At 67.6% G+C, this 57,671-nt stretch carries 48 protein-coding genes (1 of these 48 only partly in view); 12 read left to right on the top strand and 36 right to left on the bottom strand.

Going from position 1 to position 57,671, the window contains the following annotated elements; translation table 11 throughout:
• The 14 genes from ftsZ to ASF54_RS00575 all read right to left on the bottom strand — a co-directional run.
• Positions 1–1,051: the 5' portion of a cell division protein FtsZ gene (gene ftsZ, locus ASF54_RS00640; RefSeq protein ID WP_055957541.1), read on the bottom strand. It extends 101 nt beyond the left edge of the window; 1,051 of the gene's 1,152 nt are visible here — the first part of the coding sequence; its start codon is at positions 1,049–1,051; its stop codon lies beyond the left edge, outside the window.
• Between the two features lie 192 nt (positions 1,052–1,243).
• Positions 1,244–2,314 (bottom strand): FtsQ-type POTRA domain-containing protein, encoded by a 1,071-nt coding sequence (locus ASF54_RS00635; protein ID WP_162237083.1) that lies wholly within the window; start codon positions 2,312–2,314, stop codon positions 1,244–1,246.
• A gap of 25 nt (positions 2,315–2,339) precedes the next feature.
• The gene (gene murC / locus ASF54_RS00630; RefSeq protein ID WP_055957535.1) at positions 2,340–3,758 is read right to left on the bottom strand and encodes a UDP-N-acetylmuramate--L-alanine ligase; all 1,419 of its coding nucleotides are present in this window, start codon (positions 3,756–3,758) and stop codon (positions 2,340–2,342) included.
• Positions 3,755–4,855 (bottom strand): UDP-N-acetylglucosamine--N-acetylmuramyl-(pentapeptide) pyrophosphoryl-undecaprenol N-acetylglucosamine transferase, encoded by a 1,101-nt coding sequence (locus ASF54_RS00625; protein ID WP_055957532.1) that lies wholly within the window; start codon positions 4,853–4,855, stop codon positions 3,755–3,757. Before ASF54_RS00625 ends, murC begins: the two co-directional genes overlap by 4 nt.
• Positions 4,852–6,138 carry a putative lipid II flippase FtsW gene (gene ftsW, locus ASF54_RS00620; protein WP_084815844.1) on the bottom strand — a complete coding sequence of 429 codons (1,287 nt, stop codon included), beginning with the start codon at positions 6,136–6,138 and terminating at the stop codon, positions 4,852–4,854. The genes ASF54_RS00625 and ftsW overlap by 4 nt, the downstream gene beginning before the upstream one ends.
• Positions 6,095–7,657: a UDP-N-acetylmuramoyl-L-alanine--D-glutamate ligase gene (gene murD / locus ASF54_RS00615; protein ID WP_055957529.1), complete on the bottom strand. Its 1,563-nt coding sequence runs from the start codon at positions 7,655–7,657 to the stop codon at positions 6,095–6,097. The genes ftsW and murD overlap by 44 nt, the downstream gene beginning before the upstream one ends.
• On the bottom strand, positions 7,657–8,748 hold the full coding sequence (gene mraY, locus ASF54_RS00610) for a phospho-N-acetylmuramoyl-pentapeptide-transferase (RefSeq protein ID WP_055957525.1): 1,092 nt from the start codon (positions 8,746–8,748) through the stop codon (positions 7,657–7,659). The genes murD and mraY overlap by 1 nt, the downstream gene beginning before the upstream one ends.
• Positions 8,745–10,163, bottom strand: a complete 1,419-nt coding sequence (locus tag ASF54_RS00605; protein WP_055961758.1) for a UDP-N-acetylmuramoyl-tripeptide--D-alanyl-D-alanine ligase — start codon at positions 10,161–10,163, stop codon at positions 8,745–8,747. The genes mraY and ASF54_RS00605 overlap by 4 nt, the downstream gene beginning before the upstream one ends.
• Positions 10,160–11,722: a Mur ligase family protein gene (locus ASF54_RS00600; protein ID WP_055957523.1), complete on the bottom strand. Its 1,563-nt coding sequence runs from the start codon at positions 11,720–11,722 to the stop codon at positions 10,160–10,162. The genes ASF54_RS00605 and ASF54_RS00600 overlap by 4 nt, the downstream gene beginning before the upstream one ends.
• A 66-nt stretch (positions 11,723–11,788) precedes the next feature.
• Positions 11,789–13,570, bottom strand: coding sequence for a peptidoglycan D,D-transpeptidase FtsI family protein (locus ASF54_RS00595; protein ID WP_084815843.1), 1,782 nt, complete (start codon positions 13,568–13,570; stop codon positions 11,789–11,791).
• Positions 13,571–13,652: 82 nt separating this feature from the next.
• On the bottom strand, positions 13,653–14,285 hold the full coding sequence (locus ASF54_RS00590; RefSeq protein ID WP_055957516.1) for a hypothetical protein: 633 nt from the start codon (positions 14,283–14,285) through the stop codon (positions 13,653–13,655).
• Positions 14,282–15,235, bottom strand: coding sequence for a 16S rRNA (cytosine(1402)-N(4))-methyltransferase RsmH (gene rsmH, locus ASF54_RS00585; protein ID WP_055957513.1), 954 nt, complete (start codon positions 15,233–15,235; stop codon positions 14,282–14,284). The genes ASF54_RS00590 and rsmH overlap by 4 nt, the downstream gene beginning before the upstream one ends.
• Before the next feature lie 101 nt (positions 15,236–15,336).
• Entirely contained in the window at positions 15,337–15,768 is a 432-nt protein-coding gene (mraZ, locus tag ASF54_RS00580) for a division/cell wall cluster transcriptional repressor MraZ (RefSeq protein WP_055957510.1), read from the bottom strand.
• 315 nt (positions 15,769–16,083) lie between these two features.
• Positions 16,084–16,485: a DUF3040 domain-containing protein gene (locus ASF54_RS00575; protein ID WP_055957507.1), complete on the bottom strand. Its 402-nt coding sequence runs from the start codon at positions 16,483–16,485 to the stop codon at positions 16,084–16,086.
• A 143-nt stretch (positions 16,486–16,628) separates the two neighbouring features.
• On the opposite strand from ASF54_RS00575, the gene ASF54_RS00570 reads away from it, so the two are divergent.
• Positions 16,629–17,750 carry a polyprenyl synthetase family protein gene (locus tag ASF54_RS00570; RefSeq protein ID WP_055957506.1) on the top strand — a complete coding sequence of 374 codons (1,122 nt, stop codon included), beginning with the start codon at positions 16,629–16,631 and terminating at the stop codon, positions 17,748–17,750.
• Positions 17,751–17,854: 104 nt separating this feature from the next.
• Here the strand turns inward: ASF54_RS00570 and ASF54_RS00565 are convergent, their stop codons facing one another.
• Positions 17,855–18,211 (bottom strand): Rv2175c family DNA-binding protein, encoded by a 357-nt coding sequence (locus tag ASF54_RS00565; RefSeq protein WP_255410126.1) that lies wholly within the window; start codon positions 18,209–18,211, stop codon positions 17,855–17,857.
• 171 nt (positions 18,212–18,382) lie between these two features.
• Here ASF54_RS00565 and ASF54_RS00560 point away from each other — a divergent pair, with 171 nt between their 5' ends.
• Both ASF54_RS00560 and pknB read left to right on the top strand, forming a co-directional pair.
• A complete protein-coding gene (locus ASF54_RS00560) occupies positions 18,383–19,696 on the top strand; it encodes a muramidase family protein (protein ID WP_055957504.1) in 1,314 nt (437 codons plus the stop codon).
• 102 nt (positions 19,697–19,798) lie between these two features.
• Positions 19,799–21,751, top strand: coding sequence for a Stk1 family PASTA domain-containing Ser/Thr kinase (gene pknB / locus ASF54_RS00555; protein WP_442855779.1), 1,953 nt, complete (start codon positions 19,799–19,801; stop codon positions 21,749–21,751).
• A 168-nt stretch (positions 21,752–21,919) separates the two neighbouring features.
• Here the strand turns inward: pknB and ASF54_RS00550 are convergent, their stop codons facing one another.
• From ASF54_RS00550 to ASF54_RS00540, 3 genes are all read right to left on the bottom strand, one after another.
• Positions 21,920–23,254 (bottom strand): class II 3-deoxy-7-phosphoheptulonate synthase, encoded by a 1,335-nt coding sequence (locus ASF54_RS00550; protein WP_055957497.1) that lies wholly within the window; start codon positions 23,252–23,254, stop codon positions 21,920–21,922.
• A 98-nt stretch (positions 23,255–23,352) separates the two neighbouring features.
• Positions 23,353–24,042: a lysophospholipid acyltransferase family protein gene (locus tag ASF54_RS00545; protein WP_055957495.1), complete on the bottom strand. Its 690-nt coding sequence runs from the start codon at positions 24,040–24,042 to the stop codon at positions 23,353–23,355.
• Positions 24,043–24,089: 47 nt separating this feature from the next.
• Positions 24,090–25,055, bottom strand: a complete 966-nt coding sequence (locus ASF54_RS00540) for an ROK family glucokinase (RefSeq protein ID WP_055957492.1) — start codon at positions 25,053–25,055, stop codon at positions 24,090–24,092.
• A 128-nt stretch (positions 25,056–25,183) separates the two neighbouring features.
• On the opposite strand from ASF54_RS00540, the gene ASF54_RS00535 reads away from it, so the two are divergent.
• Positions 25,184–26,392 carry an AMP-binding protein gene (locus ASF54_RS00535; protein ID WP_055957489.1) on the top strand — a complete coding sequence of 403 codons (1,209 nt, stop codon included), beginning with the start codon at positions 25,184–25,186 and terminating at the stop codon, positions 26,390–26,392.
• Positions 26,393–26,560: 168 nt separating this feature from the next.
• Here ASF54_RS00535 and ASF54_RS00530 read toward each other — a convergent pair whose 3' ends face one another.
• Together ASF54_RS00530 and ASF54_RS00525 are read right to left on the bottom strand one after the other, a co-directional pair.
• Positions 26,561–27,052, bottom strand: a complete 492-nt coding sequence (locus tag ASF54_RS00530) for a peptide deformylase (protein ID WP_055957485.1) — start codon at positions 27,050–27,052, stop codon at positions 26,561–26,563.
• A gap of 182 nt (positions 27,053–27,234) precedes the next feature.
• On the bottom strand, positions 27,235–30,633 hold the full coding sequence (locus ASF54_RS00525) for a pyruvate carboxylase (protein WP_055957483.1): 3,399 nt from the start codon (positions 30,631–30,633) through the stop codon (positions 27,235–27,237).
• A gap of 75 nt (positions 30,634–30,708) precedes the next feature.
• Between ASF54_RS00525 and ASF54_RS00520 the strand changes: the two genes are divergently transcribed.
• A complete protein-coding gene (locus ASF54_RS00520; RefSeq protein WP_055961752.1) occupies positions 30,709–31,524 on the top strand; it encodes a ParA family protein in 816 nt (271 codons plus the stop codon).
• Positions 31,525–31,708: 184 nt separating this feature from the next.
• Here ASF54_RS00520 and ASF54_RS00515 read toward each other — a convergent pair whose 3' ends face one another.
• The 3 genes from ASF54_RS00515 to ASF54_RS00505 all read right to left on the bottom strand — a co-directional run bounded on the left by ASF54_RS00515 (position 31,709) and on the right by ASF54_RS00505 (position 33,609).
• Complete coding sequence (locus ASF54_RS00515) at positions 31,709–32,191, bottom strand: MerR family transcriptional regulator (RefSeq protein ID WP_123944210.1); 483 nt, start codon at positions 32,189–32,191, stop codon at positions 31,709–31,711.
• A 243-nt stretch (positions 32,192–32,434) separates the two neighbouring features.
• On the bottom strand, positions 32,435–33,133 hold the full coding sequence (ftsR, locus tag ASF54_RS00510; protein ID WP_055957478.1) for a transcriptional regulator FtsR: 699 nt from the start codon (positions 33,131–33,133) through the stop codon (positions 32,435–32,437).
• Positions 33,133–33,609, bottom strand: a complete 477-nt coding sequence (locus tag ASF54_RS00505; protein WP_055957474.1) for an FHA domain-containing protein — start codon at positions 33,607–33,609, stop codon at positions 33,133–33,135. Before ASF54_RS00505 ends, ftsR begins: the two co-directional genes overlap by 1 nt.
• 185 nt (positions 33,610–33,794) lie before the next feature.
• On the opposite strand from ASF54_RS00505, the gene ASF54_RS00500 reads away from it, so the two are divergent.
• Positions 33,795–35,489, top strand: a complete 1,695-nt coding sequence (locus ASF54_RS00500; protein WP_055957471.1) for a S1C family serine protease — start codon at positions 33,795–33,797, stop codon at positions 35,487–35,489.
• Positions 35,490–35,885: 396 nt separating this feature from the next.
• Here the strand turns inward: ASF54_RS00500 and ASF54_RS00495 are convergent, their stop codons facing one another.
• From ASF54_RS00495 to ASF54_RS00480, 4 genes are all read right to left on the bottom strand, one after another.
• On the bottom strand, positions 35,886–36,755 hold the full coding sequence (locus ASF54_RS00495; RefSeq protein WP_055957468.1) for an NUDIX domain-containing protein: 870 nt from the start codon (positions 36,753–36,755) through the stop codon (positions 35,886–35,888).
• 63 nt (positions 36,756–36,818) lie between these two features.
• Positions 36,819–37,226: a hypothetical protein gene (locus tag ASF54_RS00490; protein WP_055957466.1), complete on the bottom strand. Its 408-nt coding sequence runs from the start codon at positions 37,224–37,226 to the stop codon at positions 36,819–36,821.
• Positions 37,227–37,251: 25 nt separating this feature from the next.
• On the bottom strand, positions 37,252–37,668 hold the full coding sequence (locus ASF54_RS00485; protein ID WP_055957463.1) for a VOC family protein: 417 nt from the start codon (positions 37,666–37,668) through the stop codon (positions 37,252–37,254).
• Between the two features lie 43 nt (positions 37,669–37,711).
• Positions 37,712–38,644 carry a J domain-containing protein gene (locus ASF54_RS00480; RefSeq protein ID WP_055957460.1) on the bottom strand — a complete coding sequence of 311 codons (933 nt, stop codon included), beginning with the start codon at positions 38,642–38,644 and terminating at the stop codon, positions 37,712–37,714.
• Between the two features lie 122 nt (positions 38,645–38,766).
• On the opposite strand from ASF54_RS00480, the gene ASF54_RS00475 reads away from it, so the two are divergent.
• Entirely contained in the window at positions 38,767–39,321 is a 555-nt protein-coding gene (locus tag ASF54_RS00475; protein ID WP_055957457.1) for a hypothetical protein, read from the top strand.
• Here the strand turns inward: ASF54_RS00475 and ASF54_RS00470 are convergent.
• The gene (locus ASF54_RS00470; RefSeq protein ID WP_055957454.1) at positions 39,318–39,692 is read right to left on the bottom strand and encodes a TIGR02611 family protein; all 375 of its coding nucleotides are present in this window, start codon (positions 39,690–39,692) and stop codon (positions 39,318–39,320) included. The genes ASF54_RS00475 and ASF54_RS00470 overlap by 4 nt on opposite strands.
• Before the next feature lie 103 nt (positions 39,693–39,795).
• Between ASF54_RS00470 and ASF54_RS00465 the strand changes: the two genes are divergently transcribed.
• From ASF54_RS00465 to ASF54_RS00455, 3 genes are all read left to right on the top strand, one after another.
• Positions 39,796–40,767, top strand: a complete 972-nt coding sequence (locus ASF54_RS00465) for an aldo/keto reductase (protein ID WP_055957451.1) — start codon at positions 39,796–39,798, stop codon at positions 40,765–40,767.
• A gap of 46 nt (positions 40,768–40,813) precedes the next feature.
• Positions 40,814–41,698: an aldo/keto reductase gene (locus ASF54_RS00460; RefSeq protein WP_055957448.1), complete on the top strand. Its 885-nt coding sequence runs from the start codon at positions 40,814–40,816 to the stop codon at positions 41,696–41,698.
• A 102-nt stretch (positions 41,699–41,800) separates the two neighbouring features.
• Positions 41,801–42,202: a DUF3224 domain-containing protein gene (locus tag ASF54_RS00455; protein WP_055957445.1), complete on the top strand. Its 402-nt coding sequence runs from the start codon at positions 41,801–41,803 to the stop codon at positions 42,200–42,202.
• Between the two features lie 58 nt (positions 42,203–42,260).
• Here ASF54_RS00455 and ASF54_RS00450 read toward each other — a convergent pair whose 3' ends face one another.
• On the bottom strand, positions 42,261–43,265 hold the full coding sequence (locus ASF54_RS00450; protein WP_055957442.1) for an aldo/keto reductase family protein: 1,005 nt from the start codon (positions 43,263–43,265) through the stop codon (positions 42,261–42,263).
• 148 nt (positions 43,266–43,413) lie between these two features.
• Entirely contained in the window at positions 43,414–44,082 is a 669-nt protein-coding gene (locus ASF54_RS00445) for a DUF1345 domain-containing protein (RefSeq protein WP_055957439.1), read from the bottom strand.
• A 1,259-nt stretch (positions 44,083–45,341) separates the two neighbouring features.
• Between ASF54_RS00445 and ASF54_RS00435 the strand changes: the two genes are divergently transcribed.
• On the top strand, positions 45,342–45,884 hold the full coding sequence (locus tag ASF54_RS00435) for a YbhB/YbcL family Raf kinase inhibitor-like protein (protein WP_055957433.1): 543 nt from the start codon (positions 45,342–45,344) through the stop codon (positions 45,882–45,884).
• Here ASF54_RS00435 and ASF54_RS00430 read toward each other — a convergent pair whose 3' ends face one another.
• From ASF54_RS00430 to ASF54_RS00405, 6 genes are all read right to left on the bottom strand, one after another.
• On the bottom strand, positions 45,885–47,285 hold the full coding sequence (locus ASF54_RS00430) for a hypothetical protein (protein WP_055957430.1): 1,401 nt from the start codon (positions 47,283–47,285) through the stop codon (positions 45,885–45,887).
• 781 nt (positions 47,286–48,066) lie between these two features.
• Positions 48,067–49,527: an NCS2 family permease gene (locus tag ASF54_RS00425; protein WP_055957428.1), complete on the bottom strand. Its 1,461-nt coding sequence runs from the start codon at positions 49,525–49,527 to the stop codon at positions 48,067–48,069.
• Between the two features lie 75 nt (positions 49,528–49,602).
• On the bottom strand, positions 49,603–51,759 hold the full coding sequence (locus tag ASF54_RS00420) for an alpha-galactosidase (protein ID WP_055957425.1): 2,157 nt from the start codon (positions 51,757–51,759) through the stop codon (positions 49,603–49,605).
• A 163-nt stretch (positions 51,760–51,922) separates the two neighbouring features.
• Positions 51,923–52,303 carry a DoxX family protein gene (locus ASF54_RS00415; protein ID WP_055957423.1) on the bottom strand — a complete coding sequence of 127 codons (381 nt, stop codon included), beginning with the start codon at positions 52,301–52,303 and terminating at the stop codon, positions 51,923–51,925.
• Positions 52,304–52,441: 138 nt separating this feature from the next.
• Positions 52,442–54,895, bottom strand: a complete 2,454-nt coding sequence (locus tag ASF54_RS00410; protein WP_157509971.1) for a hypothetical protein — start codon at positions 54,893–54,895, stop codon at positions 52,442–52,444.
• A 195-nt stretch (positions 54,896–55,090) separates the two neighbouring features.
• Positions 55,091–55,948 (bottom strand): LysR substrate-binding domain-containing protein, encoded by an 858-nt coding sequence (locus ASF54_RS00405; RefSeq protein ID WP_055957417.1) that lies wholly within the window; start codon positions 55,946–55,948, stop codon positions 55,091–55,093.
• A gap of 78 nt (positions 55,949–56,026) precedes the next feature.
• Between ASF54_RS00405 and ASF54_RS00400 the strand changes: the two genes are divergently transcribed.
• Positions 56,027–57,373, top strand: a complete 1,347-nt coding sequence (locus ASF54_RS00400) for an MFS transporter (protein ID WP_055957415.1) — start codon at positions 56,027–56,029, stop codon at positions 57,371–57,373.
• Positions 57,374–57,671 lie beyond the last annotated feature (298 nt).

Raw genomic sequence — 57,671 nt, 5'->3', positions numbered from 1 at the left:
CGGTGCCGCTGTCGGCGATCGCGCTGACGCCCGCGACCGTCGTCGTGGCGGGGGCGTCGGTCTCGACGAAGCTCGACCGGCGCTCGGCCGACTTGGTGGTGGGCTCGCCGCCGTCGAAGCCGGCCGCGATCACGGTGACCCGCACCTCGTCACCCAGGGTGTCGTCGATGACGGCACCGAAGATGATGTTGGCCTCGGGGTGCACTGCTTCCTGCACGAGACGCGCCGCGTCGTTGATCTCGAAGATGCCGAGATTCGACCCACCCTGGATCGAGAGGAGGACGCCGTGCGCACCGTCGATGGACGCTTCGAGCAGGGGCGACGCCACTGCGAGCTCAGCGGCCTTGATGGCGCGATCGGCGCCGCGCGAGGAGCCGATACCCATGAGGGCGGATCCTGCGCCCTGCATGACGCTCTTGACGTCGGCGAAGTCGAGGTTGATGAGACCCGGCGTGGTGATGAGGTCGGTGATGCCCTGGACACCCGCGAGGAGCACCTGGTCGGCCGTGCCGAAGGCTTCGACCATCGAGATGCCGCGCTCGGAGATCTCGAGCAGACGGTCGTTCGGCACCACGATGAGGGTGTCGACCTCTTCTTTGAGCTGGGCGACGCCCGCTTCGGCCTGAGCCTGACGGCGTCGACCCTCGAAGCCGAAGGGCTTGGTGACGACACCGATGGTGAGCGCGCCGATGGACTTCGCGATGCGAGCCACGACGGGAGCACCACCGGTGCCGGTGCCGCCGCCCTCGCCCGCGGTGACGAAGACCATGTCGGCCCCGGCCAGGGCCTCTTCGATCTCTTCGGCATGGTCTTCGGCGGCGCGGCGACCCACCTCGGGGTCGGCACCGGCACCGAGACCGCGAGTCAGCTCGCGACCGACGTCGAGCTTGACGTCGGCATCGCTGAGAAGCAGCGCCTGGGCGTCGGTGTTGATCGCGATGAACTCGACTCCGCGGAGCCCGAGCTCGATCATGCGGTTGACGGCGTTGACGCCACCGCCGCCGACACCGACGACCTTGATCACGGCTAGGTAGTTATGGTTCGTTGTCACGTCGGCCTCCGCCTGCAGGAACTGGGTGGTGCTGTCTGGTTGTTGCGGTCTGTATGGTTCTGAGGCCCACAAACCTTCAAGCTTTACTCGAGGGTTAATGTTATGCTCAGTATGCATATCTCGCAGTGCCAAGGTAGGTGCCCCGGCTGGGGGCCGCTCAGATGTGTGCCGCGTGTCGCGGTTTTCTGACCGCTACTTCGTGCGGATGATGCCGTTATCGGGAGCAGAGACGTCGTATTCGACGGCCTGCTCGGGGTCTCTCGCCGTGTGGTCTTTGATGAGCCCCGTCAGAAGCAGCGCCTTCTTCGTCGACTGGTCGGCACTCCCCCAGACAACCGTCTCACCGGTCGTGAGTTTCAGCGTGACGTCGTCGGCCGTCGAAGCTGACACCGAGTTGACTCGCTTGAGCAGTTGCGACGGGAGCGCGAGCAGCACCTCGGCCGTCGAGCGGTACACCTTGCCATCGAGCGCGTCGCCCGCGACCTTGACGACGGGAACGCCCGCGGGGCGCTTCGTCGCCGACGAGATGACGACGCCGGCCGGATCGACGAGCTCGAAGGTCTTGCCGATCTTGACGCTGGCGATCGGCGACCTCTCGGTGATCCGAATCACCAGCGTGTGCGGCGGCATCGTCTCGGTCACGTACGACTCGATCAGTGGAAACTCCGACAGGTCGCTCTTCACCGCCGCGAAGTCGATGAGGGCCAGCGGCTTGCCGATCTGCGAGTCGAGCGACTTCAAGACCGCCTTCTCGTCGACCCGCGACGTGCCCTCGATGGTGATGGTCTGAAGCGAGAGCAGCGGCGAGAAGACGGCGATGGCCACCGACCCGACGAGGGCGACCACCACCGCCGCCGCCGTGATGAGGGCGGCACGACGATGCCGACTGCGACGGGTGAACCGACGCACCTCGACGCGTTCAACGGCACGGCGAGCGGCAGCGGCACGACGAGCGAGTCGCCGGGCGTCGCGGGCTCGATCACGAGCGTCACGGGCGCCGGTCGACGCCGGTGTGATGACCGCAGGATCCGACGGCTCGGCCCCCGACTCCCGGGACGGCCGTGAGGGACGCACCGGCAGAGAGGGAAGCGCCGGAAGCCTCGGCAGGCTGCGCGTCGACTTCTCGGCAGCTGGCGCCGCCTCGTCACCGGGTGCCGTCGCGGAGGCCACGGACGCCTCAGCCGACGCAGCATCGATCTCCGGCTCGGGCGTTGCCTTCGCCTTGGCCACCGGGGTCCGGTCGAACCCCTCGGGACGCTTCACCGCAGCACCGGCGAGGATGCCAGCGTCACGAACGGGCCTCCGTGGGCGTGGGAGTGATCGCCTCCAGGCTCGCGAGGAGCTGCGGCACGATTCGGTACACGTCGCCGCACCCCAGCGTGATGACGAAGTCGCCGTCGCGGGCGATCTCGGCCACACGGTCGGCCGCGCTCTGCCAGTCGGGGACGAAGTCGGCGTGTGCGGGATCCTGGAAGCGTTCGGTCACGAGAGCACCGGTCACACCCGGCTCGGGGTCTTCGCGGGCACCGTAGACGTCGAGCACGACGGTGTGGTCGGCGAGGGCCTCGTACGCCTCGGCGAACTCGCCGGCCATCATGCGGGTGCGGCTGTAGAGGTGCGGCTGGTGGACCGCGATGAGACGGCCGTCGCCGACAACGCTGCGGGCGGCCTGGAGCGCAGCCGCGACCTCGGTGGGGTGGTGGGCGTAGTCGTCGTAGACGCTGACACCGCGGACGGTGCCGTGAAGCTCGAAGCGGCGCTGGGTGCCGCCGAAGATCTCGAGCCCCGAGATGGCTTCTTCGGGCGTGAGTCCGAGACCCACGAGCACGGCGTAGGCGCCGGCGGCGTTCAACGCGTTGTGATGACCCGGCACACTGAGCTGAACGCGTCGGTCGACGCCGTCGTGCCCGAGCGTGAAGGCGACCGGGCCGGAGGAGATGACGTCGGTCACACGCACGTCAGACCCCTCGGCGCGCCCGAACGTGACTACGTGGGCGTGGTCGAGCTTCGCAGTGACCGCGACAGCTCCGGCGTCGTCGCTGGAGATGACGACGGATTCACTCGCCGCCGCGGCGAACGTCACGAAGGCCTCGTCGAATGCCTCCCGCGAGCCGTAGTGGTCGAGGTGGTCGGCGTCGACGTTCGTGATGAGGGCGATGGACGTGTCGTAGAGAAGGAACGACCCGTCGGATTCGTCGGCCTCGATCACGAAGAGGTCGTCGGAGCCGCCCTTCGCGCTCACGCCGAGCGACTGGATGACACCGCCGTTGACGAAGCTCGGGTCGCGACCTGCCTCGAGCAGCGCCGTGATGATCATGCCGGTGGAGGTCGTCTTGCCGTGGGCGCCAGCGACCGAGACGAGCCGCTGCCCTGAGATGAGCCAGGCGAGGGCCTGCGAGCGGTGCAGAACGGGGAGCCCTTTGGCCAGAGCGAGCTGGTATTCGGGGTTGTCCTGCCAGAGGGCACCCGTGACGACGAGGGTGTCGGCGTCTCCGACGTTCTCCGCAGCGTGGCCGATGGCGACTCGAGCCCCGAGCGCGCGAAGGGCCTCGACGTTGGCGCTCTCGCGCGAATCGGAGCCCGAGACGGGGATCCCGGCCGCGAGGAAGACGCGGGCGATCCCGCTCATTCCCGAGCCGCCGATGCCGACGAAGTGGGCTCGGCCGATGGTCTCGGGAAGAGGCTGGGTGAGGTCGGGCTTGATCATGCGCCTGCGATTCGTGAGGAAGTGGATGCCGGTGTCGCCTCGAGGACGAGATCGACGGTGCGGTCGGCTCCGTCGCGGACTCCGACCGATGCAGCTCGGGCTGCCATGTCGGCGATACGCGACCGGTCGAGAAGGAGCGGGACGAGATCGCGTCGCACCCAGGTGGGCGTGAAGTCGGCGTCGCGGACGAGAACGGCGCCGCCGGCCTCGACGACGTCGGTGGCGTTGAAACGCTGCTCGCCGTTGCCGACCGGATAGGGAATCAGCACGGCGGGAAGGCCGAGAGCGGTGAGCTCGGAGACGGTGGCGGATCCTGACCGTGACACGACGAAGTCGGCCGCAGCGAGGGCGAGATCCATGCGGTCGCAGTACTTGAGCAGGTGGTAGTTGCTGAGCGACGTCGACGTCAGCTCGGACTTCTCCCCCGTGATGTGCAAGATCTGCCAGCCCGACCCGATGACGACCTCGGCCGATCGCGAGAGAGTCTCGTTGAGCTTGCGCGCTCCGGTCGAGCCGCCGGTCACGAGCAACGTCGGCAGGTGCGGGTCGAGGCCGAAGAACTGCAGGGCCTCGTTCTTCACCGCCCCCCGGTCGAGATTCTCGATCTCATCGCGGAGGGGCATGCCGACCTGGCGGGAGTGCCGCAGCTTGGTCGACGCGAAGACGACCCCGACGTACTTCGTGAAGAACGCACCGAGAACGTTCGCGATGCCGGGTTTGGCGTTGGCCTCGTGGACGACGATCGGCACGCCGTTACGCCTCGCGGCGAGATAGGCGGGGGCCGCCGCGTAGCCGCCGAATCCGACGACCACGTCGACCGAGTGCTCTTTGAGGATCCGCCGCACACCGCCGATCGAGCCGAGGATCTTGGCGGGAAAACGCAGCGCCGCACCGTTCAACCGCCGGGGAAACGGCAGGCGCGGGACCGTGAGCAGTTCATAGCCCCGAGCCGGCACGAGGCGGGCTTCGAGACCCTCCGCGGTGCCGAGCACGAGGATGGTCGCGCCGGGGTCACGCTGGCGAAGCCGGTCGGCCGTTGCGAGAAGGGGGTTCACATGCCCGGCGGTGCCGCCGCCGGCGAGGAGGTACGTCGTCACCGGAGAGACCCTACCGTCTCGGCGGAGACGCGAACTGGCGTCTCGTCACCCGGTCGACGGTGGAGGAACGACAGGATCACACCGATCGCGACCAGCACGAAGATGAGCGACGAACCACCGGCGCTGATGAGTGGGAGAGGCACCCCGAGTACCGGGAGAAGGCCCAGGACGACCGCGATGTTGACGAGGGCCTGACCGATGATCCAGGTCATGATGCCGCCGGTGACGATCCGGACGAAGGCGTCGTCGGAGCGGCGCAGCACCTTGATGAACGAGACGGCGAGAACGATGAAGAGGCCGAGTACGACGCACGCGCCGATGAGGCCGAGCTCTTCGCCGACGATCGCGAAGATGAAGTCGTTGTCTGCCTCGGGCAGCCACGACCACTTCGCCTTCGAGTTGCCGAGACCGACCCCGAAGACACCGCCCGATGCGAGCGCCCAAAGGCCGTGAGTCGTCTGCCAGCAGGTCGACTGATACGCCTCTTCTGAGCTGCAGCCGGAGAGCCACGCGGCGATGCGATCGGTACGTGAACTCGCTGTGGCCGTGATCACCGGGATGGCGACGGCGAGGAGTGCGAGCGGGACGAGGAAGAACCGGAGCTTGACTCCGGCGATGAAGACGGCAACGGCCACCAGCATGAGCAGGATCAGGGTGGTGCCGAGGTCGCCGCCCTTGAGCACGAGGGCCAGGGCGATCCCGACGACCGGGACCAGCGGCACGAGCAGCTCTTTCCACTCGCCGAGCTTGCGCTCTTTCTTCACCAGAATCATGCCGATCCAGATGGTGAGGGCGAGCTTGAGAAACTCCGACGGCTGGGCGCTGAACGAGCCGAGTCGAATCCAGTTGCGGTTTCCGCCCACCTCGACGCCGAGAGGGGTGAACACCAGCAGCTGCAGGAACATCGACGCGACGAGCAGGTGCCAGGCATAGCGCTGCCAGGCCCAGACGGGCACCCGCGACACCACGAGCATGAGCGGGATGCCGATCGCGGCGAAGATGCCCTGGCGGAGGAAGGCGCCGAAGAAGTCGTGCGTCTCGACGTACTGCTCGACGCTCGACGACGACAGCACCATCACGAGGCCGAAGATGGCGAGGAAGAGGGCCGTGCCGAGGATCACGAAGAACGCGGTCGACTCGGCGGCGAAGAGGCGCCGGACGGCGACGAGAGCCGCCCCGGGCGTCTGGTCGGGTTCGGCCGTGCGGGATCCTTCGCCTGCTGCTTTTCGGGCCGCGCGCTCAGCCCGCAGTCGGCGCGGGAGGCTGGATGGGGTGGTCACCATCGGTGTCTCCTGCCAGGTGGTCGTGGACGGCCCGGGCGAATGCCTCACCGCGGGCGCCGTAGTCGGCGAATTGGTCGAACGATGCCGCAGCCGGGGCGAGCAGGACGGTGTCTCCTGACTCGGCCACCGAAGCCGCAAAGGTCACGGCACGAGGCATCACTCGTTCAGTGTCGGGCTCGTCGACCTCGAAGACGGGTATGCCGGGCGCGTGTCGCGCGAAGGCCTCCCTGAGGATTTGCCGGTCGGCTCCGATCAGCACGGCAGCCTTCACGGTGCGGGACACCTCGTCGACGAGCGGGGCGACATCGACGCCCTTGAAGAGGCCGCCGACGATCCAGACGACGCTGCCCGCCGCCGACAGTGATGCTTTGGCCGCATGCGGGTTGGTCGCCTTGGAGTCGTCGATCCAGGTGATGCCGGAGCGGGACGCGACGACCTCGGAGCGGTGGTGGTCGGCTCGGAACGCGGCGGCGGCGAGATGGATGGCGTCGGGGGCGACCCCCAGGGCGCGAGCGAGCGCGGCAGCGGCCAAGACGTCTTCGACGAGGTGGTCGGCGCCGAGGCCCGACGCCGCGAGCGTGTCGAGCGTGGTCAGCTCGAGCGCCCGGTGGGCCCGATCGTCCAAGAACGCACGGTCGACGAGAAGGTCTTCGACGACGCCGAAGTCGCCGACGGGCGGGGTCGACAGGCCGAAGCCGATGGCGCGGCACCCGTCTTCGACGTCGGCTTCTTGCACCAGGAGTCGAGTCGCGACGTCGGCCCGGTTGTAGACGCATGCGACGACCGTGTTCGCGTAGACCCGGCCCTTCGCTCGGCAATACGCGTCTGCTCCGCCGTGCCACTCGAGGTGGTCGTCTTCGATGTTGAGACAGACACTCGCGATGGGGTGCAGGGCACCCGGCCCCTCGATCGGCAGGTAGTGCAGCTGATGGCTCGAGAGCTCGACCGCGAAGACATCGAACCCCTCGGGCTCACGGACGGCGTCGAGCACCGGCAGCCCGATGTTGCCGCAGGCGGCGACGCTTCGGTCGTCGGCGGCGATCATGGCGGCCGTGAGCTGAGTCGTCGTGGTCTTGCCGTTGGTGCCGGTGATCAGCACCCAGTCGGCGGGCCGACCGGTCTTCGCCCCCAGCACCTTGTCGCGCACGCGCCACGCCAGCTCGACGTCGCCCCAGACGGCCGCTCGGCCCGACAGGGCCCAGACGACCAGCGGGTGATGCGGCGCGAAGCCGGGGCTGACGACGACCACGTCGGCGTCGAACTCGATGAGCTCGGGCGGAGGATCTGACAGGTCTTTCTGCGTCACCAACCGCACGCCGATCACGGGCAGCAGCTGCGCTTGATCGGACGAGTCGTCGGGCGCGACGACCAGCACCTCGGCTCCGAGTTCGGCCAGCGTGTCGGCGGACGAGAAGCCGGAGACCCCGAGGCCGAGCACCGCGACGCGGAGGCCCTTCCAGTCGGCGTGCCAGCTTGTGAGAGCGGCGAGGCGGTCGGCCAGGGGTGTCGTATCGGGCATCAGACCCTGCTGATCCATTCGAGGTAGAAGGTGCCGACGCCGGCTGCGACGAAGAGACCGCCGATGATCCAGAAGCGGACCACCACTGTCACCTCGGCCCACCCTTTGAGCTCGAAGTGGTGGTGCAGCGGGCTCATCAGGAAGATGCGTTTGCCGTGAGTCAGCTTGAAGTAGATCCGCTGGAGGATCACGGAGCCGGTCACGACGAGGAACAGGCCGCCGATGAGCACGAGGAGGAGCTCGGTGCGGCTGAGGATGGCGAGAGCAGCGAGTGCCCCGCCGAGACCGAGCGAACCGGTGTCGCCCAGGAAGATCTGCGCGGGCGAGGTGTTCCACCAGAGGAAGCCGATGAGGCCTCCCGAGATGCAGGCGGCGACCACGGCGAGATCGAGGGGATTCGTCGTGGTGTAGCAGGCGTTCTGCACCGCCTGAGCGCTCGTGCAGAGCTGGTTGTTCTGCCAGAAGCCGATGAAGATGTACGAGCCGATCGCGAGGATCGAGGCGCCCGTCGCGAGACCGTCGAGCCCGTCGGCCACGTTCACGCCGTTCGAGGCCGACGCCGTAATCATGACGACCCAGATGCAGAACAGGATCGCCCCGACCAGCGACCCGGCGAACGCCAGGTCGAGCCAGGGAATATCGCGGACACCCGAGATAAAAGTCGATGCGGGCGTCTGGCCGTTGCGCCCCTTGATCATCAGCGCGAGCACGGCGAAGATGACCGCCACGACGACCTGACCGAGGATCTTCGCCCAGCCGGTCAGCCCGAGACTGCGCTGGTTGCGCACCTTGGTGAAGTCGTCGAGGAACCCGACGAAACCCAGACCGACCATCATCAGCAGCACGAGGAGCCCGCTCGAGGTGAGGCGGTCTCCGCCGACGAGGTGCCCGACGAAGTAGCCGAGCACCGTGCCGAGGATCAGGACGATGCCGCCCATCGTGGCGGTGCCCCGCTTCGTATGGTGCGACTGCGGGCCGTCGCTGCGAATGAACTGGCCCCACCCCAGGTGGTGGAACAGCCGGATGAAGAGCGGCGTGAGCAGCAGAGTGAAGATCAGCGACACCGAGCCGCCGACGAGAAGAGCGATCATGCCGTCACCCCCGCGAGGCGGTCGCCGAGGAACCGGAGACCGGCCGACTTCGACGACTTGACGAGCACGACGTCGCCTTCGCGCTGGTCGGCGCGAAGAGCCTCGTAGGCGGCGTCGATGTCGGGCACGAGCGTCGATTCGCCGCTCCACGAGCCTTCGAGACCCGCGGCCATGTGAACGTGCCGCGCGGCGTCGCCGACGACGACGAGCTTGTGGATGTTGAGGCGCACGATGAGTCGGCCGATCCGGTCGTGCTCCTCTTGCGCGTACTCGCCGAGTTCGGCCATCTCGCCGATGACGGCGACCGACCGCTGGTCGGGGCCGACGATCTGCGCCAGCGTCTTGAGCGCGGCCGCGACGGAGTCGGGACTGGCGTTGTACGCGTCGTTGATCACGGTGATGCCGGAGCCCCCGTCGAGGACCTCCATGCGCCAGCGCTCCGCGCGGGTGACGCCCTCGAGCACGGTGGCAGCTCGGTCGACGTCGAGACCCCATTCGCCGGTGACGGCGAGGGCGGCCAGGGCGTTCATGACGTGGTGCTCGCCCAGAATTCTGAGGGTCACGTTCTTCGTCAGGCCGGGGGCGTTCAGGGTGAAAGCCGTGCCCTCGGCGGTGACGTCGATGTCGGAGGCGCGGTACTCGGCGGAGTCGCCGAATCCGAACGAGACGACGCGGGCCCGGGTGAGGTCGGCCATGGCCGCGACTCGGAAGTCGTCGGTGTTGAGGATCGCGGTGGCGGTGCCCGGCAGGTCGGTGACCATCTCGGACTTCGCCTTCTGCGTCGCCTCGATTCCGCCGAACTCACCGGCGTGAGCGAGGCCCACCTTCAAGACGACGCCCGTGTCGGGGCGGGCGATCGCGACGAGGCGAGCGATTTCGCCCGCGCCGGAGGCACCCATCTCGACCACGAGGAAGCGTGTGTCGTAGTCGACGCGCAGCATGGAGATCGGGGCGCCGACGTGGTTGTTGAACGACCCCTCCGGCGCCACCGTGGGGCCGAGGTCGGACAGGATGGCCCGCAGCATGTTCTTGGTCGACGTCTTGCCGTTCGATCCGGTCACTCCGACAACGCGAAGGGGCTCAGTCGAGGTCTTGGCGGCGCGCACCCTCTGCACGACCGCGGTGGCGAGGGCCGACAGCGCGGCCACTCCGTCGTCGACGAGGATCCGAGGCACCAGCGCCTCGACCTCGCCCTCCGAGATCACGAGGGCTGCGCCGTTCTCGACCGCCTGCGGCACGAAGAGGCGGCCGTCGGTGGACTCGCCGGGCAGCGCGAAGAAGATCGACCCCGGAGTGGCGAGGCGCGAGTCGGTCTCGACCGAGCCGTCGACGACGAGCTGATCGGTCGTCTCGGGCGTGAGAGCCAGGGTGCCACCGACGATCGCGTGGATCTCGGCAAGGGTCAGAGCGATCACTCGGCCCACCCCGCTTCGCGGAGGGCGTCGCGCGCCTCGTCGCGAGCCGAGTAGGGCGTGCGCACGCCCTGGATGTCGCGGTAATCCTGGTGGCCGGGGCCGGCCCAAAGAATCGAGTCGCCCTCCCCCGCCATCGCAACGGCCCGGCGGATGGCCGCCTCCGGCGGGCTCACCTCGTGGATCTCGTGATCGGGGTAGGCCTCGCGAGCCGCGTTGACCAGTGTGGTGCGGATCGACGCCGCGTCTTCGAAACGGGGGTGGTGATCGGTGACGACCAGGATGTCGGATCCTTCTGCCGCGACCCGAGCCATCTCGGGCCGCTTCGTGGTGTCGCGGTCGCCGTCGGCGCCGAACAGCATGATGACTTTGCCGGGGGTGAACCGGCGGACGGCGGCGAGCGTGTTGAGGAACGCGTCGGGGCTGTGACCGAAGTCGACGAAGACGCTCGGGCCGCGGTCGCCGGAGACTCGCTCGGTGCGACCCGGAAGGTACGCGACGATGCCGCCGTCTTCGTCGAGCGACTGGCCGATGGCCTCGAGCTCGAAGCCCGCTTCGACCATCATGACGATGGCGAGGGCGGCGTCGGCCGCCATGTGCCAGCCGATCATGGGCACCCGGGTGACGAGCGAGCGGCCCTCGGGCCCACTCAGACGGAACTCCGTGTAGGCCGCCTGCTCATCGAGCAGTTCGATGGTCCAGTCGGCGTCGCGGTGCTCATCGGTGCCCGCGGGCTTGATGGTGATCGTGGTGACTGGGATCCGGCACGCCTCGACCACGCGCTGCCCGTAGGGGGAGTCGAGGGAGACGACGGCACGCTTGGCGCGATCCGGCTGGAAGAGGGGCAGCTTCGCCTGGAAGTACTCCTCCATGTCGGCGTAGTCGTCGAGGTGGTCGTGGCTGAGGTTGGTGAAGCCGGCGACGTCGAAGACGAGGCCGTCGACGCGGTGTCGGCTGAGGGCCTGGGCGCTCACCTCGACGGCGACGGCTCGCACCTCGCTCTCACGCATCCGGGCAAGGAGCGCATGCATCTCGCTCGCCTCGGGGGTCGTGAGACGGGAGACGACAGTGAGGTCTCCGATGTGGCGCTCGGCAGTCGACGAGAGTCCGGTGACGAGGCCCAGCTGCTTGAGGATGCCCTCAAGAAGGTACGACGTCGAGGTCTTGCCGTTGGTGCCGGTGACGGCGAAGAGGAGCGGCGTCTGCTCGGCGGTGCGGTAGATCCAGGCCGACACGTCGCCGAGGGCTGCACGTGGCGAGTCGACGAGCACGACGGGAAGGCCGGACCCACTGGCGAGCTCGGCTCCGCGGGCGTCGGTCATCAGGGCGACGGCTCCGCCCTCGCGGGCCTTCTCGGCGAACTCGGCGCCGTGGCGGTGAGCGCCGGGCACGCCGACGTAGAGGTCGCCGGGGTGGAGATCGCCGGTCGACAGGGTGACGCCGGTGATCTCGATGCCGTCGAGCGAGCCGATGTGCTCGAGTCCGAATTCGCTGGCCAGTTGGCCGAGCGACCTCGCCGAGGGATGTTCCGGTCGAAGAACCGGGGGGATCCGGGCACTCAAAGAATCCTCATTTCTTGCCTGGTCGTAAGTCGAGCCGGGTGGAAGGGCAACGGGTCGGGTCGCTTCTCACCACGTATCGGGAAGGTTCGTCGCCGGGGTGGTCGACGGCTTGACCCGATAGTTCTCGAGGACCTGGGACATTATCTCGCGGAAGGCGGGTGCCGCCGCGAACGAAGTCTTCAGCGTAGTCGGCTTCGTGAAGGTGACGAGCACGACGTACTGCGGGTTCTCGGCCGGTGCGATACCCGCGACGGAGATGATGTAGTCGCTTCCGTAGCCACCACCGGGTGCGTCGGCGATCTGAGCCGTTCCCGTCTTGGCGGCGACGTTGTAGCCCGAGATCGGTGTCATCCCGGCGAGGGTTCCTTCGGGAATGGTGTTTTCGAGCATGTCGACGACGTCGTTCGCCGCCTTTTCCGAGACAACGCGGGTGCCCTTGGCGCTCGGCGTGTCGGTGACCGTGCCGTCGCTCTGCTTGCATCCCTTGACCAGCGTGACCGGCATGCGCACACCGCCGTTCGCCAGGGTCTGATAGGCACTGGCGATCTGGATGGCGCTCGTGCCGATTCCCTGACCGAACATCGAGTTGATGTTCGTCTGGCTGTCCCAGCTGCTCGGCGTTCCGAGCTGCCCGACGGACTCGCCGTTGAACTTGACCTCGCTCTTCGAGCCGAAGCCGAACTTCTTCAGATAGTCGTAGCGGGTCTGCTTGGAGAGTCTTTCGCCGACCTGGGTGATGCCCACGTTCGACGAGTTGGCCAGAATTCCGGCGAGAGTCAACTGCTCGGTGTCGTGGAACTCGGCGTCGGCGATGCGGCCGCCCCACGGGAAGGTGCGGCTGTACGGCACCGTCTCCTGCGTGGCCGGAGTCGCGACGCCCTGGTCGATAGCGGCGGCCGCGATCAGCGACTTGACGGTCGAGCCGGGCTCATACGAGTCGGTGAACGCCTTCGATCCGAGGTTCGACGTCGACGACCCGTCGACGTTGTTGGGGTCGACGCTGTCGGAGTCGGCCACGGCCAGAAGGGATCCGTCAGACACCTTCATCACGATCGCCGTGCCCGATGTGGCACCGATTGCCTTGACCTGCTCTGCGAGATCCTGCTGCACCTGGTACTGCAGGTACTCGTCGATGGTGGTCTCGAGCACGCCCCCGTCGACCGCCTTCTTCGTCGTCACCGTGCTGCCGGGCAGCTTGACGTTGTCGAGACCCCGCTCGTAGGTCTCGGAGCCGTTCGTCCCGGCGAGGCACTTGTTGTACTCGAGCTCGAGCCCGGCCTGAGCACCGTCGGTGCCCATGAAGCCTGTCAGGTTGCCGGCGACGGCCCCATTCGGATAGGTGCGAGCCGTCGTCCGCTTCGGGTAGATCCAGGAGATGCCGAGCTTCTGGATCTTCTCGTAGGCATCGACGTCGACGCTTCCGACGAGCTTCGCGTAGACGCTCTTCTTGTCGGCGGTGAGCGCCTTCACGATGTCGGAGGCCTTGGCGCCCGTGGCGGCCGCGATCTGATCGGCGGTCTGCGAGAGCGTGTACGTGACCGACTTGCCGCCGACCGTGGTCTTGTAGCCCTTCTGGGCATAGGCCGGAACAGCTGTGATGTCGTAGCGCACGACGGTCTTGGCCAGCACCTTGCCGTTCGTGTCGACGATCGACCCGCGATCGCCGTAGAGGATCGTCGGCACCGAGCGCTTGCCGAGACTCTGCTTGTTGAGCGTCGACGCCTGCACGACCTGGATGTCGACGAGTCGCACCACGAACACCGCCACGAGGGCGAAGATGACGATCGCAGCGATGGTCGTCCGGTGTCGACGATGCCGTGTAGCGGGTGTTGGCCTGGCTGATCTCACGAGAGGTTCCTCACCGCGGCCGCCGACTGGCGGGGCCGCACATCTGGGTCACATGCGAGCCGGTGCTTCAGGCCGCGTGTCGCTAGCGGGTCTCGGGAGCCGCGAGCTGATTCGTGGGCGACGCTACCGAGTCACCGGTCGACTTCGAGGCTGCCGCGCCCGAAGTCGCCGAAGTAGAAGCTGTGGATGTGCCCGACTCCTTCTTCGACGAGGTCTTGTCGGTGGCCTTCTTCGTGACGACCGGTACGCCGTCGAGCAGGCTGTTCGTGATCAGGTTGTCGGAGGTCGCCTTGTCGCTCGCGGCCGGAGTCGGCGTTCCGTAGACGTGGTCGTTCGAGAGGTCGAGGTACACCGGGTTCTGGTTGCGCACCATTCCGAGCGCCGTGGCGTTATTGGCGATGTTCTGGGGCGACGACAGCACACCGAGCTTCTCGGAGTACTTCTGCTGGGTGCGGGCCAGAGACGTCTGCTCGCCCTGCAGCGACGAGATCTGGTAGGCACCGCGGCTCAGCGCGATGCTCAGCCCGAGCTGGGTGAGCAACAGCACGAAGAGCGCCGCAGTCGCGATCAGCGCGTAGACGAGGCGTGGGCGCGACTGACGCTGCGACCTCGACGTGACGATCTCGATGAGCCGGCGCCGCGGCCCGAGATCGGAGAGGACGTCGTGCTCGTCGCGTTCGTCGTCGAGGTGCGCGAGGGCGAGGTTCGTGCTCATGCGTGTCTCCGGATTCGCTCGGCCGCGCGGAGGCGGACGGGGGTCGCTCGGGGGTTGAGGTCTTTCTCCTCATCGGAGGCCAGTTCGGCTCCGCGGACGAGCAGGGAGAACTCGGGCCGGTGCTCGGGCAGTTCGACGGGCAGACCGGCCGGTGCCGTCGATTTCGATCGCACCGCCAGCTCGCGCTTGACCAGGCGGTCTTCGAGCGACTGGTACGACAGCACGACGATGCGACCGCCCACACCGATGCGGTCGAGTGCGGTCGGAAGTGCCGACTCGAGGGACGCCAGCTCGGCGTTGACCTCCACCCGAAGGGCCTGGAACACCCTCTTGGCGGGGTGGCCGGCTCGGCTCAGGGCGGCGGGAGTGGCCTCTTGAAGCAGGTCGACGAGTTCGCCGCTGCGCACAAGAGGCTTTTGCTCACGGCGCTCGACGATGAAGCGCGCGTACCGCGGGGCGAGCTTCTCCTCGCCGTACTGATAGAAGATGCGCCGTAGCTCCGCCTCGGAGTAGGTCGCGAGAACAGTCTCGGCGGTGACGCCCTGAGTGGGATCCATCCGCATGTCGAGGGGGGCGTCTTTCGAATACGAGAACCCGCGGTCTACGCGGTCGAGTTGGAGCGACGAGACGCCGAGGTCGAACAGGACGCCCTCCACCTCGTCGATGCCCAGGTCGTCGAGAGCACGGCCGATGCCGTCGTATTCGGTGTGAACGAGCTTCGCCCGCTCGCCGAACGCGGCAAGTCGCTCCCCCGCCAACGCCAGGGCCTCGGTGTCGCGATCGAGCCCGACAAGCGTGAGGCCCGGAAAGCGCGTGAGCATTGCGTGTGAGTGGCCGCCCATTCCGAGCGTCGTGTCGACGACAACGGCACCGGGCTTTTCGAGGGCCGGGGCGAGCAGGTCGAGCGATCGCTCGAGAAGCACGGGGGTGTGGATTTGTTCATCTGCCATGGTGACCGGCTCTGGATCCTTGGGCCCTGATCCCCATCCATCCCACCTGGCACCGGGGAAGGTGTGCCAGGGGTGGACGGCTGGGAGTCAGGGCCGAAGGGTCAGAAGACGCCGGGGATCACCTCCTCCGTGGTGTCGGAGAAGTGCGCTTCTTGCTCGGTGTAGTAGGTGTTCCAGGCCTCGGTGGCCCAGATCTCAGCCCGATTGCCCGCGCCGATCACCGTGAGGTCGCGGCCGAGGCCGGCGTACTCGCGGAGGTTCGCCGGGATCGTCACGCGGTGCTGCTTGTCGGGGATCTCGTCGGAGGCACCCGAGAGGAACAGCCGCAGATAGTCGCGCGCCTGCTTGCTCGTGATCGGCGCCTTACGGATCTGCGTGTGAACGTCTTCGAACTCGCGCTGGCTGAACACGTAGACGCAGCGCTCCTGCCCGCGCGTCATGACCAGGCCTGAGGCCAGCTCGTCGCGGTACTTGGCAGGAAGGATGATGCGGCCTTTCTCGTCGAGACGGGGCGCATAGGTGCCGAGGAACATGCCACCACCCCCACTCGCCCGCCGTTTCCTCCACTTTACTCCACGCTCCCCCACCAATTCGAGCTTTTGCCCCAAAGAGGGGGTTTCTGGGAATAAAAAGGCCCACGAACACAAGGATCCGTGGTGTGGAGGAAAAGGGAGCGTTTTTGGCTCGAATGGGAGGTTTCGCCGCACGAGATGGCGCGTTCGACGTTGTTTCGCCGCATTCTCGGCACATACGGCCATCTCGCGACCATCGATGGAAGGCCTGAGGGCACAAAAAGAGCCGACCCGAAGGTCGGCTCTCTTTATCGAAATGGTGTTACGCGGACGCGCTCAACGCTCGTCGGGGTTCTGGCGGCGTTCCCACCGCTGGTTGAGGCGGTCCATCATGCTTCCGCCCGAGGACCCTTTGGCACGACCGGATCCACCGGTGGAGGACGAGGGAGGAACCGGGGCGGGACCGAGGTTTCCGCGGCGACGCGGCGGGGCGATCGCGAAGAGCGCGCCCGCGAGGAGGAGAACGAAACCCGCGACGCCAATGAGAGGCTGACGGAAGGCGACACCGGCGACGATGACGGCGATACCCGCGAGAGCCCCAAGGATTCCGACAACGACCAGCGTGTAACTCGGGCGCCCTCGCCGCGAGTTCATGGTGGTGACGAAATCGGAGTCGTTGTTATAGAGGCTTCGCTCCATCTCTTCGAGCAGCCGCTGCTCCTGTTCGGAAAGAGGCATCTTGGTTCCCTTCAAAAGCTGTGCCCACTCACTAGAAGGGAGGGAACGGATTCCGCCTTCTGCGGTGGCCGGCTACGCCTGAGATTCACGCGTACCGACTAACTACGAATCTTACGACCGCCCCCTGTGGTTAGGCTAGGCGCGTGGCTGAGAGTACGCGGTTAGTAGACGTCGTTCAAGAGCGGATCGACACCTTCCTCGAGGGGCAGCGACCGCATCTCGCCGCCATCGGATCCGACCTCGACCCGCTTGCCCGATTCTCGGCTGACCTCCTCCACGGCGGTAAGCGCTTCCGGGCCCTCTTCTGTTACTGGGGCTGGCAGTCCGTCGCGGGTCTTGACACTGCAGACGATCCCCTCGCCCCCGCCCCCGGTGCGGACCGCCTGGCGACAGTCATCACCGCGTCGGCCGGCTTGGAGTTCTTCCACGCTGCCGCCCTGGTTCACGACGACATCATGGACAACTCCGACACCCGTCGCGGTCGTCCCGCCGCGCATCGACGTTTCGAATCACTGCACCGAGACGAATCCTGGCTTGGCGACGCCGCCTCATTCGGAACCAACTCGGCACTCCTCTTCGGCGATCTGCTCCTCTCCTGGAGCGACGAGCTCGTCTCCGACGCATTCGACTCGCTTCCCTCCCGCGACGCCGCGAAGGGCGCGCGGCGCGAGTTCAACCGCATGCGCACCGAGGTCACTGCGGGCCAGTACCTCGACATCCTCGAAGAGAGCGCGTGGCGGAGCGTCGACGACGAGATGCTCCTGGGCCGTGCGCAGCGGGTCATCGTCTACAAGTCGGCTAAGTACTCGATCGAGGCGCCCCTCACCATCGGCGCGGCCATGGCGGGCGGAACACCCGACCAGCTCGAGGCCCTCCGCCGCTTCGGGCTCCCCCTCGGCATCGCCTACCAGCTCCGCGACGATCTCCTCGGCGTCTTCGGCGACCCGTCCGTCACCGGAAAACCCGCGGGCGACGATCTGCGCGAAGGAAAGCGCACGGTGCTGATAGCGACCGCTCGCGAGAACCTGCCGCCGAGCGCCGTCCGGCTTCTCGACGAGCTCCTGGGCGACGCCGACCTCGACGATGACCAGATCGCGATGCTCCAGGCGACGATCCGCGAGTCGGGTGCTGTCGACGCGATCGAGGAGTCGATCGCCGATCAGGTGTCGAAGGCGCGACAGGCAATCGACGCTGCTCCGCTCGCTCCGAGCGCCCGGGCCCAGCTGTCGCAGCTGGCCGAGACGGTGACGGCTCGTACGGCGTAGTGCCCGGATCCTGGGCTGTCGTTTCTTCAGCACGACCACGGGATGGGCTCTGCATCGGGCGAAGCCCGGCTGCCACTCCTTCTCAGCGTCGCTGACCTACGCCTTTACAGCAGGGATTGCGCGACGCGCCGCACCTCGGCCTTGCGCCCCGCCTGCAGCGCGGCGACGGGCGACGTGCCGAGCGATTCTTCGTCGGAGAGCATCCAGTCGAGCGATTCGTCGTCGCTGAAGTGGTTGTCGTGGAGCACGGTCAGGGTGCCGCGCAGTTCGTGCATCGGCTCGCCGTCGACGATGAACAGCGCTGGGATCTTGCGGACTCCGTCGACGTAGGCGGCTACGAGCACCCGCTCGTCGAGCATGCGTCGCACGCGGCTCGCGGTCGTGCCGAGTCGGTCTGCGGCGTCGGGAAGGGTCAACCAGGTGATGTCGGAGAACCAGGGGCGCGTCGAGATGTCTGTCACTCGATAACTGTGCCACGGACTGCGTCGCGTGTCGTACTCCCCCGGTTTGGGGCCTCGATCACTCCAGTCACACCAGCCTCGTTAATTGACTTGCCTATACATGTGTGCCAGCGTTGACCTTCGACGACACGCCGACCCGGCCGACCGGCACCGCCACGATCAGGGGATCACATGACCGAGCACGACCTTCCCGTCAACCGCAGCGCCGCCTACCGCATCGGTCGCGGCATGCTGGGCACGGTTCCGATCGTCATCGCCTCGTCGATGGTGATCAGCGCGAATCTGACCGGTCCCCTCTTTCTGCACGACCAGGCTCAGCCGCAGCCCAAGAAGCCCGGTATCAGCCCGGCGCCCAAGACCACGATCGACCTCGGCACAGTCGAGCACGAGCGAGCCGCGGTCGAGCTGACCGCCATCACGAGCGACGCCACCATCGAGACCGCCTCGGCTCCGACGACCTACCGGGTGAAGACCGGAGACACCGTCTCGGCCATCGCCGGCCGCTACGGCCTGTCGACCGCCTCGGTTCTGGCTCTCAACGGCCTCAGCTGGAAGTCGACGATCTTCCCCGGCCAGACCCTGCACCTCTCGTCGAAGGCGCCCGCCAAGTCGACCGCCAAGCCCGCCTCCTCGACCGGAACGGCGTCGACCCACACCGTCGTGCGCGGCGACACCCTGTCCGCCATCGCGAGCCGCCACGGGGTCTCGACGCAGGCGCTCCTGAAGGCCAACGGCCTCGGGCTGACGAGCATCATCTACCCCGGTCAGAAGATCAGGATCCCCGGATCCTCGGGTACCGCCTCGCCCGTGGCGAGCCCCGGGTCGTCGGCATCCGGCGGCTCGGCATCGTCGTCGTCGAGTGCGTCCTCCTACGTGATCAAGTCGGGCGACACCCTCTCGTCGATCGCGAAGAAGCACTCCACCACGGTCGAGAAGCTGCTGAAGGCGAACGGTCTGAGCTGGACCAGCACGATCTACGCGGGAAAGAAGCTCTCCATCCCCGGGCGCGGAGGCAGCGTCGCCCCGGCTTCGAGCTCGCCCGCCAAGCCCATCGCCTCGAGCGGCTCGGTCTCGGCCTCGGCGCTCGACGCCGAACAGCGCGGAAACGCCCGCACGATCATCTCGGTCGGTCGCTCCCTCGGAGTGAGCGACTACGGCATCGTGATTGCTCTCTCGGCCGCCGCGCAGGAGTCGAGCCTGTACAACCTGAATCGCGGAGACCGCGACTCCGTCGGCCTGTTCCAGCAGCGCCCGAGCATGGGATGGGGTTCGCGCGCCAAGCTGCTCGACACGGCCCACGCGACGCGACTCTTCTTCGGCGGAGTTCACAACCCCAACGCGGGCAAAACCTCCGGCCTCCTCGACGTGAGCGGCTGGTCTCGCATGACCGTCACGCAGGCCGCCCAGGCCGTCCAGATCTCGGCCTACCCCACCGCGTACGCCAAGTGGGAGCGCTCTGCACGCCTGTGGCTCGCCACTCTCTAGTCGACAGGTCGATAACGGTTTGCGCCGATCCGGTGAGCCTCTGCTCTCTCCCGGCGTGGCGTCCGTAACATTCCTCGGGTGAGTGCCAATCAAACCGACCCGATGATCGGACGTCTTATCGACGGTCGATACCAGGTCCGCTCACGCATCGCCCGCGGCGGGATGGCGACGGTCTATCTCGCCTCCGACCTGCGGCTCGAACGGCCCGTCGCCGTCAAGATCATGCACGGCCATCTCGCCGACGACGAGAACTTTAAAGAGCGGTTCATCCAGGAGGCACGCTCCGCTGCGCGTCTGGCGCACCCCAATGTCGTGAACGTCTATGACCAGGGGCAAGACGACGAGTCCGCCTACATCGTGATGGAGTACCTGCCAGGCATCACGCTCCGTGAGCTCCTCCACGACCACAAGGTCCTCACGCCCGCGCAGGCCACCGACATCCTCGAGGCCGTCCTCGCCGGTCTGGCTGCCGCCCATCGCTCCGGCATCGTCCACCGCGACCTCAAGCCCGAGAACGTGCTCCTCGCCGACGACGGCCGCATCAAAATCGGCGACTTCGGTCTGGCTCGGGCCGCCTCGGCCAACACCGCCACCGGTGCGGCACTGCTCGGCACGATCGCCTACCTCTCCCCCGAGCTCGTCACCCGCGGCATCGCCGACACCCGCAGCGACATCTACGCGCTCGGCATCATGCTCTACGAGATGCTTACAGGTGAGCAGCCGTACAAGGGCGACCAGCCCATGCAGATCGCCTATCAGCACGCGAACGACACCGTGCCGATGCCGAGTGCAGTCAACCCCCGTGTTCCCGCCGAGCTCGACGAGCTCGTCCTCTGGGCGACGGCCCGCGACCCCGATCAACGACCGCGCGACGCCCGCGCCATGCTCGACCACCTGTTCGAGTTGCAGCGCGGCGGGGTCGAGCCCGGTGCCACCGCGATCAACCGCACGATGGTGCTGCCGCCGGCCATGGCTCCCGTGGGCCCGTCGGGGCGCGATACGGCGGGCCAGGGGCCGACCGGCGACACGCAGATCCTCTCGGGCGCGCGTCACCGCACCGGGCCGGTTCTGCCGGCGGGGTCGTCGAACGCCGACGCGCTGTCGCGGAAGGCCACTGCCCGCCGCAAGCGCGGCGTGGTGTGGCTCGTCATCTTGCTCGTACTCGCCCTCGGCGCGGGAGGAACGGCGTGGTGGTTCAGCACGGGCCCGGGCGCTCATGCCTCGGTGCCCTCGATCTCCGATGCGAGCGTCGCGAATGCGACGTCCGTGCTCGAGAGTCGTGGATTCACCGTCGCGAAGACGCGCGCCAGAACCTACGACGCCGTCATCCCCTCGGGCAAAGTCACCGGCACGAAGCCGCGCGGTGGGGCGGTCGTCGGCAAGGGCTCGACGGTGACTCTCATCGTCTCGCAGGGGCCACGCTCGCTTCCGCTTCCCGACGTCGTCGGCTCGTCCGAGAGCGCAGCGAAGTCGAAGCTCTCCTCGTCGTTCACCCTCCAGCAGTCGAACCATCGATTCGATGCGGCCGCTAAGGGCACCGTCCTGGCCATCTCGGGAAAGAACTCGGCGGGAGCGACGGTAGATCTGGGATCCGCGTCCACGTATCGAGAGAAACGACCGATCACGCTCACGGTGTCTCTCGGACCCGTGCCCGACGTGAGCGGCAAGGCCTTCTCGGACGCCATAGCGACCCTCAGCGAAGTCGGCCTGAAAGGTGTCGAGACGTCGAGCGAATACAGCGACAGCGTCTCGCAGGGCCTCGTGATCCGGCAGGGTATGGCCGGCGACGGCCCGGTCGTCGAGGGTGCGACCGTCAACCTGGTGGTCTCGAAGGGGCCGATGCCGATCGAGGTGCCGAACGTCTCGGGCAAGACCCTGCGAAGCGCCCAGACCGAACTCGAAGGGCTCGGCCTGATCGCGTCGTACCCGACCTGCACCAACATCCTCTGCGCCGTGATCGACTGGAAGTCGACGCTGAAAGTGTCGTCGATGGAGCCGGGTGCCGGCACCACAGCGTTCAAGGGCGACACCGTCAAGCTCAGCTACAACCAGTAGGCGTAGCGACACCGGTGGGCTTAGCGGCGCCAGTCAGTCGCCGTCGCGCCGCCGGTCAGTCGCCGTGGCGCATGGGGCTGACACGCCGGATGCGCCGAAAGTGCCCAGGTAGTCGCTGACCGGCAGGGACAGCGACCACCTGAGCACTTTCGGTAGTGCTGACTAAGACTATTCGGCCGCGGCCGACAGTTCTTCGGCCACCAGGAACGCGAGCTCGAGCGACTGCATGTGGTTGAGACGCGGATCGCAGAGGCTCTCGTAGCGCGTTGCGAGGGTGGCCTCGTCGATGTGCTCCGACCCGCCCAGGCACTCGGTGACGTCGTCGCCCGTGAGCTCGATGTGGATGCCGCCCGGGTGGGTGCCGGCCGCACGGTGCGCCTCGAAGAATCCCTTGACCTCGTCGACGATCTCTTCGAAGCGACGCGTCTTGTAGCCCGACGGAGTCGTCATTCCGTTGCCGTGCATCGGGTCGGAGACCCAGAGCGGCGTGGCGTCGGCCGCCTTGATCGCCTCGAGGAGCGGCGGCAGCGACTCGCGAATCTTTCCGGCGCCCATTCGCGTGATGAAGGTGAGACGCCCGGGCTCGCGCTCGGGGTCGAGCTTGTCGATCAGACGCAGCATGTCGTCGGGCGTCGTGGTGGGGCCGAGCTTGACGCCGATCGGGTTGCGGACGCGCGACAGGAAGTCGACGTGAGCGCCGTCGAGGTCTCGGGTGCGCTCGCCGATCCACTGGAAGTGCGACGACAGTGCGTAGGGCGCGCCCGTCCGCGAGTCGATGCGCGTCATGGGCCGCTCGTAGTCCATCAGAAGCGCCTCGTGGCAGGTGTAGAACTCGGTGCGCCGCATCTCGTCGAAGTCGGCACCGGCCGCCTCCATGAACCGGACGGCCTTGTCGATCTCGTGCGCGAGGTGCTCGTACATCGAGTTGGCCGGGTTCGACGCGAAACCCTTGTTCCACGAGTGCACCTGGCGGAGGTCAGCGAACCCGCCCTGCGTGAAAGCACGGATCAGGTTCAGGGTCGAGGCACTCGTGTGGTAGCCGCGGACGAGGCGAGCAGGATCCGGCTGCCGCGACTCGGGCGTGAAGTCGTAGCCATTGATGATGTCGCCCCGGTAGGCCGGAAGCGTCACGCCGTCGCGGGTCTCGAAGTTGCTCGACCGGGGCTTGGCGAACTGACCGGCCATGCGGCCCATCTTGATGACCGGCACGCTCGCGCCGTAGGTCAGGACGACGGCCATCTGCAGGATCGTCTTGACCCGGTTGCGGATGTTGTCGGCGGTCGCGCCGGCGAAGGTCTCGGCGCAGTCACCGCCCTGCAACAGGAATGCCCGGCCGGCGGCGGCATCGGCGAGCCGATCTCGCAGAGTGTCGACCTCTCCGGCAAAGACGAGCGGGGGGTACGTGGCGATCTCGGCGGAGGCCGCCTCGACCGCGGACGGGTCGGCCCACTCCGGCTGCTGCTTGATGGGCAGGGTGCGCCAATAATCCAGTCCGGCGATCACATCGGGATCAGCAGAAATAACTGGGTAATCGGTCTGGAGCACTGTGTCCTCATCGCGTGGCTGAAGGTCGGCGATCGATCGATCGCGACCCTGGGAGCCTATCGCGAAAGGGCGGCTCGCCTCTCTTTGACCGACGAGGCATAGACGTCGGCGTACTCCTGGCCGGAGAGGACGTTGAGCTCGTACATGATCTCGTCGGTGATCGACCGGAGGATGAACCGGTCGCCCTCGAGACCCTCAAACCGGCTGAAGTCGAGGGGCTCGCCGAACACGACGCCGATGCGGTGCAGGTGCGGCCGCTTGGATCCGGTGATCATGACCTTCTGAGTGTCGATCATCGCTACGGGGATCACCCGGACCCGACCCTCGAGGATCATCCGCGCGACTCCCGTGCGTCCGCGGTAGAGCCGCCCGTCGGGGCTCCTGGTGCCCTCGGGATAGATGCCGAGCTGCTCGCCCCGAGCCAGCACGGCGAGCCCGGTGTTCAGGGATGCCTCGGAGGCCTTGCCACCGGACCGGTCGATCGAGAGTTGGCCGGTCGCGTTGAAGAAGAGGCGCGTGGCCATGCCCCGAATGCCGCGTCCCGTGAAGTAGTCGCTCTTCGCGAGGAACGAGAGCCGGCGCTCGAGCACGAGCGGCAGGAAGATCGAGTCGACGAACGAGAGGTGGTTGCTCGCGAAGATCACCGGGCCCGACTCGGGAACGTTCTCTTTGCCGACGACCCAGGGCCGGAAGACCGAAAGCAGGATGGGCCGAAACAAGAACGTCTTCATGATCCAGTAGAACAACGGCGTCTCCTCCTGCCCGAACGGTCGAAGTCTATCGGGAGCGCCGGTTAGAGCGCGGCGACGTGAAGACGGGCCAGATCGGCTGCCCCGACGACCCCGGCATCGTTGACGAGCTCGGCGATCACGAAGTCGGGCTCGGGATGGAAGCCCCGAGCCGGCAGGTGCGCTTCGTAGGCCTCTCGGATCGGACCGAGCAGCAGCTCGCCCGATTGTGCGACGCCGCCGCCGAAGACGAACAGCTGGGGGTCGAGGATGACGCTCAGCGAGGCCGCCGCCTGCCCGAGCCACGAGCCGAGCTCGCGGAGAGCCTCGAGGGCGCCCGCGTCTCCGGCGCTCATCAGCCCGGCGACGTCGTGTCCGGTTAGCACCCCGTTCTTTGCGCGGATGTCGGCGAGGGCCTTGCCTGCGGCACCCCCGCGATCGGCGACCTCGCCGGCCATCCGGAGCAGGGCGCGGCCCGAACCGTACTGCTCGATGCAACCGCGAGCACCGCAGCCGCACAGGATGCCCCCGGGGACGATGCGCATATGCCCGAGCTCGCCACCCGTGCCGAACCCGCCGCGAAGGAGACGGTCCTGGGTGACGATTGCGCCGCCGACGCCCGTGCCGATGGTCAACATGGTCATGTCGCTCACGAGGCGCCCGGCGCCGAAACGGAACTCCGCCCAGCCGGCCGCGTTGGCGTCGTTGTCGATCGTGATGTGCAGGTCGAGCTGGTCGTTGAGGCGCGCTCGAAGCGGCTCGTTCCGCCAAGGGATGTTCGGCGTGTAGTAGACGGTCGACTGAGCGGCGTCGATGAAGCCGGGTGCCGCGACCCCGGCGGCGACGACCTCGCCACCCGACGCCGGAGCTGCGTCCTGCAGGTCGCGGATCATCGACACGACCGCCGCGACGATCGACTCGGAGTCTCCGGCGGGAGTCGGAACCCTCCGCTCGGCAACGATGTCACCGAGTTCGGTGACCACGCCCCCCGCGATCTTGGTTCCGCCGATGTCGATTCCGATGGCCTGCACGAGCAGACACTCTACCTCCGAGCGCCACGGCGACCCGTTCGCGGACCGCGGGGCTTACGCCGGACACGTTCCGGTCACCCCCTTCGGTACAGTGAGTCGACCCGTCACCGACCCGGGAGGAGCCACCGGTGGAGCATCACGAGACAGCAGCCGAAACCGCAGCCGCCGGAACGCTGACGCACCTTCTCTTCGAGACGGCCGAGCAGGATCCTTCGGCTCGGCTCTTCTCGATCCCCGACTCGTTCGGCGGCTGGTTCGACCTGTCCGGTGCCGAGTTCGTGCTCCGGGTGCGGGCTCTGGCGAAGGGCTTCTTGGCGGCCGAGCTCCAGGTGGGCGACACCGTCGCGGTGCTCTGCTCGAACCGCTATGAGACGACCCTCATCGACTTCGCCGCGGCCGCGATCGGCGTCTCGGTTCTGCCGCTCGAGCCAGAAGCCGAGCAGGCCGAGCTCGTCGCCACCCTCGAGAGCAGCCGAGCCCGAGCCGTGATCGTCGAGTCGGTGCGCGACTTCGCCCGGGTCGACGAGATCCAGGGCGACCTCCCGCTCGTCTCCGACGTCTGGCAGGTCGGCCTGGCCGACCTCGACAAGCTCGCCGACCTCGGTCGCACGGTCGCCGACGAGATCCTCGACGCGCGAATCCTGATGGTCACGCCCGACACCGCTGCGGCCTTCGTGCGCGAAGACGATCGACTCGTGGCCGTCAGCCACTCGACGATCCTCACGCGAGTGGCCGACCTCGCAGTCGCCCTCGACGGGCTCGGCGCCGTTGATGCAGACGACTCCGGGATCCTTCAGATTCTCGCTCCGACCGACCCGTTCGCGCGTCTGACGGCCACTCTCGCGGTTGCGACGTCTACCCGGCTCGGTCATCTCGCGCTGGGCCACGAGCTGATCGCCTCGCTGGCGTCGTTCCGCCCCACGCTTCTCGTCGCCCACCCCGGCACCTACGTCGAGATCGAGACGGCGACGTACGAGCGCGCCGACCAGGCCGGTCGGGGCCCCGCGCTCCGGCAGGCGCTCGATGTCGCTATCGAGTACGCCGACGCCAATGCCGAGGGCTCGGCGTCACGCGGGCTCAAGACTCGCTACGCCGTGGCCGACACACTCGTGCTGCGCGGCCTCCGCAAGACGGTGGGCGGACGCATTCGTGCCGCCGTCGTGATCGGCGGGCCCATCGGCAGTGATCCGCTGCTGCCTCAGCCGCTCCGCAGGGTCATCCGGGGCCTCGACGTCGTGCCGCTGGAAGTGACTCTCGTGGGCGAGAGCCTCGTCGTCGTGGAGGCGCAAGACGCCGATGAAGACGACGGGTCTTCTCCGGAGCCCGACGAGGCCTGAGCTCGTCGGACCATGCCGCCACACCTTGGCTGCGTCGGAGGGTTCGGCGGGGCTGGCCCGGAAGGCGCTCGTCTGTTTTCCTAATTGACTCTGGAGTCGATCAGGCTTTTTCGAAGGGTGCTTCCGGCCCGGTTCGGCTCAGAACTCGTCGATTCGGAATCGGTCTGATCAGAACCAGTCGGACTCGCGGATCTGACGCATCGCATCGCGCTTGATCTCGGGGTCGAGGCCCATCACGTAGAGCTTTCCGTCGAGGTGGTCGGTCTCGTGCTGTAGCGCCTGAGCCATGAGCCCTTCGCCCTCGAGCACGACCGGGTTGCCGTCGAGGTCGACCCCCTCGACTCGCGCCCACGGGTATCGACGGCGCGGAAAGTAGAAGTCGGGCACCGAGAGGCAGCCCTCGTCGACCAGATCGGCCTCGCCCCGCACCTCGACGAGCACCGGGTTCAGCACGTAACCGATCTCACCGTCGACGTTGTAGCTGAAGGCGCGAAGTCCGACTCCGATCTGGCAGGCGGCGACCCCGGCGCGGCCGGGCACGGTCACCGTGTCGATCAAGTCTTTCACGAGGCCGGCGAGCCCGGGGTCATCGAGCTTGACCGGGTCGGAGGGCGAGCGGAGGATCGGGTCGCCGAAGAGGCGGATGGGGCGGTCGGTCACTGCAGAATTCTCCTGGTGCTGGGCGAGCGGGTGCTGGTCGTGCTGGTGCTGGTCGTGCCGGTGCTGCGGTGCAAATGTGAAGGAAAAACGCCCGGTCGCCGACGGAAACAAGCCGATCGGCGGGGGTCTGGGTCGAGAATCTCCTTCAAATTTGCAGGTGGGGCGGGCGCGCGAGTGCCTGGCTACTTGACGACGACGAGCAGATCGCCGGCGTCGACCTGCTGGGTGGTCGGGATCGCGAGACGCTCCACGATTCCGCCGACGGGTGTCGTGATCGCCGCCTCCATCTTCATCGCCTCGATGGTAGCGACCGGGGCGCCTGCCTCGACGCGGGCTCCGGCAGTCACCTTGAGCGTGACGACGCCCGAGAAGGGTGCGGCGATCTCGCCGGCAGCGGTGCGATCGGCCTTCTCGGCGGCGCGGGCCGACACTTCGATCGACCGGTCGCGGATGAACACCGGCCGCAGCTGCCCGTTGAGCGTCGTCATGACCGTGCGAACGCCCTTGTCGTCGGCCTCGCCGATCGCTTCCAGCCCGATGTAGAGGTTGACGCCCTTCGCGACCGGCACCGTGTGCTCGACACCGGGCTTGAGCCCGTACAGGTAGTCGGGCGTCGAGACGACCGACAGGTCTCCGTACGAGTCGACGATCTCGCGGTACTGCTTCGTCGGCCCCGCGAACAGCAGACGGTTCAGCGTCTCCTGGCGGGTGCGACCGGGCTCGGCGAGAAGGGCGAGATCCGAAGGATCCACGGGCTCCACGCCGATCTTCACGTCGCGGCCCGCCAGCACCTTGCTCCGGAACGGCTCGGGCCACCCGCCCGGCAGGTCGCCGAGCTCGCCGGCCATGAACCCGATCACGCTGTCCGGGATGTCGAACTTCGCCGGATCGCGCTCGAACTCGGCCGGATCGGCGTCTGCCGCGGCGAGCTGCAAAGCGAGGTCGCCGACGACCTTCGACGACGGCGTGACCTTCGTCGGGCGGCCGAGGATCCGATTGGCCGCGGCATACCAGTCCTCGACCTTCTCGAACTGGTCACCCAGGCCGAGGGAGATCGCCTGTTGCCGCAGGTTCGACAGTTGCCCGCCGGGGATCTCGTGCTTGTAGACCCGGCCGGTCGGGCCCGCGAGACCCGACTCGAACGGCTTGTAGACGCGCCTGACGGCCTCCCAGTAGGGCTCGAGATCGCTGACGGCGTCGAGCGACAGGCCGGTGTCGCGCTCGGTGTGGGCGAGAGCGGCGACCAGCGCCGAGGCCGAGGGCTGAGACGTCGTACCGGCCATCGGCGCGCTTGCGACGTCAACGGCGTCGGCGCCCGCGCGGCTCGCGGCGAGGAGGGTCGCGAGCTGGCCGCCCGCGGTGTCGTGGGTGTGCACGTGCACCGGGAGGTCGAAGCGCTCCCGGAGGGCGCCGACGAGCTTCTCGGCCGCGCCGGCTCGGAGCAGGCCCGCCATGTCTTTGATGGCGATGATGTGCGCGCCGGCCTCGACGATCTGCTCGGCGAGCCGGAGGTAGTAGTCGAGCGTGTACAGCTCTTCCGCCGGGTCGAGGAGGTCGGCGGTGTAGCAGAGCGCCACCTCCGCGACCGTGGTGCCGGTCTCGAGCACGGAGTCGATGGCCGGACGCATCTGGGAGACGTCGTTGAGGGCGTCGAAGATGCGGAAGATGTCGACACCGGTCGCCGCGGCCTCCTTGACGAAGGCGTCGGTGACTTCGACCGGGTACGGCGTGTAGCCGACCGTGTTACGACCGCGCAGGAGCATCTGGATGGCGATGTTGGGCAGGGCCTCCCGGAGGCTCGCCAGACGCTGCCAGGGGTCTTCGCCGAGGAACCGCAGAGCGACGTCATAGGTCGCGCCACCCCAGGCCTCCACGCTGAACAGCTCCGGCGTCAGGCGTGCCACGTGGGGCGCGACGGCGAGGAGGTCTTTTGACCGGACACGCGTCGCGAGCAGAGACTGGTGGGCGTCGCGCATCGTGGTCTCGGTCACCGCGAGGGCGGTTTGAGCGCGGAGGGCCGACGCGAAGCCGACCGGGCCGAGGGCCAGCAGGCGGTGCCGGGATCCTTCGGTCGGTTCTGACCGCAGGTCGATCGACGGGAGTTTCACAGCCGGGTCGATGGCGCCCTCGCCGGGGCCGTTCGGCTTGTTGACGGTGACGTCGGCGAGCCAGGTGAGGATCTTCGTGCCGCGGTCTTTCGAGACGTGGCCCTCGAAGAGCTGGGGGCGCTCCTCGATGAAGGAGGTACTGAGGTCGCCCGCAGCGAATGCCGGGTCTTCGAGCACCGCCTGAAGGAACGGGATGTTCGTCGAGACGCCGCGGATGCGGAACTCGGCGAGACCGCGCTTGGCTCGCACGACGGCGGCAGGGAAGTCGCGGCCGCGGGCCGTCATCTTGGCCAGCATCGAATCGAAGTGCGGGCTGATCTGGGTGCCCGGGTTGATCGTTCCGCCGTCGAGTCGGATGCCGGCGCCACCCGGTGAGCGGTAGGTCGTGATGCGACCCGTGTCGGGGCGGAAACCGGCGTTCGGGTCTTCGGTCGTGATGCGGCACTGGAGAGCGGCGCCGCGGAGGTGGATCTCGGGCTGGGTGAGGCCCAGCTCGTGCAGGGTCTCCCCTGCCGCGATGCGCATCTGCGAGAGCACCAGGTCGACGTCGGTGACCTCTTCGGTGACGGTGTGCTCGACCTGGATGCGCGGATTCATCTCGATGAAGACGTGCTCGCCGCGGCGCTCCCCCGCCGTGTCGAGCAGGAACTCGACGGTGCCGGCATTGACGTAGCCGATCGATCGGGCGAAGGCGATCGCATCGCGGTGCATCGCCTGGCGGGTGGTCTCGTCGAGGTTCGGTGCCGGGGCGATCTCGACAACCTTCTGGTGGCGGCGCTGCACGGAGCAGTCGCGCTCGAACAGGTGCACCGTCTCGCCGGTCGCGTCGGCGAGGATCTGCACCTCGATGTGACGGGGGCGGACGACCGCCTGCTCGATGAACATCGTCGGGTCGCCGAAGGCGCTGTCGGCCTCGCGCATCGCCGCCTCGAGGGCCGACCGGAGGTCTTCCGGCTTGTCGACCCGGCGCATGCCGCGCCCACCGCCGCCGGCGACGGCCTTGGCGAACACGGGGAAGCCGATCTCGTCGGCACCGATGATCAGAGCCTCGACGTCGCGACTCGCGGGCGTCGACTTCAAGACCGGTACTCCGGCCGCGATGGCCTTCTCTTTAGCGGTGACCTTGTTGCCGGCCATCTCGAGCACGTGCTGGCCCGGACCGATGAAGGTGATGCCCGCCCTCGTCGCGGCTTCGGCCAGCTCAGGGTTCTCGGACAGGAAGCCGTAGCCGGGATAGATCGCATCGGCGCCGGACTCGACGGCCACCCGGATGATCTCGGTGACGTCGAGGTAGGCGCGGACCGGATGCCCGATCTCACCGATCTGGTAGGCCTCGTCGGCTTTGAGCCGATGCATGGAGTTGCGGTCTTCCCAGGGATACACAGCAACGGTTTTCGCACCCAGCTCGAAAGCGGCTCGGAAGGCCCGGATCGCTATCTCTCCGCGGTTTGCGACAAGGATCTTGGAGAACAAGGAGGAGCCTTTCTTCGCCGCGCCTCGCGGCCCGCTTTTAGGTGCTTCAACAGTAGTGAAGGTATCGTCTTGTTCGTGCATGTACTCAGCGTCAGCTCTCTCAAAGGCGGCGTCGGCAAGACGACCGTGACGCTCGGACTCACGTCGGCTGCCTTCGCCAAGGGTCTCCGGACCCTCGTGGTGGATCTCGACCCCCAGTCCGACGTGTCGACGGGTCTCGACATCAACGTAGCCGGGCACCTCAACGTGGCCGACGTCCTGGCCTCGCCGAAGGAGAAGACGGTCCGCGCGGCCATCGCTCCGTCGGGCTGGACGAAGGGTCGCACGGGCAAGATCGACGTGATGATCGGCAGCCCGTCGGCGATCAACTTCGACGGGCCCCACCCCTCGATCCGCGACATCTGGAAGCTCGAAGAGGCTCTCGCGAACGTCGAGGCCGACTACGACCTCGTCTTGATCGACTGCGCTCCCTCGCTCAACGCGCTCACCCGGACGGCCTGGGCCGCTTCCGACCGAGTGACCGTCGTCACCGAGCCCGGCCTCTTCTCCGTCGCCGCAGCCGACCGCGCGCTCCGCGCCATCGAAGAGATCCGTCGCGGCCTCTCCCCCCGTCTTCAGCCCCTCGGCATCATCGTGAACCGCGCTCGCGTGCAGTCGCTCGAGCACCAGTTCCGCATCAAAGAGCTGCGCGACATGTTCGGGCCCCTCGTGCTCTCCCCCCAGCTGCCGGAGCGCACCTCGCTTCAGCAGGCTCAGGGAGCCGCGAAGCCGCTCCACGTGTGGCCGGGCGAGAGCGCGCAAGAGATGGCGCGCAACTTCGACCAGTTGCTTGAGCGCATCATGCGCACGGCGAAGATCGGCGACTACGCCGAGCCTGCCGTTCAGCGCTAGCCCGGCGCTCGCGCGCCGAGACCTCAAAAAAGACCGCTTGGCAGCTCGCCAAGCGGTCTTTTTTGAGGTCTCGCGCTAGGGCGCGAGGCCTGGCGAGGTGAGATGCAAGGCGGAGCGCCGGCCGCTATGGCGAAGCCATGCGGGCGGAGCGACAACGCCGCAGGTCGCCCCGTCAGGTCTTGCGCTAGGAGGCGCGGGTTCTTCTTGCTGCGAGTTCGTCGGCGGGGTCGGCGGCCGGCGTCGAGTCGAGCTCGACGAGGCTGTTCTCGACCTCGCGGAGCACCTTGCCGACAGCGATGCCGAAGACGCCCTGACCGCGCGAGACGAGGTCGATGACCTCGTCGTTCGACGTGCACAGGTACACGGAGGCGCCGTCGCTCATGAGGGTGGTCTGTGCCAGGTCGTTGACGCCCGACTCGCGGAGCTGATTGACCGCGGTGCGGATCTGCTGCAGGGAGATGCCAGTGTCGAGAAGCCGCTTGACGAGTTTCAGCACCAGGATGTCGCGGAATCCGTAGAGACGCTGCGTGCCGGATCCTGCCGCTCCGCGGACGGTCGGTTCGACGAGACCGGTGCGAGCCCAGTAGTCGAGTTGACGATAGCTGATGCCGGCGGCGCGAGCGGCGGCGGTGCCGCGGTAGCCGTGGTCGTCTTCGAGCTCGATCATGCCGTCGGTGAAGAGGAGCTCTTCGCCGTACGACGAGCGGGGCGCTGATGCCTGGTGCGGTGCGTCGCCGAGGGACTCCTCGGGGGAACCTGACTCACTCATTAAGCGCCTTCCAACTTTAAGGTTCAACATCGGGTTGATGGTTGTACCGAGGTCAACCGTAGCGACAACCCCGACCCGACCGGGCCACATCCGCTCCGACACGACGGCGTGTCTTCGGATTGGCTCGAACCCGAACGAAGTCTAAGCGTCGAGGCGGCCGAGCGCCGAGCGAATGAGCGAAGTGCGGACGATCTCGAGCTGCTCGGAGATCTCGCGGGCCATCTCGGCCACGCGGGCGCGACCCGCCGCATCGCGGCGTCTGGCTGTCGGTGCGACGGCGCTTTCGATGAGACCCATCTCACGCTCGGCTGCGGCTCGGAACGGCCGGAGGTGCCGCGGTTCGATGCCGGTTTTGGCCAGTTCGACGAGCGCGGTCATGACCTTGACGTGATCGTCGCCGTAGTAGTCGGCGGCCGGAAGAAGGGAGGTCTGGACGGCGTCGTCGACGAGAGCCGCGGAGGCACCCGACTCGGCGATCAGTTCGTCGCGGCCGAGTCGGCGACCGCCTGACAGCATCGACGTGGGTGCCGCACCGGTGGGCAGAGACAGGGGGCGACCGGCATCGAGGTCGTCGAGGTGCTGACGGATGACCTTCAGCGGAAGGTAGTGGTCTCGCTGCAGACCCAGGATGAAGCGCAGCCGCTCGACGTCGTCGCCCGAGAATTTGCGGTAGCCGGACTCGGTGCGAACCGGGGTGACCAGCTGGCGCTCTTCGAGAAAGCGGAGCTTGGAGTTCGACAGGTCAGGAAAATCGGGCTTCAGACGAGCCAACACCTGACCGATCGTCAACAGGTCGGAGGAGCCCGGAGCGGAGACCGCCCGAGCCAGTGCGCGGGGCACTACCTCGTCGCCAGATTCGCGAGATCGACTCGAGATGCGTAGAAGGTGAGGCGGAACTTGCCGACCTGGACCTCGGCGCCATCGCTGAGGAGGGCCTCGTCGATGCGGACGCCGTCGAAGTAGGTGCCGTTGAGCGAACCCAGGTCTTTGACACTGAACGACGTGCCGTGACGGTGGAACTCGGCGTGCTTGCGACTGACGGTGACGTCGTCGAGGAAGATGCCCGCGTCGGGGTGACGACCGGCGACGGTGACGTCGGCGTCGAGGAGGAACCGCGCACCGATGTTCGGCCCACGGCGGACCACGAGAAGCGCTGAGCCCGACGGGAGGGACGAAACCGCCTCGCGCTCGTCGGACGAGACGCCCCCTTCGAGCGCGGCGAGCTGGGCTTGGAACTCCTCATTGAAGCTGAGGGTCGTGTCTACCTCTCGACGATGATCGTGCGCGTCGTTCGGTGGGGTGGCTGACTCTGCCATCGTGGACCTCCTGTGGCCACCAAGCGTAGCGGAATCGTTACGCGCCTTCAGCACCCAATTCACGGGTTGGGCTCCAAGGCTCTTATTGCGCTCTTCACCACTGCCACTCAGAGTCGTCATAGGGATTTCCATGCATGGGCGCATTGGATGAATGCACGTCACCACCCCGCCCCAGGAAGGCAATCATGACCGACAGCAGCAAGAACGACAGCGGCAACACCACTCCCGGTGCACCTGGAACCCCCGAATCCCACGGCACCGGCGACGACCAGAACGTAACCAACGAGCAGAACCAGGCGACCGAGCCCCTCGCAGCGACGCCGGGCGACGACGCCCCGACCGTCGAGGCTCCGTCCGTCGAGGCTCCGACGGCGCACACGCTTCCGTACCGCACCGGACCGACGCCCGCTCACTTCGTCAGCGAGGCGCACCCGTCCCAGTCAGCGACACCAGGATCCGAGTGGGCCGAGATGGGCCACGACAATTACGCCACGCAGAACCAGGGCGGCTCCCCCGCCGGCCAGTACGCGCAGTCGGGCCAGTACGCGCAGGCTCCCGGCCAGTACGGCCCGGCCGCGCAGTCGCCGTACGGCACCGGACCGGTGCCCCCGGCGTTCCAGAACCCGAAGCGACGCCCGAAGCGCTGGATGACGATCGCCGGCGCCGCAGCAGCCGGTGTGATCATCGCCGGAGCCGCCGGCGGCGGTGCCTACGCCATCGGTCACTCGACCGGCGAGAAGGCGGCCGATGCGGCCGGTCAGAGCCAGACCCTGCAGCTGCCGGGCGGTTCGAGCGGCTCCGGTTCGAGCGGCAGCGACTCCTCGGGCGGTTTCGGCGCCTACGGCTTCGGCCAGGGCAACGGGACCGACGGATCCTCTGGTTCTGATGGTTCGAGCGGAACCGGCACCACCCCGAGCGACGCCACCAGCGCCTCCGCGACCGAGAAGCAGGGTGTCGTCACCATCGTGTCGACGCTCGACTACAACGAGTCGTCGAAGTCGGCCGGCACCGGCATGGTCATGACCAGCGACGGTGAGATCCTCACCAACAACCACGTCGTGCAGGGTGCCACCAGCATCCAGGTGACCGTTGTCTCGACTGGCAAGACGTACACGGCCAAGGTGGTCGGCACCGATGCCACGAACGACGTCGCCGTGCTCAAGCTCGAAGACGCCAGCGGGCTGCAGACGGTCTCGTTCGGGGAGAACGACACCGTCTCCGCGGGTGACACCGTGCACTCCACCGGCAACGCCGAGGGCACAGGAAGCCTCGTCACGGCCAAGGGCACCGTGCTCGCCACCGACCAGTCGATCACCGTGCAGAGCGAATCGGGCTCCGGCACCGAGTCGTTGAAGAACCTCATCGAGGTCAGCGCCGACGTGGTCTCGGGCGACTCCGGCGGGCCGCTGCGCAACGCCGACGGCGACGTCATCGGCATCATCACGGCCGCGTCGTCGGGCACCTCCGACACGACCGGGTACGCGATCCCGATCTCGAGCGCGCTGTCGATCGCCAGCAATATCCTCGACGGCAACGAGTCCGGCACGATCCAGATCGGGCTTCCGGCGTTCCTGGGCGCGCAGATCTCGTCGACGGGTACCGGTTCGGGGACGGGCACCGGCACCGACGGCGGCACCGGCACGACCGGCTCGGGTGTCACCATCGCGGGCACCGTCTCGGGCAGCGCCGCCGCTAAGGCGGGTCTGGTCGCCGGAGACACGATCACCGCGATCGACTCCAAGTCCGTCACCGACGCCGATTCGCTCACGTCGACCATCCAGTCGTACAACCCGGGCGACTCGGTGAAGGTCACCTACACCGACGCCAACGGCGCGAGCAAGACCGTCACCGTGACGCTCGGTGAGGGCCCCGCCGCCTGACCCCCGCGTCGCTCCGAGGCCGCTCTCCCTGCCGGGAGGGCGGCCTCGTGCTGTGCGCGGTTGGTGTTGCAACTCCGCTCCCGCTCGCGCCAGCACCCCGAGACTCCCCAATGTGCCCATGCGTGCGGCCGCGATAGGCCATTCGTGGAGTCTCGCTGCGTTGCTCGAAGGCAGCGGCGGCGCGGGCCACGGCGAGACTCCAGTAGTTGTGGGTGCGGGCCGGCACGACCCGCAACTACTGGAGTCTCGCGGGAGGCGTGCCGGAACTGGCTAACCCGCATCCTCACGAGCGTGAGGCACCCCCGGATGGCCAGATAACCCCCGAATGCCGGGGTCGATCTGGCCAGGCGGGGGTGCGTCAGCGACGTTGGGCCGGGCACGGGCCTAGGGGCGCAGCTAGGGCAGCAGGTCTAGCAAGGCGCGGGGGCCCAAAACGCTGGCACCGAGGGCCTCGACACGCGCGGCGAGACCGCGATCGGCGGTGACGACGACGGTGCGCGCCGAGCCGACAGCACGAGCGGCCTCGGCGAGGATGGCGGAATCGCCGTCGGAGGCGGCCCGGACGATGCGGAGAGCGGGGTCGGCCGGCGGATCCTCGAGGTCTTTCGCCTGCCCTTCGACAACGACGACGACCGACGGCCAGCGGACGGCGACCGAGTCGTCGTCGGCCACCGAAGCCGCAGGGAGTCCGTCAGACGTGAGCGCGGACAGCCGCCCGATCAGGCGAGACGTGGCCCCGGCGCGATCCTTCCACCAGCCGTCGGGGGTGGATCCGACGACGTTCGCGGCGTCGACGACGAGCGTCAGCCGCGACGAGAGCAGGGGCCGAAGCCGAGCCCACGACGACGCAAAGCCCGGGTGGAGGGGCAGAGCGTCGACGGAGTCGATCGGCACCCACTCGAGCGCCTCGCTCTCGCCATCGCCGATGACCGGCTCGAACGGGACGACGGCCTCGGCCACGACCGTCGTGTACGACCAGAAGCCCAGATCGACCACGGAGGTGAACAGAAGCCGAAGCGCCGACGCCGGAACGCTCGCCTCCTCGGCGCTCTCGCGCAGGGCACCGTCGACAGCGGATTCGTCGAACGCCCGCGCCCCGCCGGGGATACCCCAGGTGCCGCCGAAGTGGCTCCATTCGACGCGGTGCTGAAGAAGAACGCGACCGGACGCATCGACGATCAGCAAACCGGCCGCACCGGCCTTGCCCCAAAATTTACGGCCGTCGGGCGCTACGACCCAACCGTCGGCGGGTCCGTGGATGCTCACGACACGAGCTTGCCACGTTCCGGGAGAGGCAGACGCCGCCCGAAGCCTCCCGCTCCCGTGGTCTCAGAAGAGCGGACGGACAAACAGCTGAAACAGGATGCCGAGCGCCCCGAAACCGGCGAGGCCGAAACCCCAGAGAGCGCGACGACGGCCGAACGGCCCCTTGCCCCGGGCGTCCAGCTCGTGCGCACGGCGGAGCGCGAGCACGCAGAACACGGCCGCGACGACTGTCGGCACGAAAAAGAAGTCGAGGAAGATCGCGACGATCCCGGCGACGAACCCGATCACGGCGAAGACGTTGGTGAGCTCGGGATCGCGGGGAGTCGGCGCGACCGACAGACCAGGATCCGACGCGTCGACCTTCGCCCCCGCCGCCTGCGCGAACTGGCGGCGCAGCCTCTCGGCACGCAGCGTCATCGACGTCACGGGCCGGGCGGGCTTCCTGGCGAGCTCGTCGTCGGCGTCTGGCACGGATCCTCCTGGTTCGGCCTCCAGGCTACCTGTCGTCGCCGGGTGCCAGACCGGAGTCGACACCCGATGCGAGAACGGACAGGACGTTGCCGCTCGGGTCGATGAACCAGGCGATGTCGGGCCCCATTCCGGCTGCCCTGCCTCGCATCACGCCGCGCTCGTCGGCGTACCCGCCGTAGTTGACGATCGTCACCCCGGCGGCAGCGAGCTCGTCGACCGCCCGGTCGATGTCGTCCACCTCGAAGTTGAGCACGGTGAACGCCGCCGGAACATGGTCGGCCTTGGGGTAGGCGATGACGTGCGCTCCGCCGGGGAGCGCGATATCGAGGATTCCCATGGCGTTGATCGACACGTCGAGCCCGATCACATCCGCGTAGAAAGCGCGGGCTTCTTCGCTGTCTCGGACGCTGAACCCCGAGTACGCGCTCGCAGTGGTGATCACAGGGTCATGATGGCACCGCGATCGCCGTGCCGCCAGAGGCGGATCAGACGAATCGCACTGCCTGCTGGAGTCGGTCCCGCAGCTCGAACACGTCGACGCGGTCGGTGCTCTCGCCCCCGGTGAGCGCACCACGGAGCACGTGCGGGAGCACTGACCGGCGTACGAGGAACGTCGAGTTGCGCCGACCCTTGCCCGCCGGTTCGATGGGGTCGTCGAGAGCCTCGTCGGGCACGACGATCAGCTGCGCGGTGAAGGGCACCCGGCTCGACTTCTCGAACGCCCGCGCGCTGCGGGTGAGGGTTCGCACCGGCTGCTCCCCCGCGACCAGGTTGGCCGTCTCGATCTCCCCCTTGACGAGTCGCACCGACGAACCCCAGTCTTCGGAGTTGATCGCATAGAGGCCCGTGGGGGCGAGGACGATGTGGTCGAGCTCGGGCTCGCGCCCGCAGGCGACGTTGCTCCAGATCGTGTAGGCGATGCCCAGGTCGACGACAGCGGTCGCGGTGGTCTCTTCGGCAACGGCCTTCGCCAGGATCCTGCGGATCTCTGAGGGTGCCGACCGCACGAGCGCCGGGTCGTACGGATCGTCGAGCGGCTCTCCTCGCCCGACCCACTCGCGCATCAGCTCGAGAAACCTCACGCGCTCCTGGCCGCCCGGGTGCCCGAAGGCGCGGGCACGCGGCTTCGACTCGGCGCGCGGTCGCGGGGGTCGCGGAGCCCAGGTGTGGCCGGAGCCCTCGGATGACGCCGACGAGCGCGGACGTGCGGTGCCGCTGTCGTAGCGAGCCCGGTCTTCGGGAGTGCCGATGCGCTCCCAGGCGATCTGCACCTGCCGGAACCGCTCGGGGGTGCCGCCGAGGTCGGGATGCGTCTCGCGGGCCAGGCGGCGGTAGGCCTTGCGGAGGTCGTCTTGACTGCTGCTCGCGTCGACGCCGAGAACCTCGTACGGGGTGGCGGCGGCGGGGCTGTCAGACATGAGTATCGAGAGAATACCGGGCGGTCGCTGGAAACCGTCGGCGCGCAGCCCGGGAGTCCGCCAACACCGAGGATCCGGCCCGACGTCAGCGCGGCCCACCGATCTCTCGTTAGGCTCGTTCCGTGACTGACGACGACCTCACTCCCCCGGCGAAGCGCAACGTCAAGGCTCTAACGGCGTTCCTCGCCGAGCTCGAGCAAGGCGACGCCGTCGTCGCGACCTTCTCGACCGAGCGGTACGGCGTGTTCGCCGTGCGGGGCTCGGTCATGTACTCGACGTCGCTCGCCGGCTCGACGCTCGGCAGCCACCCGCTCGACTCGAACAAGAAGCCGCAGCGCACCCTTCAGCTGCTGCGCACGTACCACTCGGCCGAGCGCGCAGCGGCAGAAGAGGCGCTGCCGACCTCGCCACCCGCGGTGGGCGACACCGTGGCGCACGGGGCGCTGCTGCGCGTCACGTTCGCGGAACCCGCCTACGGGGTGTTCGACATCGCCGGTGTCGCCGTGCACTCGACCGTCGATGACAGCGTGCTGGTCGGATCGTGGATGGTGTCGACGGGCGGAGTGGTGTCAGACCGGGTGCGGGCCGTCGAAGTGCTCGCCGAGGCCGGCGGCCACGAACTCGCCGTTCCCCGAGAGATCACGACGTGGGGCACCGAAGCAACCGCTGAGGTCTAGCGCTGCGCGGTGGCCCGCCGAGAGCGCTGCGCTCGCTCGGTCGCCCGACGGCGACGCCGGGCCTGGAACGAGGCGATGACCGCCTTGACCTTGCGCTGTACCCACATGTTGAACCGGTGGGCGGCAGGAAACTCGGTGCCGAGCAACGCCAGGCCGAGAAAGACGACGAGCCAGCCCGGGCCGGGAAGCGGGATCAGGATCAGCCCGATGATCACGACAGTGACCCCGAGCACGCCGATGAGGATCTTGTAGGCGAGACGAAGGCGCGGGTAGAGGTTGAGGCGCGCGCGAAAGAGGCGACCCCGCTTCGCCACCTTCGAGTTGCGAAGTCGGTGGTGGTGCGCGGGGTGGTTCTCCTCGTGCATCGACATTCGGGGATCGTACCGATCCTGCGTGGGAACAACCGGCACGCCGGGTGAACAGCGCCTGTGCGCGAGACGGGCGAACGCCGACCCGAGGGTCTAGGCAGGAGGTATGGACTACACACATCTCGGACGCACGGGACTCTCCGTCTCCCGAACCATTCTCGGCACCATGAACTTCGGCCCGCAGACGACCGAAGACGACTCCCACGCGATCATGGATGCCGCCCACGACAAGGGCGTCAACTTCTTCGACACGGCCAACGTCTACGGCTGGGCCAAGGGCGAGGGAATCACCGAGCAGATCATCGGCCGCTGGTTCGCCAAGGGCGGTGGGCGTCGTGAGAAGACGGTGCTCGGCACGAAGCTCTACGGCGACATGGGAGATTGGCCGAACGACGGCAAACTCTCCGCCCTCAACATCCGTCGCGCTCTCGACGCGAGCCTGAAGCGACTGCAGACCGACTACATCGACGTCTACCAGTTCCACCATGTCGACCGTGACACCCCCTGGGACGAGATCTGGGGTGCCATCGAGGTGGCCGTCGCCCAGGGCAAGATCCTCTACGCGGGGTCGAGCAACTTCGCCGGCTGGCACATCGCCCAGGCGCAGGAGGCCGCGAAGTCGAGGCACTTCCTCGGGCTGGTCAGCGAGCAGTCCCTGTACAACCTCGTCGCCCGCGACATCGAGCTCGAGGTGCTCCCGGCGGCGCGCCACTACGGCCTCGGCGTGATCCCGTGGTCGCCGCTGCAGGGCGGGATCCTCGGCGGCATCATCGGCAAGGAAGACGGCGGAAAGCGTCGTCTCGAAGGTCGATCGAAGGAGTTCGTCGACAGCCACCGCCCTCAGCTCGAATCGTACGAGAACCTGGCGAAAGAGCTCGGCCACGAGCCCGGCGAGCTCGCTCTCGCCTGGCTGCTGCACCAGCCCGGAGTCACCGGCCCGATCACCGGACCGCGCACCATGGCGCAGCTCGATTCGGCCGTCGCCGCCGTCGACATCAAGCTCGACCAGGACGCCCTCGATAAGCTCGACGCGATCTTCCCCGGCCACCAGCCCGCTCCCGAGGACTACGCGTGGTGACCAGCCGGATCCTCAACCCCTTCTTTTCATCGTCGAAAGAGAACTCATGAAGACACGCACCATCGGAGACGTCACCGTCAGCGCCATCGGACTGGGCGCCATGCCCATGTCGATCGAGGGGCGCCCCGAGCGCAAGCGGTCGATCGCCACGATCCATGCCGCTCTCGAAGCCGGCATCACGTTCATCGACACCGCCGACGCCTACAGCCTGTCGGGCAAGCTGGACGACGAGGGCCACAACGAGATCCTCATCGCCGAAGCCCTGAATGCCTGGCACGGCAACACCGACGAGATCCTCGTCGCGACCAAGGGCGGCCACACCCGCGTCCACAACAAAGACGGCGGCTGGGATCAAGACGGCCGCCCCGAGCACCTGAAGGAGGCCGCGAAGGCTTCGGCCAAGCGGCTCGGCGTCGAGTCGATCGGGCTCTACCAGTTCCACCGACCCGACCCCTCGGTGCCCTACGCCGACTCGATCGGTGCACTGGTCGAACTGCTCGACGAGGGCGTCATCCGGATGGCCGGTATCTCGAACGCCGACGTCGACCAGATCCGCGAGGCGAACGACATCCTCGACGGTCGACTGGTCAGCGTGCAGAACCAGTTCTCGCCGGCGTTCCTGTCGTCGACGGCCGAGCTCGAGCTCTGCGACGAGATGAGCGTCGCGTTCCTCCCCTGGAGCCCCCTCGGCGGCATCACCAACGCGGCCGACCTCGGTCAGAACCACGCTGTGTTCGCCGAGATCGCGAACGCCCGCCGGGTGAGCCCGCAGGTGCTCACCCTCGCGTGGGAGCTGAAGAAGTCGGAGGTCGTGATCCCGATCCCCGGGTCGTCGCGTCCGCAGTCGATCATGGACTCGGCGACAGCCGCGTCGATCAAGCTGAGCGACGAGGAGTTCGGCCGCCTCGAAGCGGCGAGCGTTCCCGCGTAGCTCGTAACGACACTCTTCTTCGGGCCCGGCACCGCCTTTCGGCGGGGTCGGGCCCGATTTGCGGTGTCGGGGTCGATTTGTCGCGTCGGGTAGCGTGAGCGCATGGACATCGTCGAGACCCTGACCCTCCGCTTCGACGTCACCGCGGCGACACCGGTCGAGATCCCGGGCGCCGATGCGTCGTGGGTGCAGGGCCTGGCCATGCACAAGACGTTCACAGCCGGGCTCGTCGGGCAGAGCGACCTGGTCTTTCTCACCTCGGGTGAGGAAGAGACTGGTCGCGGCTACGTCGCCGTCGAGCGCCTGTCGGGAACCCTCGACGACGGTCGATCGGGTGCCATCACCATCCACCACGGCGCGATGCAGACTCCGAGCGACTCCGGTCAGTTCGGCAACATCGTGCCGGGTTCGGGCACGGGCGACTTCGCTCGGTTTGCGGGGAGTGCGGCGATCCAACACGACAACGGCGGTCCGTTCTTCGTGCTGAGCCTTCTTTCTTCGTAACCCCGAAGGATCCTCGGGCTCGGCCCCGCATCATGCGCCGGGGCCGAACCCGAACTCGCTAGGCTTCGCGGCCCGCCGGCATCTGCGTCTTCGACGGGTCGGTCTCGGCCAGCCCCTCGAACACCGCCTCGATGCGCGCAACGACGTCGGCCTCGAGCTTCACGCCGGCCGCGACCGCATTCGACTCGACCTGCTCGGGGCGAGACGCGCCGATGATCGCCGACGCGACGTTGTCGTTGTGCAGCACCCAGGCGAGCGACAGCTGCGCCTGGGTCAGGCCGAGATCGCTCGCGATCGGCTCCAGCTGAGCCACGGCGTCGAGCACGTCGTCGCCCATCCAGCGCGAGATCATGCCGGCGCCGCCCTTTTCGTCGGTTGCACGGGATCCTGCGGGCAGTTCTGCGCCCTTCTTGTACTTGCCGGTGAGCACGCCCTGAGCCACCGGCGACCAGACGATCTGCGAGATGCCGAGCTCTTTCGACGCCGGCACGACCTCGTCTTCGATCACGCGCCAGAGGAGCGAATACTCGGGCTGGTTCGAGATGAGCTGGATGCCGAGCTCCTTGGCGAGGGCGGACCCGTCGCGGAGCTGCTGGGCGTTCCACTCGCTGACACCGATGTAGAGCACCTTGCCCTGGCGGACCACGTCGGCGAACGCCTGCATCGTCTCTTCGAGCGGGGTCTCGACGTCGTAGCGGTGCGCCTGGTAGAGGTCGACGTAGTCGGTCTGGAGGCGCTTCAGCGACCCGTTGATCGACTCGGTGATGTGCTTGCGGCTCAGACCGGTGTCGTTGTGACCCTTCGGCCCGGTCGGCCCGTAGACCTTGGTGAAGATCTCGAGCGACTCGCGACGCTCCCCCTTCAGGGCCTCGCCGAGAACCGTCTCGGCCTGAGTGTTGGCGTACACGTCGGCGGTGTCGAAGGTCGAGATACCGACGTCGAGCGCCTTGCGCACGCACGCGGTAGCCGTGTCGTTCTCCACCTGGGAGCCGTGCGTCAGCCAGTTGCCGTAGGTGAGCTCGGAGATCTTGAGGCCCGAGTTGCCGAGATACCTGAATTCCATGCGAACGATGCTCCTTGTCGTGGGCGCGTCGGTGCGCCCGCGCCAACGCTACTCCGCGGGTGAGCGCTCACTCGGGTGCAGCCGCACGGATTGACACGAGCGGATGGAGCGATACTCCGTGCGTTGCCGGTCACGATCGCTTCGCCCGTCAGGATCCGAGACCGGCGACCAGGTTGATGAGGGTCGCCAGGATCACCGTGCCGAACAGGTACGACAGGAGGCAGTGCCGGAGCACGACGTGCCGAATCGCGCTCGACGACACTGTGGTGTCACTCACCTGGAACGTCATTCCCAGATCGAACGCAAGGTAGGCGAAGTCGGCATAGTCGGGCGGCTCGGGCTGGTTGAAGTCGATTCCGCCCTCGGCGGTGCCGTTGTAATAGAGCACGGCGTAGCGGAGCATGAAGAGCGTGTGCACGAGGAACCACGACAGCGCCACACTCACTACCGCGAGCCCCGCGAGGAGGCCAGCTTCCGCTCCCGAGGCGCGGTTGGCCGACACGACGAGCGTGGCGACCGCGGCCAACGACGCGGTACACGCCACGATCAGAAGCAGATGGCTCGTCGGGCGCGAAGGGTCTTCACGGGTCGCGTGCTGACGGGTCTGCTCGCCGCTCAAGCGCCCGACGGCGAGCCACACCCAGACGAGATAGCCGAGGCACGCGGCGGCCCAGCCGATCACGATCGACGAGAGGCCGGCTCCGAACAGGCCCGCGGCTCCTCCGACCACGACGCCGATCGCCATCATCGCTGCGAACCGGAGCCGGGAGCGGCCCTTGACGGCGTCGGCTGCGGCTGCGGTCGCGAGTGTGCTCATGGTCTGATCGTGGCACGTGCGGGCGCATGTGGCGGGCGTCCCCTGGCGCGCACGGCGCGTGCGGGATGTCGAGATCGCACTTGTGGTCGAGTGGCTCCGACCACTACTGCGATCTCGGCGCCATTCGCGCGGCGTCTCGCGCGTCGGCCTCGCGTCTCCCCCGGGCAAGCGCCGCCTCGGCATGCTGGACGAACTGGTCCCAGTTTGAACCGAACAGATCATCGTCCGACACATGGATGCTGTGCCACCCTGCCGCCGAGAACCGCTCACGCCGACGGATGTCTTCTCGAAAGGTCTTACGATCTGTTCGGTGGTGATCGCCGTCGTACTCGATACAAACGCGCTCTCGGCCGTAGATGATGTCGGGCCTGCCGATGAATCGACCGTCCGCGTCGTGGACATCACAGTTGAGCAGAGGCGGCCGGAAGCCGGCGCGCCCGAGTCGGAGTCGAAGCCGGGTCTCCCTCCGCGACTCGGAGCCGACCCTCGCGAGATCGAGGGCCCGTCGAATGCGACGGACTCCACGCTGTCCCCTTGAACGAGCGGCAGTCCGCCTCAGATCATCCAAATCGAGACCACAAGCCCTGCCCACGAGCCAATCGGCCAAGGCTACGAGATCGTCGTCGTCCACCTCGTCCGTTCCAGTGAGTGCGGCGGATTCGAAGAAGGAGGTGACGGCATCACTTACCCGGAGACCGTTCTTTGTGACGACTTGGGCACGTTCGCGTGAGACACGATGCCCGGTCACGCCCCGACGCCTCATGATCGGACCACTACCGAGGGTTGTGACGTGAAGTGGGCCTCGCGGTACGGGCATTCCCCAGATGCCCGCGGCTGTCGTATGACTGAAGAATTGATCCGCCCCGAGCCCGGGCGCGAAGCGCTGCGCATCCGTCAGGTGGCGGAGCGACCTATGCAGGCGCAATCCACGCGTGACGACGATGAGGTCTGACCGCCGCAGGCGATTACGCCCGACAATCGGCACGGCATCACGCACTCGAAACGGTTGGTTACGGAGTGAGGCTGGAAGACGCGAAGGTTTCATTTCGTCAAGCCTGGTGAGTTGCCGGATCCTTCGCTCGCGCTTTCCACAGGCGAGCTCCGGTGCCGATATCGCAGTACAGGTCGCTATGACCCGACGCGAACTGCGATCTCGGCAAACCAACGGGCCTCAAGAGGCGGCGGGGCCGCGGCAGCTGAGCGGAAAGCCGGGGGGCTCGTGTAGAACGAAGGCGACAGACGCAACAGAAGGAGTTTTCATGAGCAGCACCTCGATCCCCTCGCCGTACGACGCCATCGGCGACGTTCCGAGCTTTACTCTCACCTCGACCGACGTTCAGGATGGCGCCCCGCTTTCGACGCCTCAGGTCTCGGGCATCTTCGGGGCCGGCGGCGGCGACGTCAGCCCGCAGTTGTCATGGTCGGGTTTCCCCGATGAGACGAAGAGCTTCGCCGTCACCATGTACGACCCCGATGCGCCCACCGCAGCTGGCTTCTGGCACTGGGCCGTCGTCGATGTGCCCGTGTCGGTCACCTCGCTAGAGTCGGGAGCGGGCGATGCCGAGGGCTCCGGGCTACCCGACGGCGCCTTCCAGCTGAAGAACGACGGTGGTCTCGCGCACTTCCTCGGCGCCGCTCCGCCGGCCGGGCACGGCCCGCACCGCTACTTCATCGCCGTGCACGCCGTCGACGTCGAGACCCTCGGCATCGACGACAGCGCGTCGCCGGCGTTCCTCGGCTTCAACCTCTTCTCGCACACCCTCGCGCGCGCCGTCATCGCGCCGTGGTGGGAGGCGAAGTAGTCACCGAGCAGTAAACCTGCTGTTCCGCTCGACCCCCGCGGCGGCCGTCCATTCGGCGGCCGTCGCGACGGTGAAGGGCTTGCCGAACTGCAGCGGAGTGGTCGGGTCCAGTTCGATGGTGTTGCGATCGAGTCGGAGCTCTGCCGGTATGCCGGCACGGAAGTACGCGTAGTTCTGAGCCGCGTAACGAAAGGTGTTGCCCGAGATGTCGATGGGTGACGGGAGCTCCATTCCGTAGAAGAGCAGGTGGGTGCTCTTACCGACGTTGTCGGGGCGGACGAGCGCACCCCACCCGCCGCCGGCGTTCGAGCAGACGTTGTCGACGAAGGCGCAATCGACGAAGCCGGAGCCCGGGCCCCGATCGGTGCCGCTCGACCACACCTCGAAAGACTGCGTGTTGTCGACGCCCGTGTTGCCGCGGAACACCACGTCACGCCATCCCCGCGCGGTCGGCGTCTGCGGCCCTTGACAGGTGAACGCGACGTCGTAGCACTGGCTCACAGAGCAGTTCTCGACCAGAACGCCCGAGGCTCCGATGCCTATCTCGATGCCGTTGCCGAAGCGAGCCCCCGGTGAGCCGAACAGCTCCCCACCGCCGATCTCCGTGATGACCAGATCACTGAGGTGAAGGTTGTGGACCCCTCCGGACGGCGTGCGGACCCCGTGAGCTCCGCCACCGCGCAATTCCAGGCCGGAGACGGCCATTCCGCTCTGAGAGGCAATGAGATGTTCGCCGACCGCCATCTCGACGCGTCGCCCGTGTAGCGACGGGTTTTCTTGCGACCGGATGACGAACGGATTGGCGTTCGAGACGAAATCCCAGTCGTTGACGAGCTCGGATCTGCTCCAGCGTTTCTGGCCATTGATCACCCCGTCGACCTTTACGAAGCCGACGTCGACGTTCTGCGAATCGACGTTGCCCGTGTATGCGCCGGAGCGCAGGGTGAGGTCGAGGCTCCAGAGGCCGTCGCCGACCGGCTTCCACTGGGTGGGGTCGTCGCAGATCTTGTATCCGCAGATCACCGGGCGGTCGCCCTCGCCGTAGGCGTCGAGGACGAGCGGGGCGGGCGTCTCCGCCGTCGATTCGAGGGCGGGGACGTGCTCGATGTGCCCGTAGAACGTGTCACCCCGCCGAAACAGGACGCTGTCGCCCCGAGTGACGGCGCCCGTATAGAGAGCTGTGCCCAACCGGTTGAGAGACCGCCAGGCTGTCGCGGGTGAGCGCCCATCGGCGCTGTTGTCGCCGGTTGAGGCGAGGTAGAAGAACCGTCGCTCGGGGCGCGGCTGCCTCGTCGCGGCCTGTGAGGGCGCCGCCGGCGCGAGGGCACCCGCGATGGAAGCGCCCAGCGCGGTCGTCAGGAGTGTGCGCCGCGAGAGCGAGCTGGTGTTGTATTTCGACACAGATTAAGCGTAGACCTTGTCAGGAATCTAGAATTCAATATTTTCAAACCGGGCCGCAATGAGGGGCTTCGACACTCACGGCCCGCGCGACCGCCAAGGCACCCCATCAACGAACCGAGGCTCCAGGCATCAAGGGGGCACGATCAGACACCCAGGCGCGCTACTCGATTCCACGAACGCGCCCTCGGGGTATCACCCCGTCCGCGTGCGACTAGCCCCAAAGCGAGCTATGCCAACTCGATATTTGAATTAAGAGTAGATGTTCGGAATAGTTCGAGAGGTGGTGCGAACGGGGCGGCGAGAAAGGAATGCAAGGTGGGACTCGCAGTCACTTACATTCACAGGACCGGGGTGTGCTCGCGAAACAGAACCCTGTACTGGTACGACGTGCGGGGCGGAAGTGTCATCCAGTGTCGGACCTCGGCCCCCAAGTGAGGCAGCGTGCGGTGTCTCGAGAACGGCTCGTGCAAACGGCCATCCTGTTCTGGGCACTCTCGATGGTCGGCTACTACGCAAGCTTCGCCGTCTTTGCAGGCTTCAGCCACTTTCTGGGGAACGCACTCGTTGTTCCCTCGTCAATCTGTATGGCCCTCGGCTTTGGTCGATTCAAGAAGGCACGCGCACTCCGGAATAAACCACCGCGAGTCGAATGACCTATCTGCCAAGCAGTCTGAAGAACCGCAGGCAAAGGTCTCGGCACTTCCCAGACGAAGTGGGCGGGTGCTGTAGCACCCGCCCACTCCGACAAAAACCGCCAACTCCCCCGGCGCAGGGCTGAGAGCTACCCGATCCAGGCCTGAATCGGACCGCGCGCGAAGTAGATCACGAAGCCCAGAGCGACGACCCACAGCAGCGGGCTGATCTCCTTGCCCTTGCCCGAGAGCGACCGGAGCAGCACCCACGAGATGAATCCGGCACCGATTCCGTTCGAGATCGAGTAGGTGAGCGGCATCACGATGATGGTGAGGAAGACCGGGAGTGCGACGCTGAAGTCGGTCCAGACGATGTCTTTGATCTGCGACACCATGAGCGCACCGACGACGACGAGGGAAGCCGCGGCGACCTCCAGCGGAACGACCTGGGTCAGCGGCGTGAAAAACATCGCGAGCACGAACAGCAGGCCGGTCACGACCGACGCGAGCCCCGTACGCGCGCCCTCGCCGACGCCGGATGCCGACTCGACGAACACCGTGTTCGACGAACCGCTCGACGCGCCACCGGCCACAGCGCCGATGCCCTCGACGATCAGGGCGGGGCGGAGGCGCGGGAACGTGCCGTCGGGGGCAGCGACGCCTGCCTGGCGGGCGAGGCCGGTCATCGTGCCCATCGCGTCGAAGAAGTTCGTGAAGACCAGGGTGAAGACGAGCATCGTCGCCGCGACTCCGCCGATACGCGAGAAAGCGCCGAAGAGGTCGAACTGACCGACGAGCGAGAGGTCGGGCAGCGACACGATGCTGGTCGGGAGCCCGGGTGCGTTGAGGTTCCACCCCGCGGGGTTCGTGCCGAGCGACTCGGGCACCTTGAAGATGAGATTGAGAATGATCGCGATGACCGTGGTGACGACGATGCCGATGAGGATCGCGGCGCGGACCTTGCGAGCGACGAGGACGCCGATCACGACGAGTCCGATGACGAACACGATGGTGGGCAACGTCTCGACGGATCCTGCGATTCCGAGCTGGACCGGCGGCGACGCCTCCCCCGACGTGCGCACGAAGCCGGCGTCGACGAGCCCGATGAAAGCGATGAAGAGGCCGATGCCGACGCTGATCGCGGTCTTCAGGGCCTGCGGCACCGCCTTGAAGATGAGCGTGCGAAGGCCGGTCGCGGCGAGGATCACGATGATGAGGCCCTCGATGACGACGAGGCCCATCGCCTCGGGCCAGGTGACGTCTTTGACGACGCTGACGGCCAGGAAGGAGTTGATGCCGAGCCCCGCGGCCAGGCCGAACGGAAGACGCGCGACGAGACCGAACAGGATCGTCATCACACCGGCGGTGAGAGCCGTGACGGCACCGACCTGGGCGTTCTGCAGCCAGTTGCCGGCGATGTCTTTCGCCGCCTGGTCGGCCGAGAACCCGCCGAGGATCAGCGGGTTCAAGATGACGATGTACGCCATCGTCACGAACGTGACGAGACCGCCACGCACCTCGGTCGCCCAGGTGCTGCCCCTCTTCGTGATCTCGAAGAACCGATCGAGGGTGGGCAGGATCCGGGTGGTCGTCGAATTCGACACAGTCACTCCTCGAGCTCTGAAACTGAACGTGCGCGACGCGCAAGGCCGCAAAACGCAAAGTCACAGCATAAGCCCGCGCGACTACTCCTCCGTGACGCTCAGAACGGTCACGCGCTCGGGGTACTGCCCCGGAAGGTGGAGGCCGACGACCCCGAGCGACCGGCCCGACAGCACGGTGCCGGAGCCGCCGTTCCACCAGGCGGGCGCGACGAATCCGTCGTCGGGATCGCCGACGACGATCGGGGCCACTCGGTAACGCCGAGCCGGGTCGAGACCGGGCAGCGTGAATCGACCCCGCGGCGACACCTCGCTGCGGCCCAGAGTCGCGAGGAAGAAGAGCGCGGCGGATCGGTCGGCGGCGACAGCCCCGTAGACGTTGACTGTCGGGTCGATCGCATCGGCCCGGACCATGTCACCCGAGTGCATCAGGGCGCGCTTCTCTTTGTACAGCGCGATCCACGCCGCGAGGTCGTGATTCTCAGCCTCGGTGGCCTTGGCGAGATCCCACTCGATGCCGAGGTGCCCGAAGAGCGCCGTGCCGGCGCGGAACGAGAGCTCGTGGTAGCGGCCGGTGGTGTGGTTGACCCCGGAGGCGATGTGCGAGCCGAGAATCTCGGGCGGCAGTAGCTGCATGGTCCAGCGGTTCATCTGCTGGCGGTCGAGCGGGTCGATGCAGTCGCTGACCCAGATGCGGTCGGTTCGCTCGAGCACACCCAGGTCGACCCTCGCACCGCCGGACGAGCACGACTCGATCTCGAGACCGGGGAATCGCACCTTCAGTTCGTCCATCAGGGCATAGGTGGCCAGCGTCTGCTCGTGCACGCCCGCGACTCCGGTGGGCCAGGTGCCGGCGTCGATCAGGTCGCGGTTGTGATCCCACTTGATGTAGGCGATGTCGTACTCGCCGAGGATCGCGGTCATCCGCTCGAGCACGAACTCGTACGCCTCGGGGATGCCGAGGTTGAGCACCTGCTGGTGCCGGCTGCGGATGGGCAGGCGGCCCCCCGTCTGCATGATCCACTCGGGGTGCGCCCGAGCGAGGTCGCTGTCTTCGTTGACCATCTCGGGTTCGAACCAGAGCCCGAACTCCATGCCGAGGCCCGTGACGCGGTCGATCAGGGGCGAGAGGCCGTTCGGCCAGATCTCGTCATCGACGTACCAGTCGCCGAGCCCGCGGAAGTCGTCACGCCGACCACGGAACCACCCGTCGTCGAGCACGTACCGCTCGACGCCGAGGGCTGCGGCACGGTCGGCGAGGTCGGTGAGGCGCGCGAGGTCGTGGTCGAAATACACGGCCTCCCACACGTTGAGGGTCATCGGGCGGGGCCTGGTCGGGTGCTCGTCGCGCGATCGGAGGTAGCGGTGGAACCGGTGCGCCTGGTCGTCGAGCCCGTCACCGTAGGCGGCGTAGATCCAGGGAGCCGTGTAGGTCTCGCCCTCGGCCAGACGCACCTCGCCCGGCAGCAGCAGCTCGCCGCCGCCGATCACCTGCATGCCCGAGAACAGACGTTCGGCATAGTGCCGGTGGTTGCCGCTGAAGGCCGTGTGCACGCCCCACACCTCGCCGCGGGCGAATCCGAAGCCGGGCTCGCCGACGCTCAGCACGGTGGCCGCGTCGGCACCGGTGCGGCCCTTGCGGCCCTCCCGCTCGTGGATGCCCACGACGAGCTGGCTGCGCTGGGGCGTGCGCTCCTTGCCCCAGCGACCGGCGAAGTCGAGGATCTCGCGCGCCCGGGGAGGAATAGGCAGAGCGACCGTCAACTCGGTGACGGTGTACGGGCCGGCCGCCTCGTTGCGCAGGGCAGCGCGCGCCCGGACAAGACCGGAGAGCAGCATCTCGACGTCGAGGTGGATCTGGAGCCCCGCTTCAGGATCCTGAGCGGTCACCGTGACGAGACCGGCACCGGTCTCGACGAAGTCGCCCTCGACGATGCTTCCGTCGACGAGCACGTCGGTCACCTCGAACTTCGGCGACCAGTCACGGCCCTCGCGGTGCCCGGCGACGCCCGGCTTGCCGACCCAGCCGATGTGGTGCTCGGGCAGCATCGACAGGCGCACCGGGTCGTCGACGGCGTTTCCGGCCAGCGGCTCGACGTCGCCCTGCGCGAGCGCACGGGCCTCATCGAGCGGGAGGTCGCCGAGGGCGGCACCCCAGTGCACGACTGCGGGCAGCTGCCGGTCGGTGAGGTCGAGAAGAAGGCTCACGCCGGAGGCGCGGAGGTGGACGAACTGCGGCACTGGTACTCCTGTGGATCGGCTGCGGTGGCGGTCGCATCCAGTATGGCGACGTCAGCATCGGGGTGCGAGAGGCTCGCGCGGGATCCGGGCGTACCGCCCCTCAGCCGAGGAGCGTCGGGCGTGTGCCGTCGGGCGTGTGCGGTCGGGCGTGTGTCATCGGGCCTCAGCCGCGTCGCGCCTGCAGAGCGAGGAGAACGAGCGGCACCTGCAATGGCAACCGAACGACAGCGATGACCTTGCGGCGCGGTGCGGCTCGACGGCTGCGCAGAGCGTCGCGCGCCATCTTGACGTTCGCCGGGAACACCGCGACGAAGAGCGCTGCGGCGAGGATCCCCCCGACCGACCTGGTGCGCGGGATCGCCAGGGCCGCGGCGCAGGCGAGCTCGGCCCCGCCGGAGACGAGGGTCCAGGTGCGCGGTTCGCCGGGAAGCGACTCCGGCACGATGCCGTCGAAGGTCTTCGGACGGGCGAAGTGCAGGGCGCCGCTAACGGCGAGCGCGGTGCTCAGGATGAGGGCGGTGCGGCGGGGGTTCTGACGGGGCATGGTGCAACTCTGCCAGTGCCGGCTGGGTCTCCAGTGCCGGCTGGGTCTCCAGTGCCGGCTGGGTCTCCAGTGCCGGCCGAATCTGGTGAGTTGCGGATCCTCGTCGTGTCGGTCTCAGGGCCGGCCCCCGCCGCAGCGTCAGCGGTCGGTGAGCACCAGCTCGTCACCCTGGATCGTCAGCGACTTGTAGATGTACATCGACTGCTCGTAGCCGCCCTTGTAGGTCGAACCGAAGAAGTCTCTCGTGTACTTCATGTCGACTTTGCCCCCGTCACCCGTGACGACGACGGTGCCGTCGTAGGTCAGATCGACCGAGAGGGTCGGCTTCGAGGTGACCTTGTACGAGACCTTGGTGGCGTCGCTTCCCGGGCCGTAGAACGGGCAGGCATCGTCGAGTTCACCGGTGGTGGCTTTGGCGCACTTCGCGATGAGATCGGTCACGAGCGTCTTGGCATCGGATTCCAGCTCGGAGGTGGGTGCCGCGGCGAACTCGAGGCGGCTGCCCGCATACCCGTCTGCCGTGACGGTCACGCTCTTCGAGGAGGCCTCGAAGTACTTCGTGCCGGCTACCGCGATCGAATACGTTCCCGGGAAGGCGGAGAGGGTGAGCGTGCCCTCTTTGGTCGTTCCGACCTTGACGCCGTCGACAGTGACGTCGGCGTCGCCGAGTGCGCTGGCGGTGGCGATCGAGACCGGCGCGGCGAGCGAGCTCGTCACCGCCCACTTGTCGTGAATCAGCCACGAGGTGCCGGTCCGGGTCAGTTTTAAGGTCGAGTCGTGCGATTCGCCGCCCTGACGGTAGCTGACCTTCACCGAGGCGAGGTCACCCGAGACGGTCGCGTTTCCGACGGCGACGTCGCGGATCCGATCCTTCGCCGACGAGAGCACCTTGGTGGTGAGCATGCCCTTGCCGGTTCCGGTGGCCCCTGACAGACGACCGGCCGCGTCGGCGTCGCCCGAGCTCAGTGCCGCGAGATACGCCTCGGCGGCGTGGCCCGGGCCGTAAACGGTGGAACGCAGAGTGCCGGCGGTGATCGCTCCCCCGACGACGAGGACGAGGACGATTCCCCCGGCGATGAGCGAGCGGACAAGGATCCGACGCTTCCGCGGCGACATCGGCTCGGCCGCGATCGCGGGCTCCGCACCTGCCTCGCCAGCGCCCATCTGGCCGTCGCCCATCTGCTCAGTGCCAGCCACCGAACCGGACCCGGACGCCGTCAGGTCTCGCCCGACGAACCTCCGGGTGACGCGGAGAAGACCGGGTGTCGCAGCGGGGAGCACGAGAGGCGCCAGGTACCGAGCGACGACCTCGATGGCAATGCCCCAGGCGGCCAGGACGGCGATCGTCCCCGGTGTGACTCCCGCGGATCCTGCGCCCCCGACCCCGGCGATCTGAACGGAGAAGACAGCCGTGCCGAACACCTGGAGCAGCAGGCCGAGGAGTGCGTAGACAACGGCGGTGGCGACCCAGTCGGCGACCGTGCGATCGCGTCGGTTGCGTCGTACCGCGAGTGCGAGGCCCGAGACGACGGCGGTCAGAACGACCAGGAGGACGAGCAGCCAGGCGGTGACGGATCCCCCGGAGAAGACGGTCGCCGTGCCACTTCCGGCACCCGCGCCGCTCGAGCTTCCCGACAGCGTCGACATGAGCGACCCAGCCGATTCGGAAACCGAGACTCCACCGAAGAACCCGATCGCGATCGCTATCACGGCGACGTTGCCGATCACGAGCGGGAGTGCGGACGCGCCGTCGGGGTGAGCGACGGCCGCGTAGATGATCACGCCGACCATGACGACGACGACGAGGACGCCGAAGTGCAGGGCTGCGACGCGCACCGTTCCGAGCAGCTGCGACAGGACCGGGTGCATTCGGGCGAACCAGGCGGGGCGAGCGAGGAGCGCGACGAAGGATCCGATGACGAACGCCGCAATGACGGCCAGCGCATTCACCGCGGTGATGCCCGAGATATCGAAGCCCGTCGCCTTCGGCAGGCGGATGGCCAGGGCGAGCCCGACGAGGAGTGTGACGAGGGCGAGGCTTGCTCCGGTGACCGCCGAGACCACTGCGCTCTGGAGGAGGTCGAGCCGTCGGCTGCGGAACAGACGCACGCCGAGCACGAGCGCGACGAGCTGAGCCACCAGCACCAGAACCGGAACGATACCGATGTGGATCGACCCGCTGACGGACGAGACGACGGTGACACTGCCGTGGATGGACAGACGACCGAAGTCGGCCAGAGCGACGAGCTGTGCGGGTGCGCCGAAAATCACCGTGACGGCGGTGATCAGACCGGAGATCGCCGGAATGCCGTCGCCTCCGGTATCACCGATCGATCCGCCGGCACTGCCGGACCCCGTCGATCCCGCCGAGCCGGAGCTGGCGATGACGAGAGCGGTGGTGAGCAGAAGTGACACGACCGCGACGAGGTAGGCGACGACGAACGCGCCGACTCCGGTCAGTGCTGCGGCGATCCAGTCGACCGGTCGGAGATCGCGGACGGCGCGGTCCAATCGGCCGAGAGCGGGCGCGGTGGTGCCCGGCGTTCCGGTGTCGTCAGCGCCGGTTTTCGGCGGGTAGGGGGTGTCGCTCATGGTGTCCTCTCGAGTCGAGGTCACCCATGCGATCCGTCACACTGCGCCCCCCGACGATGCCCTCGAGTCTAGGGGAGTCTGAGATTCTCTCGAAACTCCACGCCCGGGGCGGGTGCCCACCGCGAGCGCCGGGCTGGTGAGGTGCGGATCCTTGGCTGTGGCGTTCTGGGTGGGGGCACCGGCACCGGAGCCCCGCTACTCCGCCCGCGACACCCCGCGACTCAGGATCGCCGACGTCAGCGCATCGACAGGCTCGCGGGGCGACGACGGATTGGCGACGAGTACGTAGTCGACGTCGCCGAGACCGGGAAGCGAGAAACGCACCGAGACCTTGACGAGGTCGGCGGGGATCAGCGAGTACGGAAACACTGCGACCCCGATGCCAGCGCGGACAGCTGCGAGGATGCCGTTCACGTCACGCGTGTTGCAGGTGATCCGCCAGGTGCGCCCCGCGGCCTCGAGGGCGTCGATCGCCATCTGCCGCGACAGGCTCGGCGCCTGATACGTGATCAGCGGCACCGGCTGGTCGGCGTCGAGCTGCAGGCGCTCCTGCGCCATCCACACCATCGGGTCGCCGGCCACCCGAGTGCCGTCTTCGTACTCCCCCGCGCTCTGCTTGACGAAGATGAGATCGAGGTGCCCCGAGGCGAGACGGCGCCGGAGGGGCATCGACTGGTTGACGGTCAGCTCGAGGTTGATCTGGGGGTAGAGCTGGCGGAAGTGCCGGAGGATCCGCGGCAACTGGGTGATTGCCAGATCGTCTGCCGCACCGAAGCGCAGCCGACCCCGCATGGCCGAACCGGAGAAGTAGCTTTCGGCGGAGGCGTGCGCCGCGAGGATCGTCCGGGCGAATCCGGCCATCGCGTCGCCGTTGTCGGTGAGCGCCACCTCGCGGGTGTCGCGGGCGACGAGGAGACGACCAGCCGCCTTCTCGAGCCGCGAGACGTGCTGGCTCACTGTCGGCTGGCTGATGCCGAGCCGCGCCGCGGCCTGAGTGAAGCTGTGCGTCTCGGCGACGACGAGGAATGTGCGAAGCAGCGTGGGGTCGTACATGACCCCACTATTGCAGAATCCAATGACCTTGATAAGAGGCATTCGGGATCAAAATGCCCCGATCGGCCCTACCGTCGAATGGTGTCCACGTCGACGACGACAAAACCGTCTACTCTCGCCTTCCCCCCGACCGAACCTCTCACCATCGCCACCGAGCGTCCTCCGTGGCGGCACACCTTCATCGCCCTCTCGGTGCCGAACTTCCGCATCTGGACGGCCGGCAACCTCGTGGCCATGACCGCCGGGTGGATGCAGCGGGTCGCCCAAGACTGGCTGGTGCTCGAACTCACCGGCAGCGCCACCGCCGTCGGCATCACCGTCGCCATGCAATTCGCGCCGATGCTGATGTTCGGTCTGCTGGGCGGGGTGCTCGTCGACCGCTTCTCGAAGCGGATGCTGATGATGATCACGCAATCGACCTTCGCCGTGCTGTCGCTCGGCCTCGCGGCCCTCACCCTCTCGGGCGGCGTCGAGGCCTGGATGGTGTGGGCGATCGCGTTCGCCACCGGCCTCGTCACCGTCATCGACAACCCGGCGCGCCAGGTGATCGTGACCGAGCTCGTCGGCCCGAGAAACCTCCGCAACGCGATCAGCGTCAACTCGTCGGTGTTCCAGCTCGGCGGCATGATCGGCCCCGCGATCGCCGGCGTGCTCCTCCTCGCGGTCGGCGCCGGGTGGGCGTTCGTCATCAACGGCGTCGCCTGCGTGCTCGTGGTCGTGATGCTCTCAATGCTGCGCACGGCCGACATGCACCGGTCGGCGCCAGCACCTCGCCAGAAGGGCGCACTACGAGCGGGTCTGCGATACGCGGCGGGCAAGCCGACGATCATCTGGCCCGTTTTTCTGGTCGCCGTGTTTGCGGTGTTCGGTCTCACGATGCCCGTTCTGCTGGCGACCTACGCGTCGGAGGTGTTCCACGTCGGCGCCGGCGGCTACGGTCTCTTCAACTCGATGGTCGCGGTCGGTGCGCTCGTCGGCGCGCTGCTCTCAACTCGCAGGGCCAACATCCGGCTGCGCACCGTCGTGATCGGCGTCGGGGTCACCGGCATCGTGCAGGCGGCGACCGGCCTGATGCCGTCGATCGCGACCTTCGCCGTGCTGCTCGTCGGCGTCGGGCTCTCCGCTCTCCTCTTCCAGACGGCGTCCAACTCACTGGTGCAGATGTCGAGCAACATCGGAGTGCGGGGCCGGGTCATGTCGCTCTACGTGCTCGTGCTGCTCGGTGGTCAGGCGATCGGCGGGCCGCTCATGGGCTGGATCGTGCAGACGTTCGGCGTGCACGTCGGCATGCTCGTGTCGGGAGGTATGCCGGCGCTCGCCGCGCTCATCGCGGCGGTCGCACTCGCGCGACGCGGGCAGCTCTCGCTCCACGTTCGGGTTCGGCACCACGTGCCGATGCTGAGCATCGACCACCGGGTCGCGTAGTTCACCTCCGAAGCAGCGCGCTCCTTGCCGGCAACCGCGCGGAGGGGCGTCGCGAGATGGCCCGACCGACGCCGTCTCGACCCGCAGGCGGCCGACTGGGCCAACTCGCCGGGTGACTTCGAGCGGCGTCGAGCTTGCGAGAATAGACGGATGCCCCGCACGCCCAGACGCCGCCGCCAGAAGAACACCCCGCTCCTCGGTCTCGTCGTGCTCGGTGCCGTGCTCGTCATCGGAGCACTGGCGACCTCCGGCGCACTCAAGCCTCTCGGGTACGACCCCGCTGGCAGCAGCAGCACGT

Source organism: Frondihabitans sp. Leaf304 (genome assembly GCF_001423105.1).
Classification (GTDB): domain Bacteria; phylum Actinomycetota; class Actinomycetes; order Actinomycetales; family Microbacteriaceae; genus Frondihabitans.
The sequence above is the reverse complement of the archived record's forward strand: the minus strand, read 5'-3'. Positions and strand labels throughout refer to the sequence as shown.

Bases quoted from the DNA above. Each gene is read 5' to 3' on its own strand.
- ASF54_RS00400 (WP_055957415.1), top strand. From the start codon at position 56,027: ATGGTGTCCACGTCGACGACGACAAAACCGTCTACTCTCGCCTTCCCC.
- ASF54_RS00450 (WP_055957442.1), bottom strand. From the start codon at position 43,265: ATGGAATTCAGGTATCTCGGCAACTCGGGCCTCAAGATCTCCGAGCTC.
- pknB (WP_442855779.1), top strand. From the start codon at position 19,799: ATGATCGGACGTCTTATCGACGGTCGATACCAGGTCCGCTCACGCATC.
- murD (WP_055957529.1), bottom strand. From the start codon at position 7,657: ATGCCCGATACGACACCCCTGGCCGACCGCCTCGCCGCTCTCACAAGC.
- mraZ (WP_055957510.1), bottom strand. From the start codon at position 15,768: ATGTTCCTCGGCACCTATGCGCCCCGTCTCGACGAGAAAGGCCGCATC.
- ASF54_RS00410 (WP_157509971.1), bottom strand. From the start codon at position 54,895: ATGAGCGACACCCCCTACCCGCCGAAAACCGGCGCTGACGACACCGGA.
- ASF54_RS00480 (WP_055957460.1), bottom strand. From the start codon at position 38,644: ATGTCTGACAGCCCCGCCGCCGCCACCCCGTACGAGGTTCTCGGCGTC.
- ASF54_RS00575 (WP_055957507.1), bottom strand. From the start codon at position 16,485: ATGCCTCTTTCCGAACAGGAGCAGCGGCTGCTCGAAGAGATGGAGCGA.
- ASF54_RS00435 (WP_055957433.1), top strand. From the start codon at position 45,342: ATGAGCAGCACCTCGATCCCCTCGCCGTACGACGCCATCGGCGACGTT.
- rsmH (WP_055957513.1), bottom strand. From the start codon at position 15,235: ATGGCAGATGAACAAATCCACACCCCCGTGCTTCTCGAGCGATCGCTC.
- ASF54_RS00560 (WP_055957504.1), top strand. From the start codon at position 18,383: ATGACCGAGCACGACCTTCCCGTCAACCGCAGCGCCGCCTACCGCATC.
- ASF54_RS00405 (WP_055957417.1), bottom strand. From the start codon at position 55,948: ATGTACGACCCCACGCTGCTTCGCACATTCCTCGTCGTCGCCGAGACG.
- ASF54_RS00460 (WP_055957448.1), top strand. From the start codon at position 40,814: ATGAAGACACGCACCATCGGAGACGTCACCGTCAGCGCCATCGGACTG.
- ASF54_RS00470 (WP_055957454.1), bottom strand. From the start codon at position 39,692: ATGTCGATGCACGAGGAGAACCACCCCGCGCACCACCACCGACTTCGC.
- ASF54_RS00415 (WP_055957423.1), bottom strand. From the start codon at position 52,303: ATGCCCCGTCAGAACCCCCGCCGCACCGCCCTCATCCTGAGCACCGCG.
- ASF54_RS00505 (WP_055957474.1), bottom strand. From the start codon at position 33,609: ATGGCAGAGTCAGCCACCCCACCGAACGACGCGCACGATCATCGTCGA.
- murC (WP_055957535.1), bottom strand. From the start codon at position 3,758: ATGATCAAGCCCGACCTCACCCAGCCTCTTCCCGAGACCATCGGCCGA.
- ASF54_RS00515 (WP_123944210.1), bottom strand. From the start codon at position 32,191: ATGATCGAGCTCGAAGACGACCACGGCTACCGCGGCACCGCCGCCGCT.
- ASF54_RS00500 (WP_055957471.1), top strand. From the start codon at position 33,795: ATGACCGACAGCAGCAAGAACGACAGCGGCAACACCACTCCCGGTGCA.
- ASF54_RS00455 (WP_055957445.1), top strand. From the start codon at position 41,801: ATGGACATCGTCGAGACCCTGACCCTCCGCTTCGACGTCACCGCGGCG.
- ASF54_RS00590 (WP_055957516.1), bottom strand. From the start codon at position 14,285: ATGAGCACGAACCTCGCCCTCGCGCACCTCGACGACGAACGCGACGAG.
- ASF54_RS00445 (WP_055957439.1), bottom strand. From the start codon at position 44,082: ATGAGCACACTCGCGACCGCAGCCGCAGCCGACGCCGTCAAGGGCCGC.
- ftsW (WP_084815844.1), bottom strand. From the start codon at position 6,138: ATGGTGACCACCCCATCCAGCCTCCCGCGCCGACTGCGGGCTGAGCGC.
- mraY (WP_055957525.1), bottom strand. From the start codon at position 8,748: ATGATCGCTCTTCTCGTCGGCGGCTCGGTGTCGCTGATCTTCACTCTG.
- ASF54_RS00465 (WP_055957451.1), top strand. From the start codon at position 39,796: ATGGACTACACACATCTCGGACGCACGGGACTCTCCGTCTCCCGAACC.